The organism is Pantoea allii (assembly GCF_046529425.1).
Classification (GTDB): domain Bacteria; phylum Pseudomonadota; class Gammaproteobacteria; order Enterobacterales; family Enterobacteriaceae; genus Pantoea; species Pantoea allii.
Genome location: NZ_CP125958.1, coordinates 2,758,391 through 2,816,061, shown reverse-complemented (window position 1 = coordinate 2,816,061; position 57,671 = coordinate 2,758,391). Strand labels below are relative to the sequence as shown.

Annotated in this window: 46 protein-coding genes and 4 pseudogenes; 24 read left to right on the top strand and 26 right to left on the bottom strand. The window is 51.9% G+C overall.

What is annotated here, in order from left to right; genetic code table 11:
- The first annotated feature begins 180 nt into the window (after positions 1 to 180).
- The 7 genes and pseudogenes from QNH99_RS13255 to QNH99_RS13225 all read left to right on the top strand — a co-directional run bounded on the left by QNH99_RS13255 (position 181) and on the right by QNH99_RS13225 (position 7,983).
- Positions 181 to 2,145 (top strand): annotated as a pseudogene (locus QNH99_RS13255) (methyl-accepting chemotaxis protein).
- Positions 2,146 to 2,536: 391 nt separating this feature from the next.
- Positions 2,537 to 3,067, top strand: a complete 531-nt coding sequence (locus QNH99_RS13250) for a glyoxalase superfamily protein (protein ID WP_063879253.1) — start codon at positions 2,537 to 2,539, stop codon at positions 3,065 to 3,067.
- A gap of 176 nt (positions 3,068 to 3,243) precedes the next feature.
- On the top strand, positions 3,244 to 3,633 hold the full coding sequence (locus QNH99_RS13245; protein WP_410516796.1) for a hypothetical protein: 390 nt from the start codon (positions 3,244 to 3,246) through the stop codon (positions 3,631 to 3,633).
- A 105-nt stretch (positions 3,634 to 3,738) separates the two neighbouring features.
- The gene (locus QNH99_RS13240) at positions 3,739 to 4,233 is read left to right on the top strand and encodes a glutathione peroxidase (RefSeq protein ID WP_109716182.1); all 495 of its coding nucleotides are present in this window, start codon (positions 3,739 to 3,741) and stop codon (positions 4,231 to 4,233) included.
- Between the two features lie 411 nt (positions 4,234 to 4,644).
- Entirely contained in the window at positions 4,645 to 5,667 is a 1,023-nt protein-coding gene (locus QNH99_RS13235) for a LacI family DNA-binding transcriptional regulator (RefSeq protein ID WP_410516795.1), read from the top strand.
- A gap of 212 nt (positions 5,668 to 5,879) precedes the next feature.
- A complete protein-coding gene (locus tag QNH99_RS13230) occupies positions 5,880 to 6,803 on the top strand; it encodes a TIM barrel protein (RefSeq protein ID WP_096012447.1) in 924 nt (307 codons plus the stop codon).
- A 10-nt stretch (positions 6,804 to 6,813) separates the two neighbouring features.
- Positions 6,814 to 7,983, top strand: a complete 1,170-nt coding sequence (locus QNH99_RS13225) for a Gfo/Idh/MocA family protein (RefSeq protein ID WP_410516794.1) — start codon at positions 6,814 to 6,816, stop codon at positions 7,981 to 7,983.
- A gap of 284 nt (positions 7,984 to 8,267) precedes the next feature.
- Here the strand turns inward: QNH99_RS13225 and QNH99_RS13220 are convergent, their stop codons facing one another.
- From QNH99_RS13220 to QNH99_RS13210, 3 genes are all read right to left on the bottom strand, one after another.
- A complete protein-coding gene (locus QNH99_RS13220; protein ID WP_063879259.1) occupies positions 8,268 to 8,582 on the bottom strand; it encodes an ArsR/SmtB family transcription factor in 315 nt (104 codons plus the stop codon).
- Between the two features lie 14 nt (positions 8,583 to 8,596).
- Entirely contained in the window at positions 8,597 to 9,715 is a 1,119-nt protein-coding gene (locus QNH99_RS13215) for an alkene reductase (protein ID WP_410516793.1), read from the bottom strand.
- A 452-nt stretch (positions 9,716 to 10,167) separates the two neighbouring features.
- Complete coding sequence (locus QNH99_RS13210) at positions 10,168 to 11,031, bottom strand: DMT family transporter (protein WP_410516792.1); 864 nt, start codon at positions 11,029 to 11,031, stop codon at positions 10,168 to 10,170.
- A gap of 87 nt (positions 11,032 to 11,118) precedes the next feature.
- Here QNH99_RS13210 and QNH99_RS13205 point away from each other — a divergent pair, with 87 nt between their 5' ends.
- On the top strand, positions 11,119 to 11,733 hold the full coding sequence (locus QNH99_RS13205) for a TetR/AcrR family transcriptional regulator (protein ID WP_410516791.1): 615 nt from the start codon (positions 11,119 to 11,121) through the stop codon (positions 11,731 to 11,733).
- Between the two features lie 169 nt (positions 11,734 to 11,902).
- On the top strand, positions 11,903 to 12,421 hold the full coding sequence (locus QNH99_RS13200) for a GNAT family N-acetyltransferase (RefSeq protein ID WP_109716188.1): 519 nt from the start codon (positions 11,903 to 11,905) through the stop codon (positions 12,419 to 12,421).
- Between the two features lie 91 nt (positions 12,422 to 12,512).
- Here QNH99_RS13200 and QNH99_RS13195 read toward each other — a convergent pair whose 3' ends face one another.
- Positions 12,513 to 13,376 (bottom strand): LysR family transcriptional regulator, encoded by an 864-nt coding sequence (locus QNH99_RS13195; protein WP_096012454.1) that lies wholly within the window; start codon positions 13,374 to 13,376, stop codon positions 12,513 to 12,515.
- Between the two features lie 101 nt (positions 13,377 to 13,477).
- Here QNH99_RS13195 and QNH99_RS13190 point away from each other — a divergent pair, with 101 nt between their 5' ends.
- Both QNH99_RS13190 and QNH99_RS13185 read left to right on the top strand, forming a co-directional pair.
- Complete coding sequence (locus tag QNH99_RS13190) at positions 13,478 to 14,329, top strand: alpha/beta fold hydrolase (RefSeq protein ID WP_244915400.1); 852 nt, start codon at positions 13,478 to 13,480, stop codon at positions 14,327 to 14,329.
- Positions 14,330 to 14,333: 4 nt separating this feature from the next.
- Entirely contained in the window at positions 14,334 to 14,936 is a 603-nt protein-coding gene (locus QNH99_RS13185; RefSeq protein ID WP_063879269.1) for a glutathione S-transferase, read from the top strand.
- A gap of 470 nt (positions 14,937 to 15,406) precedes the next feature.
- Here QNH99_RS13185 and QNH99_RS13180 read toward each other — a convergent pair whose 3' ends face one another.
- Complete coding sequence (locus QNH99_RS13180) at positions 15,407 to 16,777, bottom strand: MFS transporter (RefSeq protein WP_410516790.1); 1,371 nt, start codon at positions 16,775 to 16,777, stop codon at positions 15,407 to 15,409.
- Between the two features lie 126 nt (positions 16,778 to 16,903).
- On the opposite strand from QNH99_RS13180, the gene QNH99_RS13175 reads away from it, so the two are divergent.
- A complete protein-coding gene (locus QNH99_RS13175; protein ID WP_218996233.1) occupies positions 16,904 to 17,605 on the top strand; it encodes an ArsR/SmtB family transcription factor in 702 nt (233 codons plus the stop codon).
- Between the two features lie 1,316 nt (positions 17,606 to 18,921).
- Here the strand turns inward: QNH99_RS13175 and QNH99_RS13170 are convergent.
- From QNH99_RS13170 to QNH99_RS13155, 4 genes are all read right to left on the bottom strand, one after another.
- Positions 18,922 to 19,383: a lysozyme inhibitor LprI family protein gene (locus QNH99_RS13170; RefSeq protein ID WP_096012457.1), complete on the bottom strand. Its 462-nt coding sequence runs from the start codon at positions 19,381 to 19,383 to the stop codon at positions 18,922 to 18,924.
- A complete protein-coding gene (locus QNH99_RS13165) occupies positions 19,380 to 20,303 on the bottom strand; it encodes a peptidoglycan-binding protein (protein WP_410516789.1) in 924 nt (307 codons plus the stop codon). Before QNH99_RS13165 ends, QNH99_RS13170 begins: the two co-directional genes overlap by 4 nt.
- A gap of 498 nt (positions 20,304 to 20,801) precedes the next feature.
- The gene (locus tag QNH99_RS13160) at positions 20,802 to 21,293 is read right to left on the bottom strand and encodes a GNAT family N-acetyltransferase (protein ID WP_096012459.1); all 492 of its coding nucleotides are present in this window, start codon (positions 21,291 to 21,293) and stop codon (positions 20,802 to 20,804) included.
- A gap of 10 nt (positions 21,294 to 21,303) precedes the next feature.
- A complete protein-coding gene (locus QNH99_RS13155; RefSeq protein WP_410517675.1) occupies positions 21,304 to 21,597 on the bottom strand; it encodes a GNAT family N-acetyltransferase in 294 nt (97 codons plus the stop codon).
- Between the two features lie 427 nt (positions 21,598 to 22,024).
- Between QNH99_RS13155 and QNH99_RS13150 the strand changes: the two genes are divergently transcribed.
- Positions 22,025 to 22,609 (top strand): histidine phosphatase family protein, encoded by a 585-nt coding sequence (locus QNH99_RS13150; protein ID WP_410516788.1) that lies wholly within the window; start codon positions 22,025 to 22,027, stop codon positions 22,607 to 22,609.
- A gap of 165 nt (positions 22,610 to 22,774) precedes the next feature.
- Here the strand turns inward: QNH99_RS13150 and QNH99_RS13145 are convergent, their stop codons facing one another.
- Positions 22,775 to 23,359, bottom strand: a complete 585-nt coding sequence (locus tag QNH99_RS13145) for a sugar O-acetyltransferase (RefSeq protein WP_410516787.1) — start codon at positions 23,357 to 23,359, stop codon at positions 22,775 to 22,777.
- A gap of 119 nt (positions 23,360 to 23,478) precedes the next feature.
- On the opposite strand from QNH99_RS13145, the gene QNH99_RS13140 reads away from it, so the two are divergent.
- From QNH99_RS13140 to rhaT, 3 genes are all read left to right on the top strand, one after another.
- The gene (locus QNH99_RS13140) at positions 23,479 to 23,640 is read left to right on the top strand and encodes a hypothetical protein (RefSeq protein WP_283356029.1); all 162 of its coding nucleotides are present in this window, start codon (positions 23,479 to 23,481) and stop codon (positions 23,638 to 23,640) included.
- A gap of 95 nt (positions 23,641 to 23,735) precedes the next feature.
- Complete coding sequence (locus QNH99_RS13135; RefSeq protein WP_109716192.1) at positions 23,736 to 24,041, top strand: hypothetical protein; 306 nt, start codon at positions 23,736 to 23,738, stop codon at positions 24,039 to 24,041.
- 765 nt (positions 24,042 to 24,806) lie between these two features.
- Positions 24,807 to 25,841 carry an L-rhamnose/proton symporter RhaT gene (gene rhaT / locus QNH99_RS13130; RefSeq protein WP_410516786.1) on the top strand — a complete coding sequence of 345 codons (1,035 nt, stop codon included), beginning with the start codon at positions 24,807 to 24,809 and terminating at the stop codon, positions 25,839 to 25,841.
- 29 nt (positions 25,842 to 25,870) lie between these two features.
- Here rhaT and rhaR read toward each other — a convergent pair whose 3' ends face one another.
- Positions 25,871 to 26,734, bottom strand: coding sequence for an HTH-type transcriptional activator RhaR (rhaR, locus tag QNH99_RS13125; protein ID WP_063879275.1), 864 nt, complete (start codon positions 26,732 to 26,734; stop codon positions 25,871 to 25,873).
- A 14-nt stretch (positions 26,735 to 26,748) separates the two neighbouring features.
- Positions 26,749 to 27,570 carry an HTH-type transcriptional activator RhaS gene (gene rhaS, locus QNH99_RS13120; protein WP_410516785.1) on the bottom strand — a complete coding sequence of 274 codons (822 nt, stop codon included), beginning with the start codon at positions 27,568 to 27,570 and terminating at the stop codon, positions 26,749 to 26,751.
- Positions 27,571 to 27,859: 289 nt separating this feature from the next.
- On the opposite strand from rhaS, the gene rhaB reads away from it, so the two are divergent.
- From rhaB to rhaM, 4 genes are read left to right on the top strand one after another with little or no spacing between them, the layout of a single operon-like run.
- A complete protein-coding gene (gene rhaB / locus QNH99_RS13115; RefSeq protein WP_410516784.1) occupies positions 27,860 to 29,341 on the top strand; it encodes a rhamnulokinase in 1,482 nt (493 codons plus the stop codon).
- Positions 29,325 to 30,581: an L-rhamnose isomerase gene (locus QNH99_RS13110; RefSeq protein ID WP_410516783.1), complete on the top strand. Its 1,257-nt coding sequence runs from the start codon at positions 29,325 to 29,327 to the stop codon at positions 30,579 to 30,581. The genes rhaB and QNH99_RS13110 overlap by 17 nt, the downstream gene beginning before the upstream one ends.
- A gap of 10 nt (positions 30,582 to 30,591) precedes the next feature.
- On the top strand, positions 30,592 to 31,434 hold the full coding sequence (gene rhaD / locus QNH99_RS13105) for a rhamnulose-1-phosphate aldolase (RefSeq protein WP_145393387.1): 843 nt from the start codon (positions 30,592 to 30,594) through the stop codon (positions 31,432 to 31,434).
- Positions 31,424 to 31,738, top strand: coding sequence for an L-rhamnose mutarotase (gene rhaM / locus QNH99_RS13100; protein ID WP_145393412.1), 315 nt, complete (start codon positions 31,424 to 31,426; stop codon positions 31,736 to 31,738). The genes rhaD and rhaM overlap by 11 nt, the downstream gene beginning before the upstream one ends.
- A 117-nt stretch (positions 31,739 to 31,855) precedes the next feature.
- Here rhaM and QNH99_RS13095 read toward each other — a convergent pair whose 3' ends face one another.
- The 5 genes and pseudogenes from QNH99_RS13095 to QNH99_RS13075 all read right to left on the bottom strand — a co-directional run bounded on the left by QNH99_RS13095 (position 31,856) and on the right by QNH99_RS13075 (position 38,258).
- Positions 31,856 to 33,280, bottom strand: a complete 1,425-nt coding sequence (locus QNH99_RS13095) for an alpha,alpha-trehalose-phosphate synthase (UDP-forming) (RefSeq protein WP_145393386.1) — start codon at positions 33,278 to 33,280, stop codon at positions 31,856 to 31,858.
- Between the two features lie 118 nt (positions 33,281 to 33,398).
- Positions 33,399 to 33,950: a GNAT family N-acetyltransferase gene (locus QNH99_RS13090; RefSeq protein WP_109716197.1), complete on the bottom strand. Its 552-nt coding sequence runs from the start codon at positions 33,948 to 33,950 to the stop codon at positions 33,399 to 33,401.
- Between the two features lie 415 nt (positions 33,951 to 34,365).
- A pseudogene (locus QNH99_RS13085) lies at positions 34,366 to 35,910 on the bottom strand (MFS transporter).
- Positions 35,911 to 36,013: 103 nt separating this feature from the next.
- Positions 36,014 to 37,078, bottom strand: coding sequence for a Gfo/Idh/MocA family protein (locus QNH99_RS13080; RefSeq protein ID WP_410516782.1), 1,065 nt, complete (start codon positions 37,076 to 37,078; stop codon positions 36,014 to 36,016).
- Between the two features lie 10 nt (positions 37,079 to 37,088).
- Positions 37,089 to 38,258, bottom strand: coding sequence for a Gfo/Idh/MocA family protein (locus QNH99_RS13075; RefSeq protein ID WP_410516781.1), 1,170 nt, complete (start codon positions 38,256 to 38,258; stop codon positions 37,089 to 37,091).
- A gap of 197 nt (positions 38,259 to 38,455) precedes the next feature.
- On the opposite strand from QNH99_RS13075, the gene QNH99_RS13070 reads away from it, so the two are divergent.
- On the top strand, positions 38,456 to 39,523 hold the full coding sequence (locus QNH99_RS13070; RefSeq protein ID WP_256853733.1) for a LacI family DNA-binding transcriptional regulator: 1,068 nt from the start codon (positions 38,456 to 38,458) through the stop codon (positions 39,521 to 39,523).
- A 743-nt stretch (positions 39,524 to 40,266) separates the two neighbouring features.
- Here QNH99_RS13070 and QNH99_RS13065 read toward each other — a convergent pair.
- Positions 40,267 to 40,791 carry a DUF2778 domain-containing protein gene (locus tag QNH99_RS13065; protein ID WP_109716202.1) on the bottom strand — a complete coding sequence of 175 codons (525 nt, stop codon included), beginning with the start codon at positions 40,789 to 40,791 and terminating at the stop codon, positions 40,267 to 40,269.
- 748 nt (positions 40,792 to 41,539) lie between these two features.
- Here QNH99_RS13065 and QNH99_RS13060 point away from each other — a divergent pair.
- Together QNH99_RS13060 and QNH99_RS13055 are read left to right on the top strand one after the other, a co-directional pair.
- Positions 41,540 to 42,727, top strand: coding sequence for a tyrosine-type recombinase/integrase (locus tag QNH99_RS13060; RefSeq protein ID WP_410516780.1), 1,188 nt, complete (start codon positions 41,540 to 41,542; stop codon positions 42,725 to 42,727).
- A gap of 262 nt (positions 42,728 to 42,989) precedes the next feature.
- Entirely contained in the window at positions 42,990 to 46,229 is a 3,240-nt protein-coding gene (locus tag QNH99_RS13055) for a tetratricopeptide repeat protein (RefSeq protein WP_410516779.1), read from the top strand.
- Positions 46,230 to 46,567: 338 nt separating this feature from the next.
- Here QNH99_RS13055 and QNH99_RS13050 read toward each other — a convergent pair whose 3' ends face one another.
- The 6 genes and pseudogenes from QNH99_RS13050 to pth all read right to left on the bottom strand — a co-directional run bounded on the left by QNH99_RS13050 (position 46,568) and on the right by pth (position 54,686).
- The gene (locus QNH99_RS13050; RefSeq protein WP_410516778.1) at positions 46,568 to 50,071 is read right to left on the bottom strand and encodes a DEAD/DEAH box helicase; all 3,504 of its coding nucleotides are present in this window, start codon (positions 50,069 to 50,071) and stop codon (positions 46,568 to 46,570) included.
- A complete protein-coding gene (locus QNH99_RS13045) occupies positions 50,058 to 50,834 on the bottom strand; it encodes a DUF1837 domain-containing protein (protein ID WP_410516777.1) in 777 nt (258 codons plus the stop codon). Before QNH99_RS13045 ends, QNH99_RS13050 begins: the two co-directional genes overlap by 14 nt.
- A 451-nt stretch (positions 50,835 to 51,285) precedes the next feature.
- Positions 51,286 to 51,537 (bottom strand): annotated as a pseudogene (locus tag QNH99_RS13040) (IS3 family transposase); the annotation flags it as partial.
- 26 nt (positions 51,538 to 51,563) lie between these two features.
- A pseudogene (locus QNH99_RS13035) lies at positions 51,564 to 52,687 on the bottom strand (tyrosine-type recombinase/integrase).
- Positions 52,688 to 52,899: 212 nt separating this feature from the next.
- A complete protein-coding gene (gene ychF, locus QNH99_RS13030; protein WP_063879316.1) occupies positions 52,900 to 53,991 on the bottom strand; it encodes a redox-regulated ATPase YchF in 1,092 nt (363 codons plus the stop codon).
- 107 nt (positions 53,992 to 54,098) lie between these two features.
- Complete coding sequence (gene pth / locus QNH99_RS13025; protein WP_014606001.1) at positions 54,099 to 54,686, bottom strand: aminoacyl-tRNA hydrolase; 588 nt, start codon at positions 54,684 to 54,686, stop codon at positions 54,099 to 54,101.
- A gap of 260 nt (positions 54,687 to 54,946) precedes the next feature.
- Between pth and ychH the strand changes: the two genes are divergently transcribed.
- Complete coding sequence (gene ychH, locus QNH99_RS13020; RefSeq protein WP_063879317.1) at positions 54,947 to 55,225, top strand: stress-induced protein YchH; 279 nt, start codon at positions 54,947 to 54,949, stop codon at positions 55,223 to 55,225.
- Here ychH and QNH99_RS13015 read toward each other — a convergent pair.
- Both QNH99_RS13015 and prs read right to left on the bottom strand, forming a co-directional pair.
- Positions 55,217 to 56,371, bottom strand: coding sequence for a GGDEF domain-containing protein (locus QNH99_RS13015; RefSeq protein ID WP_410516776.1), 1,155 nt, complete (start codon positions 56,369 to 56,371; stop codon positions 55,217 to 55,219). The genes ychH and QNH99_RS13015 overlap by 9 nt on opposite strands.
- A 219-nt stretch (positions 56,372 to 56,590) precedes the next feature.
- Complete coding sequence (gene prs, locus QNH99_RS13010; protein WP_006118899.1) at positions 56,591 to 57,538, bottom strand: ribose-phosphate diphosphokinase; 948 nt, start codon at positions 57,536 to 57,538, stop codon at positions 56,591 to 56,593.
- Between the last annotated feature and the right edge of the window lie 133 nt (positions 57,539 to 57,671).

Here is a 57,671-nt window from a genome sequence, read left to right as displayed (position 1 = left end):
AAAATAATAATCACAGCAATCGCTGAAGCTATGGCCGCATGAGTCGATAACGCTTGCTCGGCTCATTTTTAGTGCCGAGGACGGCTCACGAATACCGATCGCGAACGGATCGGCATGTAGCCCTCTTTTTTTTACAACACCAGTACGTGCATTCCTTTTAATAACAACGGAAATAACATTATGTCTGTCATCAAGACAATGACCAGAAGCTTAACCGGTTCCCGTTTTGCAGGGGCCGCTCAGCCCGCCGACGGGATTTTCAACTGTGAAAGCTTACCTACATCGCTCTCTGCAGCAGGCCTCAGCAATCGTGCTGCGGGTATTTTGCTGACGTTTGTGCCGCCAGAGGCAGATTTTCAGAAGGTCAGTCAGGTATGGCAACGTTTTACATCGGCGGATCTGACCGTCATTACGCTCTCCTCGAACGGCGCACTCAGCGCCAGCGGTAAGCAGACCACTTACTGCAAAGGAGAAGGGCAGGAAGGCAGTTGGCTTTGGCTACCGCGCAATCTGATTGCGGAGCATGAAACGCACATCGTCGATCTGCATCTTCATGACACCCACACGGCAAGCGATCGCATCAGCGCCATTCAACATGAACTGGCCGCGCTGAAGTTGCGTATGCCGCTCTCTGCTGACCGCACCTTTGCCATGATTTACTGTGACGGCCTGTCAGCATCGTAAGGATTTTTGATGCAGGCCTGGTATAACACCGGCCGTTTTCCGTGCCTGGCGATTGGTGGCTCCGCAGGCGGACGCGCAACCTTTGACGGCACATGGATTGGCGTGGGTGGTCGGGTGCTGCAGGGCAAAGCCGTTATCGTTTTCTGCCAGATGGCAGCGGGTAAATCTTTTTCGCCCTTCAAGAGTCAGAACTTTGAGCCGCTGAATAAAAGCTGGCTCATTGCGGAAGCCGATCCCGTTAAGCGTACGCTGACCTCGGTGTTCAACCCGCAGGGGCAGCAGCAGCCTTTCACCCAGGCACTGGCCGAACATCTCGGCTGCAACGAACAGCAGCTAACCGAGAAGCTGAAAGGGCTGACATTTGCCGTTAAGGTGGGCGAGGTGTTTTTTATTCGCTCAGTGGCGAAGATGGACAGCCAGAGTGTGCAGTTTTTCTGCGATCTGGAGTTTGGCGATCGGCTTTATTTAATGCGCGAGACCGATTTTAAACAGGCCACGCAGCGTGACTGGCAGGCGTTTACCCAGCGTCACGGCAAACCGGCGGCTGTTCTGATGAACGACTGCATACTGCGTCGCGCAGGCAATGCCGATAAGCTGCACGATGCGCATTTCTTTAAAGGGATTCCTGCCGCAGGCTTCTCCAGCTTTGGTGAGATTCTTGGCGTGCCGATCAACCAGACGCTCTCTGCGCTGGTGTTCTTTAATCACAGCGTCAATGCCATGGCGCAATTTCCAGTGGAATATGCAAGCTATGCCGCGCATTACGCTCAGCGCGCGTTGCGTCGCTGGGAGGCGCTCAACCGAGTGCAGTCGGGCGTGCTGGCCCGCGTGGTGAACTATCAGCAGGAGTTAGCGCCCATCGTGCAGGCGCTGCCGGTGCTTGAGGCGGCAACCCAGAGCCAGGGCGAAGCACTGACGATGGCCGAAAGCAGCATCCGCGCCATCAGCGATATCGCCAAAGAGAGCCAGCAGGCGCAGAGTCGCCTGGGCGAGGGGCTGGACGATCTGGAAGCGATCTCCAATGGCATCAACGTTATTACGCATGGCATCAGCAATATCGCTTTCCAGACCAATATTCTGGCGCTCAATGCGGCGGTGGAAGCCGCACGGGCAGGCGAGGCGGGCAGGGGATTTGCCGTGGTTGCCGGAGAAGTGCGTCGTCTGGCGCAGTCCTCCAAAGAGCAGGCGGAAGCCACGGCAAGCAATATCAACGATGCGGTGAGTACGATTTCACGCATTCGCGACGTTGCGACAAGCACCGTACAAACCGCCACGGATATGGCTGACCGGAGCATTCACGCTGCCGATGCGATTGCGGTGATGAGTGATCGCACCCGGCATGAACGGGCAGGTATGGCAAAGCAGCTGGATAGTCTGCGCACCTTAACTGCGGGCATGGATGCCATGCAGGAAGCGGTGGCCGAGCTGAAAGTCCTGCAAACCCTGTCCACCTCTCGTTAAGGCAGCGCTGGCGCAGCGGTTATAAACGCGCTGCGCCAGCCAGTCTTTATCGTTTGCCTGGCCTGGACATGTGATCGCTTCAGCTGCTCGTTGACGCAGATCGGCTGTCTGCAAACGCGGGCTGTGCGCTGGTTTCTTATTGATAGCAACCCTAGCGCGGCTAAGGCAAACCGTTAACGGCACGCCAGATGCTGCACACTTTACAGAAGGCCCCGAACTTGCGTCTTACGCCGTTGCGCTATACTGTCACCCAGGGCCAATGCTGCCTGCCGCTCGCGTCCGCAAGGATAAGGTGAAAGCATGGTGTTTCCTGATATCAAATAGCTAACAACTCTTGAGAGTCGGGGCAGGGTAATGCGAGCGCCATCGAGCCTTGACGACAGGAGAACCCATGTTATCTATCGAACAAGCCAAACAAATGGCGACAAAACTCAAATCTTCTCTGGCGCAGCGTGACCTCACGCTTTCTCACTCAGCCGCCCTGGAAACAGTGGCACATCAGTTGGGTTTCAGAGACTGGAATACGGCATCCGCCACATTGCCCGCGCAAACCCCGCCTTCGGCCGTTTCTTTCAGTAAAACCATCCCGATATTAAGAATTTTTGATGAGCGCAAGGCGCGAGAATTCTATCTGGATTTTCTGTCTTTCAGTGCCGAATTCGAACACCGTTTCGAACCCGGTTTGCCCTTGTATATGGGGATAGTCAGAAACGGCTTACAGTTGCACCTCTCTGAGCATCATGGCGATGCCAGCCCTGGCGCAACGGTATTTATTCCTGTGCAGAATATTCAGGTATTCCGGGATGAGCTGCATGAGAAAAAGTACGGCTACGGTCGCCCGGACATTGTTGAGCAGGACTGGGGGCGCGTGATGGAAGTGCATGATCCCTTTGGCAACCGGCTCCGTTTCTGTCAGGGCTGATCGGCGTGGTCAGCCTGGTCATGGCGGCTAAGCGGGCCATGTCTGCGTCATCGCTTCATTGAACAGGCGCGTGATGTCAGTGGCTTTGGGCGAATGGCGGACATTCGCCCGCAGCGGCAACCAGCGCGTTTGGTGAATTTGTACTCTTGAATGGCTGGAAAAAGAAGGAGCGTGATATGCAGTCAGTCCACCTCATGGGTGATAGATATGAACCCTATGTCGAACAGAAAGGGGATACGTTGATCTACTCGCTCCCTGTCGATTCCGGCTTTATCACCTATGAATTTGCCTTTGAGATTAGCCAGGACGATCTTGATGTCCTGCTGTCCGATGATTACCGACGCGCCGTTCTCGAAATCACGGCACATACGCTGCTTCAGCGTTCGACGTTAAAGGGCTATGACCGCTTTACCCCGCACGATTTCGATGACCTTATCGCGAACACGCTTCACTCAACGCCAGAATGCCTGCAGACATTCATTGCGCAAGTCAGTCATGAACATCACATCGGTATAGAACTTTATGCGAAAAACATCATGGAGCGGCGTTCTGCGGCAAAGTCGTGAGCGCTGAACGGGATGTAAGCCTGCTGGCCCTGCGCCACACTATCTGGCCCTGTGTGATGCGTAGCAATGCCGCCACAGACCGGGTTTTACTTTGAGGATGACGCGATGACCCCTTTTTATCAACTTCATGCCATCAGCCTGCGTGGCGAACGCATTTCTATGGGTGATTACGCAGGCAAGCTGGTGCTGGTGGTTAATACCGCCAGCCACTGTGGCTTCACGCCACAATACGCCGGCCTGGAAGCGCTCTACCGGAAGTACGCCGACCAGGGACTGATGATACTGGGTTTTCCCTGCAACCAGTTTGGTAAGCAGGAACCCGGCGGTGCCGATGACATCGCCCAGACTTGTCACATCAATTATGGTGTGAGCTTCCCGATGTTTGAGAAAGTGGAGGTCAACGGCGCCGCAACGCATCCGGTGTTTCGTTACCTGAAAGCTGAATTGCCCGGCGTGCTGGGCGGGCGGATCAAATGGAACTTCACTAAGTTTTTGATTGGACGCGACGGCAAACCGCTCAAGCGTTTTGCACCGATCGCTACCCCGGAAAAAATGGAAGCCACCATCCTGACCGCTCTCGAAAGCCACGTGTTGCGCTAGCCCATCCTGAAAGCGTTTGCGCTAACCGGGTTATCGCCGTGTGAAGGTTTATTCAGCACGGAGCTTGCGCCCTGCTGGATACACGCCGCGGCGTCAGCAACCCCGTTATCTGCGACAGAACAACGGCAAGCATTGACCTGATGCACATCTCCGCTTTGTGCCAGAAGTGAACTGACAGCAACGTACAGATTGCAGGTCTCTGGCGCATCGTGCTGAACAAGGCCCGGCAGCCTTTTATGAATTGATCAGAGGCGACATGATGGAGATGAAAAGCTCAGGGTTTCGGGCGCAGGTTTTTGAGAGAGCAATCTCAAAAAAAACCTGATGAGACAGCAGAATGCGATCAAGTATTTTGCCGCTGCACGGTTTCTGTGTTTAAAATGATAGAAATCTATCATTCCAGGCGGCGCAATGAAAAAAATATCTATGTCAGCTGTGGCCAGAGCGGCGGGTGTCGGCGTCGCTACGGTTGATCGTGTGTTAAACAACAGAGCCTCGGTCAGGCAGGAAACCCGGGATCGGGTTCTGCGTGCTGCTGATGCGCTCGGCTACCGGGAAGACCTCCGCAAGGTGATGACCCATGAAGCCACGGCGGTCAAAAGCGCTGTGCGCATCGGCTTCATCCTCCTTCCCAATGATTATTCTTTTTATCAGGTGCTTTCAGACGAAATCAGTCGCTGTGCACAGGGAAAACTGACGACGGAACCGACGTTTCTGTGGGCGGATATTCATGATATTGAGAAAGTAGTATCGTCTCTTGAGTCACTGGCAAAACGCGTTGATATTATTGGCGTTGTTGCGCTCGATCATCCTCTTATACGGCATACTATTAAGCAGCTTTCCGCTTCAGGCGTGCAAATTTTCACGTTGTTTTCCGATCTGTCTCCCTGCGGCCAGGCTGGCTATATAGGGCTGGATAACCTTAAAGCAGGGCGCACGGCGGGATGGTTTACCGAACGCATGGCTGAAAAAGACAGTGTGATTGGCGTTCTGCTTGGTGACCACCGTTTTAACTGTCAGGAAAGCTGTGAAATAAGCTTCCGTTCGTATCTGCGTGAAAACAGAAAAGATGTCGTGGTTCTGGAGCCTTTACAGACGCTCGAAAGTATCAATGGGGGCTATTCAGCTGCCTCTCAGCTGCTAAAAAATAATCCCATGATTACGATGATCTATGCGCCATGCGGTGGCATTGAGGGCGTAATTAAGGCCATCGTCGAGAGTAAGCGGCAGGATATAAAAATACTCTGTCATGGCCCGTTTATCGGTGATGAGATGGCGCTCATCGAAGCCCATGTCGAAATCATGCTACGTCACCGTATCGATGCAGTGGCTGAAAAGATCGTCTCACTTTTTATCAGCAGGCATCAGGAAACCGATCGCAATCCTGTCTACGTGACACTGCCTTTCGATCTCATCACCCCGGAAAATATCTAAATCACCTGGCCATCAGGCAAAGGCTTGTGCTGTCTGGGTTTGATTTAAAACTATCAAAATAATGATATAAAAAAATCATGATCGCTATCAAATAACTCACTCCGAATGATTGCCGGTAATAAAAAACCGGCGCAATACTGCGCGCAGTGAGTCAGGCGCTTGCCGTCTGGCCTGTCTGTGTTCATCAGTGTTGCCGCATCAGGAGAAAAATCATGACCATGTCCATCGCAACTGCGCCCTGTAGCTGGGGCGTGGACGATCCGAAGAATCCCTTTCTTCCCCCCTGGCAGAATGTCCTCAAAGAGGCCCGGCTTGCGGGTTACAAAAGCCTGGAACTGGGGCCGTGGGGATATTTGCCAGTCCAGCCAGATGCGCTGAAATCGGCGCTTGACGGGTTTCAACTGACCGTCGTGGCGGGCACCCTTTTCGACGATTTGGTGAGTGAAGAGAACTTCCCGGCAATGATCGCGCTGACTCACAAAATCTGTCACAACCTGAGTGCCCTTTACCAAAAAGGCGAGCCTGTCGGTCAGGATAAACCTGCACCTTATCTTGTGATTATTGACTTCGGTGATCCTGAACGTGCCGCCACCGCCGGCCAGTCAGAAAAAGCCCCACGGCTTAAGGATAGTGACTGGCAGAGAATGATCAGACACATCACTGTTTTGAGTGAGATTGCCTGGAAAGAATATGGTGTCAGGCCGGTCATTCATCCCCATGCGGGTGGTTGCATTGAGTTTGCCGATGAGCTGGAAAAGCTGGTCCAGGATATTCCCCATACTGTAGCCGGTTTGTGCCTGGATACCGGCCATCTGTATTACGCGGGCATGGACCCGGTTGCTGCGCTGGATCGTTACTGGGACCGCATTGATTATCTTCACTTCAAGGACGTCAACGAGGTTGTCTGGCGTCGTGCCATCAACGAAGGCCTGGATTTTTTCACCGCCTGTGCGCAGGGCGTTATGTGCCCACTTGGCCGCGGCGCCATCGACTATCCACAAGTCCACGCCTTTCTGCGCCAGCGGCATTATCAGGGCTGGATAACCATTGAACAGGAAAGGGACCCGCGTGATGCGGATACCAGCCTGCGTGACGTCACGGCAAGTCTGCAGTATCTGCATTCAGTCGGTTTCTGAGGAGAAAATCATGATTAACGGTATTAAACCGCTCGAAAAATCACTGCGGTGGGGCATGGTAGGCGGTGGCGGAACCAGCCAAATCGGTTACATCCACCGCTCATCGGCGCTCCGCGATAACACCTTCACTTTGGTTGCCGGGGCCTTTGATATTGATGCTGCACGGGGACGCGCGTTTGGTGAAGCACTGGGCCTTAGCCCGGCCCGGTGCTATGCCGACTATCAAACCCTGTTTGCATCAGAAGCAAAACGCGATGATGGTATTCAGGCCGTCTCGATCGCCACACCGAACAACACCCACTTTGCTGTCTGCTGTGCAGCCCTTGAGGCCGGTCTGCATGTGATCTGTGAGAAGCCGCTGTGTTTTACGGTCGAAGAGGCGGAGCATCTGTCGACACTGAGCCGGGAGAAAAAGAAGATCGTCGGCGTGACTTATGGTTATACCGGTCATCAGCTTATCCATCAGGCCAGGGAAATGATTGCGGAGGGATTACTGGGTGACATCCGCATTATCAACATGCAGTTTGCACACGGTTTTCACAACGAATCGGTTGAACAGAATAACGCCAGTACCAGTTGGCGCGTGAACCCACGCTTTGTCGGGCCCAGTTACGTTTTGGGTGACCTGGCGACCCATCCATTATGTATCGCTGAAACCATGGCACCTGCCATGAAAATCAGGCGGCTGCTTTGCTCACGCCAGAGTTTTGTGAAAAGCCGCGCTCCTCTTGAAGACAATGCGTTTGTTCTGATGGAATACGAGAATGGTGCGGTAGGAAGTCTGTGGGCCTCGGCTGTTAACTGCGGCTCAATGCATGGACAGAAAGTCCGAATCGTCGGTTCCAGAGCCAGTATTGAGTGGTGGGATGAGCAGCCGAACCAGCTCCGCTTCGAAGTTCAGGGTGAGCCGGTACGCATTCTGGAGAGAGGCATGGACTATCTTCATCCAGTTGCCCGTGAAGATGACCGCATAGGCGGGGGACATCCGGAAGGACTTTTCGAAGCATGGTCGAATCTCTACAGACGTTTTGCGCTGGCGATGGATGCCACCGATCGCGGTGACGATGCCTTCCTGAACAATTTCTGGTATCCCGATGTGCATGCGGGCCTGGCGGGCGTCAGATGGGTGGAAAACTGTGTACGTTCAGCCGACGCCGGTTCGGTGTGGGTAGAGTGCTGAAATCTCTACTATAAAAAGTCTGGACTCACCCTGTTAAACAGGGCTGAAAAACCTTAATTGGGTGAGTTCACTGACTTTCGCGGCCTGAAAACCGACCTCAGGCGATGTCGCAAGGACTACACGTCAGGGCGACCTGGTAAAATGAGCATGGCTCGCATGTTGCGCATGCTGGACAGTGATCAGGCTACTGTCTGTCTGGTGCCAGAAGCAGACAGTAGCCTTTGCTGGTGATTGTGATGGCTGATGCCCGGCTTTAAAAGAGGCCATCCTCTCGGAGTAACGGCCTACAGCTGCTGGAGAGACTTGATGATTGCCTCATTCATCTCGTATACCGCCTGTTCGCGCCGGCGATAGTAGGTCCATTTTCCCACCTTACTGGCCTCAAGCAGACCGGCATCATGCAGCGCTTTCAGACACAAGGATGTCGCGGGCTGTGAGAGGCCCGCCTTGTCCTGAATGAGACTGGCACAGACACCGTACTGATCGAAGGGATAGAGCTGAGCATAATCAGCAAAGGCTTCGTCAGGGTTTTTAAGCCATTTGAGCACCGCAACCCGCGTAGGATTGGCCAGTAATTTAATGGCATTTTCGGGTGTCATGCCGTCTTCGAACCTCAAGCAGGATAAAAAGGATAGTCAGTATAGCCTTTCTCGCTTCCGCCATACAGCGAGCCAGCATCCACCTCGTTCAGCGAGTAGCCCATTTTGAAACGTGTCGGTAAATCCGGGTTAGCGATAAACGTACGTCCGAAACCAAACAGGTCGCCCCATCCCTTTTCCAGCATGCGTTCGGCTTTTTCCTTGGTGTAACGCCCAGAATACATAATGGGCGAACGGAAGGTTTCGCGCAGCGCAATACGAAAACGTTCTGGCAGTTCCGGGCTGTTGTCCCAGTCCGCTTCGGCGATAGACAGATAGCCTGTTTCGAGCGCGTTCAGCATCTCGGCAGCACGAAGGTAAGTGTCATGGGGATCGCTTTCAACCAGCCCCAGATAAACGCGCTCTTCCTCTGTGCTTGAGAACAGCGGCGCGAAACGTACCCCGACACGGTGACTGCCAAACACTGAACTCACCGCCTCGACGATTTCACGCAGGAAGCGCAGGCGATTGTCCAGCGAACCGCCATATTCATCGGTGCGGAAGTTGGTGTGTTCAGAAATAAACTGATTGATCAGATAACCGTTGGCCGCATGCAGTTCGACACCGTCGAAACCGGCTTTTTTGGCATTCTCCGCCGCCGTACGGTACATCGCCACAATCTCTTTCACTTCTGAGGTTGTCAACGCGCGGGGCAGGCTGGGGTCCGTCAGCACACCGGCACCAGGCCCGGTTTCGATAAACACCCGTACGCCGCTGGCGGCAACAGCTGAAGGGGCAACAGGCGGCTGTTTCCCGGGCTGCAGTTCATTGTGCGAGACGCGTCCCACGTGCCAGAGCTGGCAAAAGAGGGTTCCGCCCTCGGCATGAACGGCATCGGTGACGTTTCGCCATCCGGCGATTTGTGCTTCGCTGTGGATGCCCGGCGTCCAGGCATAACCCTGTCCGCGAGGCTCAATTTGTGTCCCTTCGGTCACCATAAAACCGGCACTGGCACGCTGGCGATAGTAGTCCACCATCATCGTACCGGGGACGTTGCCCGGCTGCTCGCTGCGGCAACGGGTCAGGGGAGGGAGCGCAATGCGGTTACGTAATGTGAGATCACCCAGCGTCAGGGGCGCGAAAAGAGACGTCATAACAACTATCCTGTGAGAAGAAACAAAGGTGGGCATTATATTTATACATTTAAATTTGTAAATGTGTAATTTGTGCGGTTGTACCGCATGGCCCATGACGTCGCTGTCGACACGTTTTACCGCGACCACTATGCCTTTACGCAAGGCGGGGGAGGTTTCCATCAAAACGCATCTGCTTACGCCGACAGTTTCATCTGTTTCATGGTGGCAGCCTGTGTCGGCAACTGAATACAGGCTGACGTCCAGGTGAAAGCGTTGCAGGGAGGCAAAGGGATGCATAAGGCAGGTATTCATAATCACTGAACGCCCATCCTCTGTGTGCCGCCGGAAAACAGCAGATATCCGCTGTTGGCTTATAGCAGGCATCATTGAGCGCGTTCTGGGCCAGACGCGGAGGTTGTCAATGCTGTGATGTGTTCAGCATCGGGTTTGCTTTTGAGCGGTGCAAGCCCTCAGTTATTCCGGGCTGATTTTCTTTTCAGGTAATACTCCGCTGCCAGATAACCCGTTACCGCGACAAAGGTGATTCCCCCACCCAGGAGTGTATTGTTGGTCGGTAATTCACTGAAGAATATCCAGACCCACAAAGGCCCCAGGAGGATATCTGTTTGTGCAATCAGGCTGGCCTCAGCGGGGTTAACATATCGGCTTCCTGCCATGAACAGCAGATAGCTCATACTTTGTGTCGCCAGCGCAAAAGCGAACAACCATAAGATGTCATGCAAACCGGGAAGGGGAAGGTCTTGTGGCATCATCGCAAAACAGAAGACACCACAGAGGGCACATGCGAGAGCCGTAACAGCCGGCAGGTTCATCTCTGGCCACTTTCCTGACATCACTATGCTGGCGGCAAACCCGGCCGTCATCACCAGAGCCAGTGTGTTACCCGCCATATCGCCTTTCCCTGAGGCAGAGGCTGCCATAACAATCACCCCTGTGAGGCTCACTGCTGCGGAAATAAGCGCACGTTTTGTAATTTCCATCTTCTGTATCAGCCAGCCCAGCCCCATCGCAAAAAAGGGAATTGTTGCATAAACGGTCATCACACCTGCGACGCTGGTGAGTTTCAGCGCTGCGACATAGCAAAACATGGAAATCGCCATAACAGTGGCGGTTATCAGGCCTTTTAAGCCCACATCATGACGGAATGAAAAGCGGCGCAGATAGCCGCTCCCCATGAGCAGAAGAACCAGCGACAGAAAAGCAAACAGCGAGCGCCATGCAACCATCGCCCACGTGTTCATATCGAGCATCCTCACGAAGAAGCCTGCGGAGCTCCACATGATGGCTGAAAGGAGCACCATAATCAGTCCCAACGCGTGTCTGCTGGCGGTCTTTATCGGTGGCATCGTTTATCCTTATCCCTTATAGTCTGACAAAATAAGTAGAACGGTCTAATTATTATGGCAAAGAATGATACGCGCAAACGTCTTTTGAGTGCCGGTATACGGGTTTTCATGAGAGAAGGTTACGAAGGGGGAGGGATAACAACGATTCTGAGTGAGGCAGGCATGCCTAAAGGATCGTTTTATAATCTCTTTCCGAGTAAGGAAGAGTTTGCCTGCGCCGCACTTGACGCTTATATCGAGACGTTTGACGCACTCCGGGCAGAGACGTTACTGAACCGCTCCCTGCATCCCCGCCTGCGTCTCATCAACTGGCTAAACGGGCACAGCGTGTATATTGAGCGTGAACCTGAGGTCGCGGGCTGTCTGGCAGGGATTATTGGACAGACCGGGGCCGTACACAGTGAAAAGATTCGGCAAAAGCTGCGGGCAATTTTTGCCTGTTGGGAGCGCGATCTGATTACCGTGTTTAATGATGCCCAGACGCTTTCGCCAGGGATGACGCCGGAAAGCGCGGCAAAGCTGGTTATTCACAGTTACGAAGGGATTATGATACGTATTCGCATAGAGGGGAGCACTTGTCCTTATGATTTTTTGACACAAGTGCTACCAGGCATTCTTTTTTCAGAGCCCGACGCCGGTGCCGACCTGACTGCCGACCCTCCGCGCTAAAAGAGCCGCAATCTGCTGTTAATATCATCACCGCAACGGGTTCATCGCGGATACAGTTCTGTGCAGATGTTCGCCTGGTCCCAGAAGCGGACGCTGCTTACATCGTGCTATGGTGATTTATGTGGCGAAGTTCAGCAAAAGTAATGCCTTCAGGTAAAAGGAGTGTCAGATGAATTTAGAAACTGCGCGTTTAAGGCTTGAACCCTATGATGACTCACACTACGAAGGCTTAAGGGTAATGGAAAACGATGCCAGCGTGATGCGGTATATCAGCAACGGTATTGTTAAAACACCAGAAGAGACGTGGGAAAATATCAGGCGTGTTCAGGCCCGATGGCAGAAATATGGATTTTCGTGGTGGGCTATCAAAGAGAAGGCGTCCGGTGCCATTGTTGGAGCAGCATGCCTCCAGTACCTGGCAAACGTTGAAGGTGCACCCTTAGAGATTGGCTGGCGGCTTGTCCCGGAACACAATGGCAAAGGCTATGCAACAGAAGCGGCTAAAGCGATTATTGATTTCGCAGCAGAGCAGATGGGCGCAACATATTTAGTGGCTGTTGCCGACCCTGAAAATGCGCCCTCTCAGCGAGTGATGCAGCGATTAGGCATGACGTACAAAGCAACAGAACAGCATTATGATGTGCCCTGCGTCGTTTATGAACTTAGCATTCAGCGCGATCCGTCGTAATGAGGATGTAAACACAATGTCCGCTTTGTGCCAGAAGCGGACATGACTAACAACACGTTATTTTCATCAATTAATTGCAGCCAATTCACTATCAATGTTTATGTATCAGCCTGGTCAGCATCTCGCAGAAGGCCTCGCTTGCTGGATTAACGCGGTGTTTATTCAGGCGTAGCAGGCAATCAACCGACGGCAGAGGCATCCATGTCTCAAGTTCATGCGCATTACAAATTGTTTTCTCAACGCTGTATTGATTGAGTATTCCTATCCCCAGTCCCGAGGTTATCGCCGCAAGCATACCAGCCACTGAAGGACACTCCAGCATCACAGTAAATGGAATTTTTGCCTGCCGAAGTTTCTCCTCAGCCAGGTTTCGGTAATAGCAATCCGGTCCCCAGGTAATAAGCTTCAGGCGCTTATCCGATTCATGCCGCCAGGCAGGCGTTGCGTACCAGTTTAATTTTTCACTCCACAATACCTTATCTTCCGTCGATGCCGTGCCCGTGAAATCCTGATGTAAAATGATCTCCAGACCGCCTTCAGCAAAATGCTGACGCAGGAGATGACTTTGCTCCACCACCAGTTGTATATCCACCTCTGGGTGGTGATGAGTGAAGGTTGAAATCACCTCGCATATTTCAGTCATTGAGATGTGTTCAGTAACCCCTATTCGCAGCTTGCCACGTAGCGACGAAGGCGAAAAATAGGCCACGGCGAGATCGTGTTCAGTGAGTATTTTTTCCGCATGTTGCAGCAGAACGCTGCCCTTTTCTGTCGCAACGGCTTTTCCGGCGATGCGCGTAAGTAGCTGGCATTTAAGTTGATCCTCAAGCCGTCTGAGCTTCCAGCTTACAGCGGACTGGCTCAGGTTGAGAAGTAATGCGGCCTTACTCATGTTGCCCGTTTGCAGCACGGTCCGGAACACTCTGAGTGAGTCAACGGAGAGTCGTTTATTCATTTTTATATGACAAAAGTGGGTTTACAGCGGGAAAGAATGTCACTGGTGTCATATGCAGTCAACGGATAGCCTGACTGAAACAAACACAACGGAAAAAGCTGATGTCCGCTAATAACGCATTAATGAATGACCACGTTCTGATCCAGGGTTGTCGCATTGCGACCGGGGCCCATGGTTCAGGAACACCTCTGGTGCTGGTTCATGGCACGCCCGCACACTCAGTGATCTGGCAGTCACTGGTGCCGGTATTTGTCGATGCGGGTTTTCATGTTCATCTGTATGACCTGCCTGGGTTTGGCGCATCAGAGCGCCCTTTGACGGCTGATACCTCGGTTGCCGCTCAAGTCGGTTTTCTGCTGAAACTGCTTGAACACTGGCAGCTCAAAGAAACACATCTTTTTGGACACGATATCGGCGGGGCCATTTCACTCAGACTGGCGTTCGATAACCCATCCCTTTTGAAGACGCTTACGATTGCCGATATTCCCAGCTACGACTCCTGGCCTTCACCCACATGGAAAGATATGCGGGATAACTATGCGGATTATGCGCTGATCCCCGCCACTGAGCATTACCGCGCGATGTCTCGCCAGTTAAAGATGGCTGTTTTTAATAAGCATCTGATGACAGAGCAGCGGCTGGAAAGTTATCTCGCACCGCTTTGTGGTGTGGTAGGGCAACCTTCATTTTACCAGCATCAGGTTGCTCACTATAATGCCTGTTACACCAGTGACTTTGCAGAAAAATTGCCGCAACTCCGGCTGCCTGTGCAGGTTTTATGGGGCGCCGAAGATGAATGGCAACCCGTTGAGTATGGAAGGCGTTTGCAGCGCGACATCGTCTCTTCCACGCTGCATATCTATGAACAGGCCGGACACTTTTTAATGGAAGATGCGCCCTTGCCTGTTGCCGCACAGTTAATTGATTTTGTTAATCAACATAATATGAGGTAGAGCCATGATCCTGATCGGAATGCTGGATTCACCCTATGTCAGACGGGTTGCTATTTACATGAAAGTATTGGGTATTCAATTCGAGCATCGGCCGCTTTCGGTATTCGGCGATTTTGATGTCTTAACGAAAATTAATCCGGCTGTCAAAGTTCCAACGCTTATCACAGATGATAATCAGGTGCTGATCGACTCCACACTAATCATTCATTACCTTGAGAGATATTGCGGTCATTCGCCTGCACCCACAGCAAAGTCCGGAGTGGAAGAACTCCGGGATCTGCATCTTACCGGCTTCGCCCTGGCAGCCTGCGAAAAAGCGGTGCAGATTGTGTACGAACAGCGTCTCAGGCCGGAAGAAAAACAGTATCAGCCCTGGTTGAATCGGGTAACTCAACAACTTCATGGTGCATGGCAGACGCTGGAGAACGAGCTGCGAGAAAGTCATCCTGACATACTGTCCGTGGCCGGTATCAGCATCGCAGTGGCCTGGAGTTTTACAGAATTGATGTTGCCAGATACCCTCAGCCGTGAGCTGTATCCGGAAGTAACCGGGTTTACATTGCTGGCCGAACAGCGCCCGGAATTTTTGGCAACACCTTTGAGTTAAAGAGTGCGGGTGGCGTCTCACTGATGCAGTATCTGTATAAGGGAAACACTTACTGCATTAAAATCAATCCGTTGTAAAAGGCGACTTTGTAGACGCCAGTTAAATATCTATAGAAAAGACGCACAACCCTTAATAACTGAATCGCCATGGCTTCTATAGACCTGTAAAAGGACATTATCGTGGCTATACGCAGGGAATAGTTATCTTTCGCTTCTCGCTCAAAGCGAACCGTTCCCCTTCTAAAGTCCGCCTCGTGCTGCGAGTTCAACGGGTCGATGCAACGCTATCTTTAATCAAGCGGGACGTTGCTGCTTACTCGAAAGAATATTTTTATGGAGCCGTAGTTCCGGTTTATTTAGCAGAATTTATTTAATTTATCATTGATACATAGTGGTGTTCTGAGTAGGACGTTATATAAGTCAATGTCCGTTTCTCATATAAAGCGGACATTATCTCAATAATCAGATTTTTTAAGTTTTTACAGAGGCAGAATGTCTGCCCATGCAAATGATCCATACCAGGCCGCCAAGAAGTGAGAAAGCGATACCGATATAAATAGCTGTATCTAGATTCTCTGCGAGGGTTTTTATATCACCAAGGAGACCACCAAAGATGGCGACGCCCAGCGCAGAACCAGCTTGCCGGCTGGCATTAAGTACACCGGCAGCAAGTCCCGATTGTTCTTTGACAACAGCATTCATGACTGCTGCTGTAGCGACTGGCGTAATGATGCCGGCAGCAAGGCCGAGAGGCGGAAAGCAAAGCGCGATCTGCCAGTAGTATGCATTTTCATTTAGTATCATGAGTCCTGCGAATCCTGCAGCGTAGAGCCCATAACATCCGGCTATCAGCCTAAAAGGGCCGAACAGGCTATTGAGCTTTCCGGCACTAAAGCTGCCTAATGTAACCATCAGGGTTAGTGGAAGAAAAGCAAGACCTACATTTAGTGATGGCCAGTTGCGCAACGTGCCAAAGTAAAGGCTCAGAAGAAAAAACAGTCCGTAAAACACTAATCCTGAAATGAGCGATACGATAACCGAGGCTAAAAAATCAGCAAGGCGAAACAATTTCAGCGGCAGCACCGGCTGATTCACTATGCACTCGTTAAAAACAAACGCCCCCCATGCTATTACAGCCACCAGCGCTCCTCTGCATATCCACGGGTCACTCCATCCCAGATGAAAGCCTTCAATCATTACGGCAACAGATGCACCCATCGCAACAATGGCCATTAACTGCCCGGCAAAATCTGTTGATGTCTCTCTGGCAGAGATATTTCTTACAGGAATGCGCAGTGCCAGCGCAACCCCGATTAATACGACGGGAATATTGACCAGAAAAATGCTTCGCCAGCCTAAAAACTCTATCAGTACGCCCCCTAATAACGGTCCGGCTGCCATTGCAACCCCACCACAACCTGACCAGACACTGATGGCTTTAGCGCGCTGTTGAGGCTGCGGATATGCGTTGTTTATTAATACCAGGGACGAGGGAACCAGCAGGGCTGCTCCAATACCCTGACAGATCCTCGATCCGATCATAATGGATAACGTTGTAGAAAAGCCGCATCCCGCCGAAGCAAGAGCAAAAAGCAGCATGCCGGTAAGGTAAACGTTTTTTGCCCCAAGCTTATCGGCAAGCGTACCTCCGCTGAGCAGCAGACTGGCAAAAGTAACAGTGTAGGAACTGACAATCCACTGTAGCCCACTAATGTCGGGGTGCAGCGCGGCAGCCACTGGTGCAAGTGCAACGTTCACAATCGAAGTGTCGAGGATTACGATGATGTAACTGATACTGATAGCAGCTAACAACCATTTTTGAGCTGAAGAAGTCATGTCCATTGGTCGGGGTTATTGTCTGTTCTGAGGGGGATTGACTATATCCTGGGCGATCTGAATAATGCTTCGAGCCGTATCGAACTGTTAAATCCCACCATTAGACTGATTTCACTTTTTATGGCGCACGTTATGAACCAGTTTCACATTTCAGTCGTGGCGCATCTCATCGCAGAGCCGGTGCGTTCAATAATGCTGATTAACCTTGCTGGAGGAGAAGCACTTTCTGCCAGTGCACTGGCCAGGGCTGCCAGCGTTACCGCACAGACCGCCAGTTTTCACCTCGCTAAACTGCGTGATGGCGGACTGATATCCGTTGAATCTGTTGGGAGATATCGTTATTACCGGCTGGCAGGGCCACACATTTCACAGCTTCTGGAAAATTTGGCCTTAGTCGGAACGGTGAGTCAGCAGTGGAAGACCATACCAAGCAGTTTAGCCCGTGAACTGCGTTTTGCGCGCTGTTGTTACGACCATCTGGCCGGGCAAATCGGCGTAGCGATTACGCAGGGGATGCTTAATCGTGGACTGTTCGCCATCGGGGAAAGCCAGCGCTATGTGTTGACCGATTCAGGGCACCACTGGTTAGAGCAACAGGGAATAGAAATCCCTGAAGAATGGGAAGGAAATCATCGTATGTGCCTCGACTGGACCGAGCGTCAGTATCACCTTGCTGGTCCACTCGGTTTTGCACTTCTTGATGCTTTTATCTCATGGAAATGGCTGAGTCGTCTGGGTAAATCCAGAGCGCTCAAAATAACCCCCTCAGGCTGGAAAGCCTTCGGGCAACATTTTGGTATTCGTCAGCTACACGGTAAACCCACAGCAGATTAGCCCTTTTTTAATTTGTAATGCGAACCAAACGCTTTATATTTCTGTGACGACGACTGCCGGGTGTTACGGGTTAAGGAAAGTGACGTCAAGGATTGAAAAACGATCCCTCTGAATTAAGAGACGTGATGACTAAATTTGGGGTGCTACCACACTCAATAGAAATCTATGATTCAGGTTCAAGCCCTTTCGAAGGTTCAATAGAAGAAAATGAAGAAAGACGGAAACAAATTAGCCACCGCTTAGTCGCCGAAGCAATATTTACCCGCTTCCAGCCCCAATCCTGGTGAGTCTTAATGTCTGATCTTCATTCAGGCTAAAGGTCCGCTTCGTGCCCGAAGAGGACCTTTACAATTCTTATTGCGGCTTTGAACCTAAGCTTTGGTTGAACCTCAATAAATAGCCATCTGGATCAAGCACCAAGAAATTGAGTTGACCATGAAGAAGATCGTGGTCGCGATATCAACGTTCCTCGATAGGTTTATGCAAATGGAGACCGGCATCTTCAATTGCTGCAACCAGAAGCGCGCTGTTGGGACATTCAATCGACAGGTTCAAACCTCTGCCAAATGGGCGCTCCAAAGGACCCACCCGCCAAGGCGACTCATTCGGGTAGTCTTCCTCAAGCATCAATTGGCTACCGCAATATGAAATAAATGCAAACTTCTCTTCTTGCCTATCGTACTCAATTCTGAAGCCCAGAATCTGGCAGTAAAATCACAAACTTTGTTGCAGAGCAGAAACGATCAGCTCTGGAATCAGCGCATTCATTTTCAACATGACTTGCTCCTGTTGATTTCAAAAGTATACATGTAGTAAAGCTGCGCCCGCTGGAAAGAGACAGTTTCACGCTGCCACCTGATGCAGATAATTAGGGCGACGATACCAAACAGGTATTGTGAGAGCAGACTTTATTACTTCGCGGTACTGACGACTAATACAGGCGTAAAACGCGATGTGTTACTGACGTTTCGAATGTTAATGACGGTATGCTGGCCGCAGAGAATGACACCATCTTGCAGTCCGTTAATCTGTTCACCATGTTATGGGCTTGGGCTGTGTTCAATGAACCCGTTTCCCGAAAATTGGCATCTGTCTGGTGTTACGTACTGAGCCTCGGCAAGCCGACCTCCAGTCATGAACCATCTAAATAGAATGCATGCTAGCTATTTCATTTATGCCAGCACAAAGGGGAAGGCACGCAGTACACTGTGAGTCGTTTAAGCCATCTACACGGCTTAAACTCAACGTAATTAAGTCAAAATGATATCCGCTATTACTATTGTTATTAATAGTTATAATTGACTTTTTTGGTGGGTTTAACCGTCTGAAAGATCTGGGTGTACCATCTTAATTTCCTCAATACGCCTTATACCCATGTTTATCTGACAGCTTAGCGCTACTGAACTATAGCCATCAATGCCTTCTGCACCGGCGCTGGCTGCTTTGCAGTAATCCTGCCGATATTTCAACCATAGCTCTTGGCTTCTGATAAAAGCATTTTTCATATCTTCCCTCTGCTTCTTTTCACCCATCCACCACTGACTGTAATCATAATTTGAAATCTCTTTTAACTTATCTTGGTATACTGTATTCAGTTTTTTTTCTGCAGCTTCACTCACAGAAGTTAGACACTCACTGTTATTATCTCCATACTTTTCAGTGCATGCGGTAACCTCTTTACTTTCCACAATGCTCTGTATATTCGATTCTGCATATGAACTTAATGAATAGGTTAAGGTCAGCACAAAAAACACACTGCGTGGGTGGAATTTAATCATTTGCTCAGGCTCCTTATTCTGATTTCATTTCTTCGTCTATCCCCATTTAAAATTGGCTCATTCTTGAGGTATCTTATAATTTCATTTCGCTTATCTCCTTGCGCCATGATTTTTACCATTTCAGGTGCTGTTCTATTACCTTGGTATATTGTATCTACAAAAATATCACGTATTTTTTTGTCAATTTTATCCCATGTAAGAGCATTATTTACATGACGCGAATTTCGTGAATATACACCCTTTGCGTAATTGAGCTTTTCCCGATATACAATTTCAAATAGCCTGATTTGCTGGGCGTGAGTAATCTCGCCTACAAGTGGACCATAGACTTTCACGAACTGACCAGCATGTCGACCTTTAATGTGTGCTGCTTTAGAGCATATAACAGCTTTATACTCTTCGATACCTGCCTGGCTGAGCGTTGCCATTATCTCGCCACTGCTACGACTTCCCATATCGTATCCTCTTCCGAGAGTTACACCTGATGAGAATTTTGGTGGCCAGTGTAAAATTCTGGAAAAAGCAGGATAATGTTGTTGTCTGAAAGGCTCCACTGCGGTGATATAATCAATGCCTTCTGAATCAAAAGTTACCTGTCCTTCACTTACTTGCAGTGAGCCGGAGGTATGTTGTGGTCTCCACCCCGGTGAATAAGCATTTTCCATAGCTTGGATAAAGAAACTGTCCGTTGGATGAACCAACCCGTCGGGAGATAGTGATAAAAGACGCTGATACCATATTATCGCTTGTTCAGTTTGGGGTCCGCATATGCCATTTTCACTGATGGTCCTTCCTGTAGCTAACTGATACCCGGCACCTATTATCATTTGCTGTAATTCTTTTACGTCTTCAGGATTATTGGTACCGCAGACACCAACCGTATCTTTCAGGCGGTATACTCGTGGTTTATGGTAGCGCATTTATCTCTCCTCCCTGTTTGAGCTATATTAAACCTTAAACCGCAGCTAATCAGCCAGAAATTGTTGTGTAAAAGTTAGCCAGAGCAAAATCTTTATACTTAGCAACGGTTCATAGCTGTGAGAGTCTGCTCTGAGCGTTTACCTACCACAAAATGTCGCTTTATCGGCATGGAGGCTCCAGTTATGGTGTTTGCCATAGAGTGAATTGACCAAATGTTGTCGGTAGCCAGGTTTAGGCGGTTGCAGACCTACAGAGAACACTACTCAAATCCTTTCCTCTTTAGCCAAACGCCATGCCAGCAGTGAAGCTGACAGTAATGCAACCTTAACGGCGATGGCCTCAGTCAGGTCGGTTTAATGAGTCGTCGTCACACAGAGTGCCGATTTCCTCTGTTTTCTGCAGTGCTAAAATTTCCCCCCATTAACGATAGTGAGTCAGTTTCTCATCAGGCCGTATGTGCTGGCATTACCCTGGCGCTGATATGAGTGAACGACTTTTTATTCTGAGCTGAAAGCGAGTTGTTTCAGATTCTCACCATGGAGATAATAACTCCAAATGCTGTCATTTATTTTCCCACCTAGCGACTGATAAAATCGGTTTGCATCAGCGTTAGCTTTCTCGGCGTGCCAGCTAACACTGGTGCACTGGTGCTTGAAAGCAAGTTGCGCGATAAATCGCATAAGGGATTTCCCAGTACCTTTGCCGCGCTCAGCCTGGGAAACATAGAGTTCTTTGATATGCAACTGACCGCTGTATCGGGGGGAGGGGTAAAGAATATTGCAGCATGCCAGCCCGGTGATTTGATCATTACAACGCGCTCTTAGCACCAGAGTACCTGAGAGCTGGCTAAACAATTGGTTGCGAAGATAATTCTTCATCAACGCCTCCTGAATAATGCCTTTACCATAATAGTGTTCTTCCATTTCTGTAAAAATACCCGTCATGGATTCCCATTCTTCTGGGGGGCATCGTTCTGTCACTAATTCCATATGTGCGTTTTTACCTTAAATGTAAAACCTGAAGTGCAGTAAACTCACACTGCTCTTTTTTTGCAATGGCGTTGAAAATGTAAAGCGACTTTTTCATAAATATGCGGCTTGTTCCTTCCGCTTTACGGTCGATACGACCAAATTCTTCCCAGCCATGCTTTTTATAAAAATCAGGTGCCTGAAAGCATATCGTATACACAAATCCAGCTGAGCAGCCTCTTTTTCTCCCTTCATTTTCGAAACGAGTAAGGATCTCTGAACCGATTCCCATTCTGCGAAACGCGGGGGGGAAGATAAAACAGATCGATAAACAGTGACCCAGAGAAGAATGTCCTTGTATTCCCCCAGGTACTTCTCCCGTCTGGATGATTTTACTCCTACAGGGAGTGGCTTACGATCACTTGTGCCGGTCATGAAATCGTTGAATTCATTGCGTAGACTTTTCCAGCGTCAGAGGTGAAAGTCATTGCAGAAGTTAAGCATGTAGTTTCAGCTGGGTGTGGCGCGTTACGCTTTCAGGAAGGGAGGCGGCCCTGGTGAAATGAACAGGCCTATATTTGCCTGGAATTCAAAGAGCGTAAACTAAGAGCAAATTGTTGCATCGCCAGTAAAAGAAGCTTTTAAGGTCCAGATTCTGCAATTCACTAAATACCTGTCATTTACGCGTTGCCATCATAGATGAGCATAAAATAAGCTATGAGATCTGTTTTTAACGCTGACAGGAAATACGGATGAAGAAAATTTTTGTGCTGCTGTTTGGACTGACCATCATGATCCCATTGAGTGCCGACGCGGACAGCACGTATGTTTTCTTCCGTCATGGGGAGAAACCCGATAACACCAGTGGGCAACTGACTTGCAAAGGGCTGAACCGCGCCCTGAAGCTTCCTGCTGTGTTGCTTAGCCGCTATGGAAACCCGGATGCGCTTTATGCTTCTGCACCTAAAGAGGATAAAACAGGAAGTTCACTGCGCCCACTTTCCACCATTATTCCCCTGGCGGTCCAGATTTCGAAGCCTGTGATACTGCGTTTTCACGCTGACAAACCGGGTAAACTGATCTCTGACCTGCTTTCAGAAAAACAGGTTCCGCTGACATTTATCGCCTGGGAACATAAAAATTTGGTCACGGCAGCCCGAACGCTGGTTGAAAAAACGGGAGGTGATGCCGGGCAAATCCCTGACTGGCCCTCGGCAGATTTTGATTCACTGTATGTTGTGAAAATTGATGACCAGCAGCATTTCAAATCGTTTTCTCACGAGACTGAGGGGCTGAATGGCGTTTCGGCGGAATGCCCTGACAGCGCTCATCATTGACTGACTTAGCGGCTCTGCATGTAAGGTAAATGCAGAGCCAGTGCCCAGGGTTGGGCGCGCTGCTGAGTCAAATGAATCGACCCGCGTCGCGCTGAAAAGGCGGAAAGCGTCCAGCCTGATGGCTGAGCATTCTACTGACGCGCAGCAGGTTACAAGCTCCTCCTTTCAAAATGAGGTGCGGGCGTGATCTTTTTCGGTTATTTCACGCACGACGCGGCAAGGATTACCCACCGCCAGAACGCCTGACGGAATATCCTTGACCACTACGCTTCCCGCCCCGATGATAACGTTGTTACCTATTGTTATGCCCGGAACAATGCTGACACCCGCACCAATCCAGACATTATTGCCGATGGTCACAGGGCTCGCGTATTCCAGTCCCTGATTTCGGCGTTCGGCATCCAGAGGATGGCCTGCGGTATAAATACCGACGTTGGGTGCGAGAAAGACGTTATCACCGATCACCACGTCAGCCCCATCAAGAATAATAAGATTATGGTTAGCGTAAAAATTGTCGCCAATCGTAATGTTAACGCCATAGTCGCAGTAAAAAGGGGGGTCGATAACGGGATTGCTGCCACACTTTTTAAGCAGCCGGGTGAGCAGCGCAAGGCGTGTTTCATTATTATCAGGCCGACTCAGGTTATAGTCATAACAAAGCATCTTAGCGAGCCCCCGGCGTTGAAGAATGCGTTCATCATGGTTTGCATCATACAAAGTACCATCTGGTACTCGGGTCACCTCGTTCATCTTCTTCCTTATCCTTTCGGCTTAAATGTCTTTATCTCAGGCACCGTGTTCAGGTGCTATCCAGCTTAGCGCGTTTCTGTCACCCCTGCGGCCCTGACAGCCCAGGAAGCGTCTGTGGTATGTTCGCGCCTTTAAACATGTATCGCACACGATTTAATCATATTAAGAAACAGCAGGGGAACGACGCCATGCCGACCCGCTACCAGACGCAGGCACCGCCGTTATCCAACGTCACGCTGGTTGAGGTTTTAGCGCCCGAAACCCGTCACAGAAAAATGTAAGCAAAGCGTGAATGTGCTTTTTTGCATAAATTTCGCCAACGCCGTTTTTTACTATGGCTCCTCATTTCCCGGTCATGACAGCGAGGCGTGGTTTTATGAAGCAGTTAAGAATTTATACACTGAAGGATAAAGCGAGCGCTGTGGAGTATTTCAGACAGTGCTGGCCAAAACACAGGGTCAGTTTGCTGAAGTTTGGCATAGAGGTGGACAATGTGTTTCTGGGGGGGAATGACCAGCAAAATCAGGTGATGGCTGTGGTCACCTTACCCGAGGGATGTCATGTTCAACATCTGAATGAGCAATATATGCGCAGCCAGGCATTCCGCGACGATATGGCCGGGTTTCCTGTGGCGAATATTATTCGGGTCGAGGAAATGTGTATTAGCGAAACGCTTTTTTAATGATGTTTTCTCTTTCGCTTAAGGCTGGGATGACACGCAGGCGCGATTTTTCAACGGACGCGTAAGGCGTGTAATTTCGTTAAGATGACGCACGGCGAACAGAATAAAATGTGCATGTCAGCAATGGCTTTCTCTGCTTTTCATGGCATCGGGTAAAAATACCCGATGCCATCTATCCGAAACCTCGCGCTGTTTAATCCTGTAAACCTGACGTGCAGAACTTACCTGTGAAGACCGCGTTCAACACCGGGACGCACTATCTGCTGTGGCTGTCCGCGGTGCCATAAACCTGCTTGATGAGATGACGAGACAAGGCCATGGTCTGTCGCGACAGACAGCCCGCGAATAAACCGCGCTGACCACCGCACACCTGGGCTCTCCCTCCTGACTATCCATAGCGTTGTTCATTCCCTGGCCCGCGCATGTGTTCTCGTCTGCCGTTCACGCTGCGAGGCAGTCAGAAGCTGCGTCACTTGATGTGAATGCCACGTTAAAGGACATCCCGGCAGTGTCGTGATGGTTTTGCTGTTCCATTTAACAAAAAAGGAAAATTACCCGAATAATAAATAACTTATAATTAACAGCCTGCGAAAGATCGGCAAATGCGAATTTGTGATCCTTATGTTGACGACTCACTGAATTTTGCCAGCCACTTTATTTTCCCGGCAGCCATTCAAAGGCTGAGAGAAAGCAGCTCCCTCTAGACTGCTGCTAATCGGGAAACATCGGTTTCCTGTTTGGCCTCAACCTGAAAAAGGAATAACAATGAACAGCGCCATTATTGCAGGTATTTTCTGGCATCTGGTGGGGGCTGCCAGTGCCGCCTGTTTTTATGCTCCGTTTAAGCAGGTGAAAAAGTGGTCATGGGAAACCATGTGGTCGGTGGGCGGTGTGATGTCGTGGCTGATCTTGCCATGGGCGGTCAGTGCGGTACTGCTGCCAAACTTCTGGGCTTATTACACCAGCTTCAGCGCCTCGCAGTTGCTGCCGGTGTTTCTGTTCGGTGCCATGTGGGGCGTGGGCAATATTAACTACGGGCTCACCATGCGCTATCTGGGCATGTCGATGGGCATCGGGATCGCGATTGGGATTACGCTTGTTGTCGGCACCTTGATGACGCCGCTGCTGCAGGGCCGGTTCGTCGAGCTGTTCAACTCGCCCGGCGGCCGCATCACGCTGCTCGGCGTGCTGGTGGCGTTGGTGGGCGTGGCCATCGTCACGCGTGCGGGGTTACTGAAAGAGCGGGCGCTAGGGATTAACGCGGAAGAGTTCAACCTGAAGAAAGGCCTGGTGCTGGCCGTCATCTGCGGCATTTTTTCAGCCGGGATGTCGTTCGCAATGGATGCGGCGAAACCCATGCATGAGGCGGCCGCCAGCCTGGGCATTAATCCTCTTTACGTGGCGTTACCCAGCTATGTGGTCATCATGGGCGGCGGGGCGGTGATTAACCTGGCGTACTGTTTTATGCGCCTGGCGCTGAAGCCAGAGCTGTCAGTGCGGCAGGACTTTTCCATCGCGAAACCGCTAGTGTTCGCCAATATCGCCTTCGCCATTCTGGGTGGAACCATGTGGTATTTGCAGTTTTTCTTCTATGCCTGGGGACACGCCAAAATCCCGCCGCAGTATGACTTTGTCAGCTGGATGCTGCACATGAGTCTGTATGTGCTGTGTGGCGGCGTGGTAGGGCTGGTGCTGAAAGAGTGGAAGAACGTGGGACGCCGTCCGGTTCGGGTGTTGTCGATTGGCTGTGTGGTTATCATTATCGCGGCTAACATCGTCGGGCTTGGCATGGCTTCCTGAAACAAAAGAAATCAGGCCTGACGCTGACGTCAGGCTTTTTCATTATCGGTGCGCAGGCGTTGTGGCAGAAAGCGCTGCCGCCAGGCACTGGGTGTCAGGCCGGTTTCTCGCGTAAATACCACAGAAAAATAGTTACTGTCGTCAAACCCACACTGCGCCGCAATCTCGCTGATTAAACCGGACTGGGTGCGCAATAAATGTTTGGCCTGACACAGCTGTAACTGACGTAAATAGTGGCCAATCGTCATGCCGGTTTGCTGGCGGAACAGCTGCTTAAGCGAGCGTTCACTCAGCTGATGCTGCTCGCAAAAGTCTGCCAGATTCAAGGGGCGACTGATGTCCACTAACAGTGCCGACATCAGCCGATCCAGTTGCTCGCCTTCAGGCAGGGAGCCGGCACGTTCGGGAGCATAACCATGGCGACGTAAAATCAGCGCCAGCTGCAAAAAGAGCGCCTCGGACAGTTGCACGGAGAGCGCATCACTTTTGCGGCTCTCGCGCTCCAGCTGGCTAATGACGCCCCGTGCCAGCGTCATACCACGAGTCGTGAGCCGCCAGCCACTGGGCATGGTTTCTTGTTGGGGCGGTAACAGCTGGCCCCAGTCAAGCGCAAGATGAAAACGGTCCCGGCAATACAGAATGTTATCAAGGGCCAGATCGTGCACGCTGTCATAGCTATGGCAGTCGCTGTCGCAAATATAAAAAACATCGCCGCAGGTAATCAGCCACGGGCGATCGTTAAGGATATGCAGGCCGTTACCGCGCCAGACGATAACGATCTCGCTGAAAGTATGCTGGTGCGGCGGAAAGGAGGGCTGTGGCATACGTTCAGCCACAGCAATGGGCAAGTTGCTGGCCGGGAAGTAGTCCTTACGTGACAGGATCAGTGACATAGTTAATGCTCCGCTTACCACATAGGCTGGCGCTCCGTTCGGGGCGCGCAGCCAAATTCCCGTCTGAACAGGGTAGAAAAATGGTTACTGTCACCGAATCCACACTGATAGGCGATGTCCGTTATGCGCATATCGCTGTGACGCAGCAGGTGGCGAGCCTGCAATAAACGCAGCCGGTTAAGATATCGCTGTGGCGTACTGCCGGTTTGCTGCTTCATCTGGCGATGCAGTGTACGCAGTGACAGCGAGAAGCGCTCGGCCAGTGCTTCCCAGCTAATCTCCTCACTGTAGTGATCATTCAACCAGTCTAGCAACCGGTGCAGCCTGGCTTCCTGATCCTGCGCGTTGGGGTTGTGCGCCGCTTCACGCAGCAGTACGAGTAACTGTAAAAACTGCCTTTCCTGATGCGCCTGACGCTCCAGCGACCATACCGCCTGCGGCGTCATCTGTTCCACCAGGAGCAGGGCCTGCGCCATCGCTTTTTGATTAATCCGCCAGTGAGATGCGCACCCATGCTCATCCTCCAGGGGCAGCAACGCCTGTAAGCCCGACAGAAAACGAAACGCCACCGGACTGCGATACAGCACGTTCGTCAGGCACAGGTTGTCGGTTTTCTCATACAGATGACGATCATGATCGCGCACAAAGCAGACGCAACCGGCGCTTAATGTCTGCGCCTGACCATTGAACACATGAATGCCTGAACCCTGTTCGACCAGCACAATTTCGTGAAAATCATGATGATGTTCAGGAAACGCCTGCTGGGGCACACGCGGCTCAATGGCAATGGCGTAATCGCCAGCCGGAAAGAAATCAGCACTATGCAGAACAGTCATGATTCGCCCTCGTTTAACAAAACTGCAACCGAGTCTACGCAGGCGATGTGCAGCTTACCTTGAATTTTGAACCGCGCAGCGCAGGAAATGCGTGAAATTTTCAAGATCGCTTAAGTGATTGATAAAAATGCGGGAAAGCTCACAACTCTGCCGTTAGGGAGTTCTGTGAGCTTCCTCACGAACACCTTTGTCACCCTGCCAGTGCCGCTAACCGGCTGGCAGTGCCGCTAAGGTCACAGCAGGGTGCGCTGCGTATCCTGTCGCCATGTCATTTCAGGAAGAACAGGCGATGAGCATGCGTAATAGTGTGGCGATTGATTTAGGCGCATCGAGCGGACGCGTGATGCTTGCACAGTGGACGGCCGCCAGCCAGCAGATCAGGCTGCGCGAAGTGCGCCGCTTTACCAATCAACGCGTTTGCCAGGCCGGCTATGACTGCTGGGATCTGGACAGGCTGGAGCACGAGATCCGGGCTGGACTGGCGCAACTGGATGAAGAGGGCATTGTGCCCGATAGCATCGGCATTGATACCTGGGGCGTGGATCTGGTGTTACTGGATGCCGGAGGAGCACGCGTCGGTGAGGCGGTGAGCTACCGGGACCCGCGCACCGAAGGCCTGATGAAACAGGCCATCGAGGACCTGGGGCAGCAGGCCATTTATCAACGTACCGGTATTCAGTTCCTGCCTTTTAATACCTTATATCAGCTGCGTGCTCTGCATCTGCAACAGCCGGACTGGCAGGCGCGGGTCAAACATGCGCTGATGATCCCGGACTATCTGCATTATCGCCTGACGGGCGTGATGAACTGGGAATACACCAATGCCACCACGACGCAGTTGCTGAACATCCACAGCGGTGAGTGGGATACTGACCTGCTGGCCTGGGCGGGCGTCGATCCCGCGTGGTTCGGTAAACCCCAGCCTCCGGGCAACAGGGTCGGTCACTTTATCAGCGCGAGCGGCAAACCGATTCCGGTCATCGCCGTGGCCACCCACGATACGGCCAGCGCCGTTCTGGCGACGCCGCTCCTGGCGGACAACACCGCCTACCTCAGTTCGGGTACCTGGTCGCTGATGGGGATTGAAAGCCTGCAACCCTGTGTGAGTGACGCGGCGATGAATGCGAACGTCACCAATGAAGGCGGCGCGGAAGGCTACCGGGTACTGAAAAACATTATGGGATTATGGCTGCTGCAGCGCGTCTGCTCGGAACGCGGCATCCACGATTTGTGCGCGTTGATTGACGCCGCCGCCCGTCAACCAGCCTGCCAGGCGTTGATCAATCCCAACGATGCCCGATTCATCAATCCTGAAAATATGGTGCAGGCCATTCAACATGCCTGTGCAGAACAGGCAATGCCGGTTCCGCATGCCGACGCCGCACTGGCCCGCACGATTTTTGACAGCCTGGCGCTGCTCTACCGCCAGACGATGGGGGAGCTCAGCCAGTTGCGCGGCGCGCCATTGCGCCAGTTGCATGTTGTCGGCGGCGGCAGCCAGAACCCGTTGCTGAACCAACTGTGTGCCGATGCCTGCCAGTTGCCGGTGCTGGCGGGGCCGGTTGAGGCCTCCACGCTCGGCAATGTCGGCTGCCAGCTGATTGCACTGGGAGAACTGCGCGACGTCGCTGAACTCCGCCGCTGTATCAGCCGTAATTTCCCGTTAGAAACTTTTACTCCGCAGAATCACAGCGCCTTTGCAGCCCATCAGGCTCGCTTCGCCGCGCTGTGCCAACCCGCTAAGGAATGTGCTTATGACAAAGCTGATTGAACAGGCTTTTGAGCTGGCTAAACACCGTTACGCAGCTATTGGCATCGATGTCGACCAAGTAATGACGCAACTGGATGAGATCCCGGTCTCCATGCACTGCTGGCAAGGCGACGACGTGCGTGGATTTGAAAATCCCAACGGCCAACTGACGGGCGGTATCCAGGCAACCGGCAATTATCCCGGTCGGGCGCGCAATGCGGTTGAGCTGCGTGCCGATCTGGATAAAGCCATGTCGTTAATTCCCGGCCCGAAAAGAGTCAATCTGCATGCTATCTACCTGGAAAGTGATCAGCCGGTTGAGCGCGATGCAATTGAACCGCAGCATTTCCGTCACTGGGTCGAATGGGCAAAGCAAAACAACCTCGGGCTGGATTTTAACCCGACCTGTTTTTCCCATGCGCACAGCGCGGAGGGTTTCACGCTGGCGCACGCCGATGCGGGCATCCGTCAGTTCTGGATCGATCACTGCAAAGCCAGCCGCCGCATTTCGGCTTACTTTGGTGAGCAGCTTGGCACGCCTTCCGTCATGAATATTTGGGTACCGGATGGGATGAAAGATCTCACGGTCGATCGTGCGGCACCGCGCCAGCGTCTGGTCAGCTCACTGGATGCGATTATCAGCGAAAAATACAACCCGCAACACCATATCGATGCGGTTGAAAGCAAGCTGTTTGGCATCGGCGCAGAGAGTTATACGGTTGGCTCCAACGAATTCTGCCTGGGCTTCGCCGCCAGTCGCCAGATTGCGCTGACACTGGATGCGGGCCATTTTCATCCCACCGAAGTGATCTCCGACAAAATCTCGACAGCGATGCTGTTTGTTCCGCGGCTGCTGCTGCACGTCAGCCGTCCGGTGCGCTGGGACAGCGATCATGTGGTCCTGTTGGATGATGAAACCCAGGCCATTGCCCATGAAATCGCACGCCAGAAGCTGTTCGATAAAGTGCATATCGGTCTCGACTTTTTTGACGCCTCAATCAACCGCATTGCCGCCTGGGTGATTGGCACACGCAATACCAAAAAAGCCTTGCTGCGTGCCCTGCTGGAACCGAGCGATCAGCTCAGAGCGCTGGAACGTGAAGGGGATTACACCGCGCGTCTGGCACTGCTGGAAGAGCAAAAATCTCTGCCGTGGCAGGCAGTCTGGGAAGCCTGGTGCCTGCGCCATGATGTGCCGGCTGATGCCAGCTGGCTGAGCGAGGTTCGTCACTATGAACACCACACATTGCGTCAACGCTAAGGAAAAGGCTATGCAAACTATTTTGAACGCTGGGTTTGTGCAGGGGATGGTGAAAGTCACCAGTGATATGTGGCTGAAAGGCTGGGATGAGCGTAATGGCGGCAATGTCAGCCTGCGCCTGTTACCGGAAGAGGTAGCACCTTTTGCTGCCGATTTTTACGTGCAGCCGCGCTGTGTAGAGTTAAGTCAGCCTGTCCCGGACCTGGCCAACGACTGGTTTCTGGTCACGGGCTCGGGCAAGTTCTTTCGCAACGTTCAGCTTGATGCCGCGGACAGCCTGGTTCTGCTGCAGGTGGATGACAAAGGCTTGTCGTATCGCATCCATTGGGGGCTGAGTAACGGTGGCATGCCGACATCGGAACTGGCGTCCCATTTCCAGTCGCACGCTGTACGCAAACGCGTTACGCAAGGGGCCGACAGGGTGATTATGCACTGCCATGCCACAAACTTTATGGCGCTGAGCTATGTCGTCAACCTCGACGCCGCGCGCTTCACTCGCCTGCTGTGGGAAGGCAGTACCGAATGCCTGGTGGTGTTTCCGGATGGCGTCGGGGTTCTGCCCTGGATGGTGCCCGGCACGGATGACATCGGTCAGGCGACCGCTGACGAAATGGCCACCCACAGCCTGGTCATGTGGCCGTTCCACGGGATCTTTGGCGCAGGGCCGACGCTGGATGACACCTTCGGCCTGATCGATACCGCCGAGAAGTCGTCTGAGGTGGTCGTGAAAGCCCTGTCGATGGGCGGCATACGTCAGAGCATCACGACGGCGCAGTTAATCGCGCTGGGTGAACGCTTTAATGTCAAGCCCTGGCCGGCGGCGCTTCAGGCGGTGCGCAGTGATGTTGCGTAAGGCGTTTGTGATGCAGGTGCATCCGGACTGCCACGAGGAGTATCTGCGCCGTCATTCGCCTATCTGGCCTGAGCTGGAACAGACGCTTAAAGCGCACGGTGCGCATCACTATGCCATCTGGCTGGATACGACGCGCCACCTGCTTTTTGCCAGCGTGGAGATCGAATCAGAGGCGCGCTGGCAGGCGGTGGCGCAGACGGCGGTGTGCCAGCGCTGGTGGGCATCCATGCACGATGTGATGGTGACGAATGCGGATAACAGCCCGGTCAGCGAACCGTTACAGCCCATGTTCTATCTGCCTTAGGCCGTTATCGGGCGACAGGGCCGGATGAAAAGGCCCTGTCCTGCGCAGGGTTGCGGCGGTGGTGATCTGGCATCACCGCCGCAACCCTGCATAATGGCGCTGCGGAGGGCGACAACCTCAGTAGCGAACCCGGCTGCTGCCCAGGCGCAAGTTGGGCACGGCTGACATGACCGGGCCGGGGATCACCGGCATGCCGTTCAGCATCGACAAAAACGCCTGTGCCCAGTGATGGCTGTCATGCAGATGCAAGCCCTTCATCAGGCGCGCATGCAGATGTCGCCGTTCACGCAATGGCATCTGCAGGGCGCTGTGAATGGCATCGGCCATAGCATCCGGATCGTAAGGATTGACGATGAGCGCACCGTCCATTTGCTCTGCCGCGCCAGCAAACTGCGACAGAATCAGCACGCCTGGGTTATCCGGGTCCTGCAACGCCACATACATTTTTGCCATTAAACTCATTCCCGACATCAGCGGCGTGACCAGCGCTACGCGTGAGGCGCGATAAATGCCCGCCTGTTCCTCACGGCTGTAGGCATGAGTCAGACAGTTAACGGGATACCAGTTCATCATGCCGTGTACGCCGTTAAATTCGCCGCAAAGGGTTTCTAACGTGTGCGCGATGCCCGGTGCCCGGTCCGCGTAGCCCGCAGCGTGCGGTGCCAGCTGTAGCAGGGTAATATTTTTTTGATAAACCGCATGTTTGCGCAGCAGCACTTCTATCGCGCTGATGCGGTAAGGCAGTCCGGCGCTTTCATCAAGATGGCCGCCGCTCAGTACGGTGTTTTCCGCTAAGCTTTCACGGCACTGCATTTCCATAAAGGCACAGCTGTTGCTGTCACGCAGACAGCGCACATCATCAAGATCAATCCCGACAGGAAAGACGCCGAGCTTCACAATCCGTCCCTGCACGCGAATGCTGTCAGCGCTCAGGCGCTCGGTACGACATTCGCTCTCCAGCCAGACGATAAAGTTGTTCATGTCCTGAACGGTCTGAAAGCCAATCAGGTCACAGCACAGCAGCGATTCTGTGAGCCAGCGCCAGTCGGGAATCGCCTCAAACATCTTGCCCGAGGGAAAAGGTTGATGCAGGAAAAAGCCCACCGGGTTGGTCAGTCCGGCCTCTCGAAGGTAGTGGGCGCAGCCTAACAGGTGGTAATCCTGTATCCAGATGGCGTCGTCGGGCATGGCGTTTTCACTGATGACCTGTGCATAGGCTTCGTTAATTTTTTTATATTCCCGATAGCCGTCAGCAGAGAAGCGGGCCAGGTCCGGGCGCTGGTGGAAAACCGGCCACATCCCTTTATGAACATACTGGTGATAACCTTCATTCACCTCGTCCTTTGACAGAGGAAAGGTCAGGGTTGCATAAGCGCCTTTCTGCTGAGCACTCAGCGGCCTCGGCGCATCAAGAGGCAGAACCGCCGTCTCGCCATCCCAGCTGATCCAGAGTCCGCCGTTGCGGGAAAGAAGACCTTCATAAATGGCGGACAGGGTGGAACGTTGTGAATGATTGTGTGATACCAGGATAAAACCTGACATGGTGTTTTCCTTATGGGCGGGCAGGGCATCAGTCGCCGTGCCCGATGTCCAACAGTCGTCGTGTGGAGGTCGGATGAGAAACTGCAGCAGGCCGCACATGGCAAGGCGTCCTGTTCGCTTAATGGTGTTGGGTGCGATCAGCACGCACCGAATCACCCAGGCCATCAGGTGAAACCGTCCTGAGATAAATGCCCGGCAGCGCGTCATGACAAATAAACCCGTTACGTTCCAGAAAAGCCGGGGCGCTGTCACTCAGGGCAATAATGCGCTGGCAGCCACTGGCACCGGGATGCGTCAGACAACAGTGCAGCAGCCAGGAGCCCAGCCCGACATAGCGATATTCCGGCGAGATAAACAGGTCCTGTATTATCCAGGTTTCGGCCATATCGGTGACCACGCGCGCAAAGCCAATCTGGCGAGCATGGCGATAAAGCCCAAAACAGAGACTGCTGTTCAGGGCCAGCGTCAGAAAGCGCGCATCAGGGATCGCCGCACCCAGCCACTGGGCAATCAGCCGCGGGTTGAGCATGGCCGGATCGGTATTAACCTCCATCGTCTCTCTGAACCATTTACGGGGAGACATCAGGCGAAGGCGCTGCTGCTCGGCAAGATCCGCCACCACGGCATCACCACAAACCGGCAGGAAAGAGGACGCATTCACGCATTTCATCAACGGCTTCCTTGTACATGGACGCATCTGCGCCCGGTGCTGTAGATTTAAGCGCCCGGCGTGTAAAAGTGGCGTAAAAAAAATCTGATGCGGTGTAAAAAGGGTGCAAAGGAAAAGCGACGAGGTGGGCGCGCCGAGCCCGTTATCCGACGTTAAGGCTGGGCTGGGGTGAGTTATCGAAAGATCCGCGCCCGCAGAACAGGCGTTATTTTCTTAATGCCGGGCACAGCTTAAGCCTACGGCCAGAAGACAGAGATCAATTGTTCGCTCTTAAGCCAGATTGTTAACCCCTGGATGGCTTACTGAATTTCAACTTTGTCTTTACTGGCGTCGCACTATTCCGATCGCCGCTTTAACGGTTAACGGATGCGTAACCCACTGGCAGGCGGATTGAACTTCATCCGTCACCCTCCGCCTACAGGGGTGAATTCACGGCGGTATCATTGGTTTTTTTCGCCGGTGTGACGCCCCAGACTTCGTCATATTCATACCCGGTCAGCGATTTGATCACTTTGCGCGTTTCTGCATCGCAGTCTTTAGGTGCGCCGCCAAGCTTACGACGTGCGACTTCTTTGATCAGCAACCTGTGACTGCTCTGGGTCAGCTTGAACTTATAGGTCAGCCAGAAACTGATGGTCAGTAGTGTGCCAGACACAAACACCATCAATACCACAATGGCATTAATCGCACTCTCGGGTTGGGCGCCATTTCCTTTCGTAAAACCGCTTTCCTGCAGGACGACCCCAATCATAAAGATGGCAATGGCGACGGAGCTTTTACGGGTTAACACCATTACGCCAGCAAAGATTCCCTCCCGACGCTTGCAGGTGACCATCTCATCAATATCAGGAATAAAACTGTAGATGTTCCAGGGAATGTAGAACAACCCGGCACGGGCGATGCCCATAAAAAGAAATATTGCGCTGAACAGAAGGGCCGGTACCTGCCAGTGCCAGAGATAAACGGCAAACAGAAAGAATAAGATCACCAGAATACTGAGATAAGAAATTCTCAGTGCGGTTGAGGGCGTCATATTTAACCGGCCTAACAGCATCATAAATACAAACGTACCCGGGATAGACATAAACATCATGTTGCTCAGTAACAGAGAAGCGAGTGAGGCGTCCTGTTTCAGACCGTAAATCACGAAGTAGGTAAAAACGGCCAGGAAGACATCCATCGCGGTAAATGAGCAGATATAAATCATCAGATGCTGGCGAAAGGCCCGGATTTTGAATGATGAAATCAGGTCCACAAACAAATATTTAAAATGCGCCAGGAAATGACCTTTCCTGGCCGGGTGGACCTCATCAGGTTGCCCGGTCTGTATATCTTTCGCTTCCTAGGTTGTTAGCCAGGTAATAAAGACGGCAACACAATAAATGACCGAAAAAATGATCCCCGTCAGCGTGTAAGTGATGGCGTTATCTTTGCCAGTGTAGGTCATGATCAGCCCCGGCACGGAGACAGCCAGAAAACTCCCGAGCGAAGAGAACATCAGGCGCACGCCGGACAGACGCGTACGCTCGCTGAAGCGGTTGGTCATCTCAGATGACAGGGTTTCCCACGGGACCAGCACCATTGCAGAGAGTAATTCAATAGTGAGGTACGTACCGAGATAATACCAGTAGCTCATGTCCGTCACCCACAGTGCGCCATACAGCAGCATCAACGGTGACGACATTAATAAAAAGAAGCGGCGGCGGCCAAATTTACGCCCCGCCCATGTATTGCCGAAATTATCGGTGATGTAACCCATTATCGGGCTTAAAACAGAATCGATAACGCGGGCAATGGCAAATATAGATCCCGCTTCAAATACCGATAATCCGCAATAAGTGGTGTAAAAAAATAACAGCCAGGCACCGATAACGGCAAAAGCGCCTCCGCCAAATAAATCCGTTAAGCCGTAGCCGATTGCTACGCGATAACCTACGCGACGTTGAGTGGGTTTAACCATCGATAAAATTCCTGTTCTGGTAGGTGTTTTATAACGGCAGAGGTGCACGATGCTGCCGTCTCTGTTATAGACAGAAGTGGAAATAAAGTCGGTCAGCGGTAGGTTATCCCGCGTTAGCTAACATCTGTGCTTTAATGCATAATTCGGCGGCTTTAAATGCATGTTCTTGCGTCATAGCCTGTTCAGTGCGATGCAGACAGTCATTAATTAACTGGCCGAAAAACGGAAACCCCACGGTGCCAGAAACGCTGTAACGAAATTCGCCGTCATTATTGACCAGGTACACTACGTCCTGCTCATCGCGCGTCAGATCGGTGTATTTGCGGATTTCGATGTATCCTTCGGTGCCAAGTAACGTCATGCGTCCGTCACCCCACGTTGATAAGCCATCAGGTGTAAACCAGTCACAGCGAAAATAACCCGTTGCGCCGTTTTCGCCCGCCAGCATTGCCTCACCAAAATCTTCAAACTGCGGGTGGCGAGGATGACTGAAATTGCGGACCTGACTGGCGACCACCGTGGCATCGCGGTTGCCGGTGTAATACAGGAACTGCTCTATCTGGTGGCTGCCGATATCACACAGGATGCCGCCAAAATAACGACGCTGATAGAACCAGTCTGGTCGACCCGTGCCTTCCCGATGTGGACCCGTACCCAGTGTCTGGACGACCTGGCCAATTGCGCCTTGTTTAACCAGTTGCCCGGCGAATACCGCACTTTCCACGTGCAGACGCTCACTGTAATAAACGGCATATTTACGGCCGGTTTTCACACACATCGCTCTGGCATCGTCGAGTTGTTCCAGAGTGGTCAGGGGAGCCTTATCGGTAAAATAGTCTTTATCGGCCGCCATGACCTTCAGCCCCAGCGCGCAGCGCTGTGAGGGAATAGCGGCGGCTGCCACTAACTGCACCTGCCGATCGGCAAGGATCGTATCGAGTGAATCGGCAATCTGTACGTGCGGAAACTGCTGGACGAATTTATCGACTTTGGCCGCATCGGCATCGTAAACCCACTTCAGGGTTGCACCGGCTTCAGTCAGGCCATTACACATGGCATAAATATGCCCATGATCGAGCCCGGTGGCGGCAAAGATAAACTCGCCTGGATTGACTACGTGCTGCGCCTTGCCTTTCGGCGCGTAATTCATACCATCCTTTTTATTCATGGTTGTTTCCTCACGCAAAATTTTTACCCAACGGGATGTCGTCGACATCAGCGAAGTTATCCACTGAAGCCTGCTTTTCGTAGAAATGGGGCGCACTGGCAATCAGTCCGCCGGTATAATAGAAGGCGTCATCTTCAGGAATAGGTAGCGAGACCGTACTTTTGGTGATGGCCGATTTATAGATGGCGGTAATTAATTCCAGCGACCGTTTACCCTGCTCGCCATCGATTAATGGCGCACACTGTTGCTCAATGGCGCAGAAAAAGTCATTCACCTGCCCGGCATGCAGCGTCCAGTTCAGAGGTGGCACATCGGCATATAAGCGCTCCAGCTCGCTTTCCAGAGCAATATTGTTATCTTTTTCCGGAAAGCCATTCTCAGCGGCCTGGTTAGCCACGGTTTTCCAGGGCGCAGAGAGGCGCGCTTTTTCACCCTGAAGAATGATTTTTTGATCTTCTCCGTGATGCACAACCGAGGCCGTTAGCTGCGCAAGTGTTCCATTCGGAAAGCGGAAAATAGCGGCGCTGAGATCCTCGACTTCGGCATTGTCGTGGGCAACGTTGCCCATCATGGCAACCACTTCACTGGGGGCACCGAGCATCCACTGCATGGCATCGATATGGTGCACCGCATGATTAAGCGTGCAGCCGCCGCCTTCTTTCTCCCAGGTGCCACGCCACCAGAGGTCGTAATAAGAGTGGCCCCGCCACCATAATGAATCGACCTGTGCGTGACAGATTTTCCCTGCCAGCCCCGAATCAACAGCGGCTTTTAAGCGCCAGAAGGCATCGGTAAAACGGTTCTGTGCCACCACGGAAAGGACCTTTCCGCTGGCCTTTTGCGCCGCAATCATGGCATCGCACTCTTCGAGTGATGCCGCCATTGGCTTTTCGCATAACACATGTTTTCCTGCCTGCAGCGCCGCAATGGTGTTTTCTGCGTGCACATAGGGCGGGGTGCAGACATCAACGACATCAATATCTTCGCCTTCTGCCAGCATCTCATGATGATCGCTGTAAACGCGCACATCCTGCAGGCCATAACGCTGTAATTTATCGCGGGCTTTGTCAGGATAAACATCAACAACGGCGACAATTTTGCCGCGTTCAGGAAATTGCAAAAATGCCTGAATATGTAAATTGGCAATGTTGCCCATGCCCACTATTGCAATCTTTAGCATGCTTATTCTCCATTGGTTCGCTGGGTTGTGGTGCCTGCGGAAGACCATAAAAAAGCGCTGGAGAGGGGACAAACTGTTTTTGTGAGAATGTTCGCAGAGCGAGGTGGATGTTTGTGAACGGAATGTAAAATCACCGTATTATCAATCCACTATGGCTGCAAAAAATTGCAAAAAATGATTGGGATGGGGATCACATTATGGCTGGCAAGCTCAGAATGGACGAAATTTCAGCAGAAACGGGCTATTCCGTCAGTACGGTCTCGCGCGTGCTGAGCGGTAAGTCCTACACCAGTGATAAAGCACGTGAGGCTATCGTCAGTTGTGCGCGTCGTCTTGGCGTATTGCATGACATGGTAAGCAGCCGCCTGTTGATCAACAGCCTTATTGTGTTTGCCCCAGCGCGCACCTTTACCCCGCGTGGCGATCATTTTTATCTCGAAGTGACGCGCGGCATCGCAGAAGCCTGTGCAACGCACGACGTTCATATCAGCTACTATCCGCTTGAGGAACAGCGTGCCGATGTGAAGCTGTTTCTTGAAAAGGCGGGTGCAAAAAGTAACGACGCTATCATCATCATCGGGACTGACGACCAGGCGATTTTTAATCTGGCCGCGACACTCAATAAGCCCTGCGTGTTAATTAATTCCCGAGACAAAGACATGAAGCTGGATGCGGTTTCACCCGATCACCATGCGATTGGTTTTGGGGCTATGCAGCATCTGTTTGAACAGGGCCATCGTCGCGTGCTGACCGTGACCTGTCTGAGTCGTGAGACGCTGTTTTTGCGCCTGGAAGGCATTAAAGATGCTTACCGCCATTTTCATATCCCCTTTAGTCCGCAGAAAGACCTGATTGTGATCGAAGCCTATTCCTCCGGTGAGACCGAGGATGCGCTTAATCGCTGGCTGGATAGTCATCCACGTGAAGCATGGCCAGATGTTATCTTGCCGGTAGGTAAAGGCATTATCACCGGGGTACAAAATGTGTTGCGTGCCCGATCGTTGCGTATTCCCGAGGATATGTCGTTGATGACTACCGATCTGGCGAGCCGGTTAGCCGGGCCGCCAGACAAATCTATCACTGGCTTTGCCGTGCCCTGTCGTGAACTGGGCTACGAGGCGATTCAGCTACTGCAGAACCGCCTGAATCGTCCCCAGGCACCGGTTTATAATCTGCTGTTGCAGGGAATCCTTATGGATGGGGGTACGGTCGCCCGAGCCACCCGTCATGCGGCGCGGGATGAGATTCGTGATGAAGAGGCGTGAGTGTTATATCAATGATGAACAGGGCATGTCGCCGCGTCTTTTTAGGCAATTCATGATTTAAAGCGGGTGAAAGGTTTGGGGTCAGTGAAGAGTTTAAGGAGGGGTGAAAGACTTGCCGCTCATCAGCGCACTTCGGTGTTGGCCATTTTTCTGCAAAAGCTGAGCGCCATCTGTGCGTCTACCTCTCTTAAAAGAAGGGCAATGAAAGGAAAACGACACAATAACGTGGCTTTTATCGAATAATCAATGGCCTGAATTTTTTTTTGCGCGAGTGAAGTAAACATAATGAGAGGTCGACACTAAATCATATATTAAGTCGAATTATTTGATTGGCGTGTTTTAATTAAAATAAGCATGAAGCACTATATTCTTATAGCATTATCGAAGTCAGCAGGGTGATGGACAGGAAAGATTGTGGCTTATGAAAGTGGCAAACAGTAAAACCCTTCTGTGTGCCACGAAAAAAACTGGCGTGTATGCCATTCTAAATTTGTTACGTTTTTTTCCGCAACGTTCGAATAATTTTCGCAATTATCCCAACAAATGCTAAAGCTACAACGCTATTCACTATTAATGCCGTTATCAGCAATGCCAGGTCGTAATCACCACCTGTGCATTGTACAGATGAATCCCTGCATGTCCTGTCAATGTGCACAAGTATGGTATCCGCAACGTTGAGTAAGATCCGGCTTCTCACCAGGCAAAGCGTAATCACAACGAAAAGTAGTGGATAGAGAATTTTTTTACCTGACATAGCATGGCCCCGTAACTGAACCTTTGACCGTGACTGTTCCGTAGGTCGTTAAATCAGTATGCTTAACTTTGCCCTTCTGTACTCTGAGGAGGGACTGGCGAAATGACATGAAATCGCTGGTACGGAAGAACGTGATGCAACCCCAGGATGTGCCTGAACCATCCGGTCTTAAGGGATGAATTCGGAAGTTTGAACGCTGGATGCCGCTAATAAAGGTGTGGTCATCAATGCTGCCATCATCTCTGTACAGGCCAAACCATGTGCTGTGATCGTTACCTGTCGCAAAATCCTTTCCCCATGTCAGCAAACGAGATTTCCAGGGGCCTTCGGGCCGATCAACAATCCAGTATTTACCACTTGGAATGGCAGAGTGATCAATGGATGTGCATTCAGCACGGTTTGTAAAGGGGACATCGCCGCTAAAAACGTCAAAATTGCCAATGCCGGGACATGCCAGAGACAGCTTTTTTCTGTCAGCTGAAATCTTGTCGAAATCGAGTATGCAATCAATCATTGCTTCCTTTCCTTAAGATATACCTCGAGTTCTGAAGAGAATAGCATTTTTTTCCTCCCAAATCTCTATAATGTCATTGAGAATTTTCTGAGTAATTAACTAAAAATATAATAATGTTCAACAGGATACGGCGTTTGATAATGATGCGCAGAATGTCGGTTAAGTGAGTATAGAGAAACGTTATTTTAATGGTGATTAAAAATTATTATTGGTTTGATGATGAGTGATTATTTCCAGTTCTGACAGTTAACTATCTTTGAAATAATTATATGCTTAACGTTGATATGCGCTTGTGAGATTCAAGGGGTTTGTCTTGTTATCTAAAGTCGTTTTTGGAAAAAGAGCGTTTTGCTGATTTTACTTTTTTAAACCAGAAAGAAAAAGCCACGCAATTGCGTGGCTTTTTCAGGTCTGTTATCTCTCAGTCGATTCAAATGAACCTCGTGAGAAAATAGATTAGACGTTAAGCCGTGATTTAAATTGTATAATATTGATATTTATGTTTTATTTAAAAATTTATCTTTATAATACTCATTTTGGAGTTAGCTTGCTTTCTTAATGTGAAGGTCGTAGGTTCGACCCCTATTATCGGCACCATTTCAAACTCTTCCCAAGTCTACCGAAATCAACTAAAAGCCCGTATACTGCGGTTTCTGGCCCGTATCTTATCTCCTGTCATCAACTGGAATCAATCGAAATCAAGTCGCAATTGGGGGCATTCTGTGTTCGGTCCAGGGAAATGCCCCCAATGAAGCTGAATGCGCGACAGGTAGGCGCTGTTAAACCCAGAGAGAAAGCCTATAAGCTGGCAGATGGTGCTGGTTTGTATCTTGAGGTTGTTCCCTCTGGTTCCAGATACTGGCGGATGAAGTATCGCTTCAATGGAAAAGAGAAGCGTATGGCTTTTGGTGTCTATCCAGCAGTGTCCCTTGCGCAAGCGAGGGCACTACGCGATGAAGCCAAGAAAAAGCTGGCCGAGGGCATCGATCCGTCTTTCGCCAAGAAAGAAGAAAAGCTGGTTCGCGATGTGCAGCTCAACAACACGTTTCAGGCTGTGGCGCTTGAATGGCACGGAACGAAGGTGAGCCGGTGGTCAGAGGGTTATGCCTCCGACATTATCGAAGCTTTCAATAAAGATATTTTCCCCTATATCGGCCAGCAGCCGGTGAATGAAATCAAACCGCTGGTTCTGCTGAATGTGCTGCGTCGAATGGAAAACCGTGGCGCGAAAGAGAAGGCCAGGAAGGTTCGCCAGCGCTGCAGTGAAGTCTTTCGCTACGCCATAGTTACCGGTCGTGCGGAATACAATCCTGCAGCGGATCTAACCAGCGCGATGTCAGGGCATGAATCGAAGCATTATCCCTTTCTTACCGTTGAGGAGTTACCAGACTTCTTTAAAGCCCTATCCAGCTATACAGGAAGCCCGCTAGTTGTTCTTGCCGCTCGGCTGCTGATCCTTACGGGAGTTCGCACCGGCGAGCTTCGGGGGGCTTTCTGGAGTGAGTTTGATCTTGAAAAAGCGGTGTGGGAAATACCTGCAGAGCGTATGAAGATGAAACGGCCTCACCTTGTCCCCCTCTCTACCCAAGCGCTGGAAATCGTACAGCAACTCAAAGTGATGTCAGGGCGATATCCACTGGTGTTCCCGGGACGTAATGATCCCCGCAAGACGATGAGTGAAGCGAGTATTAATCAGGTGTTTAAGCGGATTGGATATACGGGGAAGGTAACGGGGCATGGTTTCCGCCATACGATGAGTACGATTTTGCATGAGGAAGGGTTCAATACGGCATGGATTGAAACCCAGCTTGCGCATGTCGATAAGAATGCAATTCGTGGGACGTATAACCATGCGTTGTATCTGGAAGGAAGGAGGGAGATGATGCAGTGGTACGGGAATTTTATTGATGGGCTAGAAATGGGAAAATTGTTGTAAAAGTAAATATCACGAAGCAAACATAGCAAAAAAAACAGCCATTAAGGCATCTTGATGGCTAATTCAATATCTTTTTTTGTATAAAAAATGAGTTGTTCGGGAATAGGTAAACGTTCTCGCTTTACACTCTGGTTACAACGAGCTGGGAGCATTGGTTTAGAGGTGATGGAATCCTACGCTTGACGCAAAAGTGCATGGCGGCATTCTCGAACATTTTCTTCGCATGTATACGATGGTGGAACTCGTATTTAAGAGGTAATGAATGGCTGAAAGAGAACAAGAAAAAGGGGTGACGCCATCAAAATTCATGCGCGAACTGCGTCCTGAATTTTACTCGGATACCAGCGATCGCACAGCATATCAGCTCGATGCCTCGGCACTTGAGTACCACCTCGATAGTATTACATCGCGTAACCAGACCCATGATTTCGAGATATTTTGTCGCAAGTTGTGCGAACGCACGATCTGCCCAAACTTGAAGCCTGCTACCGGTCCGGAGGGAGGAGGGGACAGCAAAGCTGATTCAGAAACTATTCCGATTGCCGACGAGATTGCTACTCTCACGTATGTGGGGGACGCAAATGCTGCACAGGAGCGTTGGGCATTCGCTTTCAGTGCTAAGAGAAAGTGGGCGGAGAAAGTTCGCAATGACGTTGCAGGCATTGTGGCTACGCAGCGTGGCTATCAGAAAGTTTATTGTGTAACAGCGCAGTTCGCTCGGGCGAAGGATCGCGCCCGCGTCGAGGATGAACTTTCGAAACAGTACGGTGTGACCATCACTATTCTTGACCGGAGTTGGATTGTTGATCAGGTCGTCAGTAATGATCGTAAGGACCTAGCCTTTAATTACCTTGGTGTAGGGCAGGAGGTTGCAGGCTCAAGGCGTCTGGGGCCCACAGATTACTCCCGCTCACAGCAACTTGAAGACATCGAGAAAACGCTCGGCAATCCGGAGGCATTTTCTGGGATGAAAATGCAACGAGTTACGGAATCTCTGGTGGCAGCTAAGTTGTCGCGTAATCTAGAGCTCCCACGAATCGAGACAGATGGTCGGTTTGCTCGTGCAATTCGACTCGCTGAACAAGATGGAACTTATCGCCAGAAGTTGGAAGCGCACTACGAGTCCATCTGGACCGCCTTTTGGTGGTTCGATGACATCGCGTATTTGAACGGAAGGTACGACGAGTTTGCGAATCTGGTGAGCGACACGGATCACGCCATAAACCTTGAGTTTCTTTGTAATCTAGTACAATTGCTATTCAACTCGGTCATTCATCAGCATTTGACGGTCGAAGAGGCTAGGCTTGAAGAGCGAGCATCTAGATTGACCGAGAGGTTAAAGCTAATTGCTGAGAATAAAGAACGTCCAAATAATGCCTTGGAGGCCCTGTCGTCGTTACTCGTCATAGAAGTCAATCAGGCGATACTTAAACAAGATACTGAAAAACTGAGTTCGCTATGGCCGCAATTCTCGGATGTCGTCAAGCGTGCGAGAGGTCTCGGTGAGTTTTCTGCTGAGCGTTTGACTAAAATGATTGAGGTGTTCGGGCTCGTCGCCGGTAAGGATAGTAGTTATGTCCAACTGGTTGACGAGGTAGCAGCGTTTGTTTCTGAACGTACCGGTGAAGCTCAGGGGGCGTTAGTACTTCTCAAGCGAGCGCAACAACTCGATTTCGAAGATAACTTCGAAATCATTCGTTTGTTGGGCAAAGCCGCGCGGCAACTCACTAAAAAAGAATATGCCGATTCTCTGATCGAAGCGCTGCAACTGCTCACGTTTGCTTATCGTAGTGCCGGATTGCTCTGGGCTGCGCGGGCTACATGCATTTTTGCAATGGCTTCGATGTTCATCGAAGCCGAGGAGGACAGTGACCTTTCGGCTTCGATCGTACCCATGGTTATGGCCCTCGCTTGGATTGCTATCGAACTTCGGCATCTTCCAGACGCTCTCGAAGCTGTTCGGTTAGTTCGAGGTTGTACGGCGATGCTTCCGCTCGACGACTCATCAAAAGATCGTATCGCGAAGCGACTTACGGAGTTAGATCTTATCCTGGCGAGCCTAATCCTAAATTTCACAGCGGAAGAACTTCAACACGTTGTGCGATTACCTGACGTTCTTGGTGGACTCGGTCTGCAACAAAGTCGAAACTCGCTGATTTACGCGCTCGGCCATGAAGCCGAACTTCGTCGGGAGGGATCAATACCGCAAGAAGAGACGCCAGAGAAGGTGGCCGAGTTATTTACTTTGCTTGCTAGCCAACCGGTATCTAGCAACCAGCATGGTCCTGTCATCTTTAACGAGGCAGACTCGCAGTGCCTTGTCTCAAGAGTTCAGGGCATTCGTGTGGCAGTCTTTCACCCGTCCTCCGATGCCTTAGTTCTTGCTGCAGAAGCAGTAATAGGATCCGTTGAAGCATTTTTTGCAACCGCAATCGAAAGCGGCGCCGTAGCGCATACAGAGAACTTCACTATATCACTTCAAGATAGTTCTGAAGTGCTGGCACCTGACTACACCATCAATACTGATGAAATGAAGGCGATAGTTCGCTGGCCGACTGGGCTCAAACCAGCTACATTTGCCCGGCAGGCCGACATCCAGAAAATGCTGATTGGATTGGCTGCTGAGATTTTTGCTGCCACTTGCTACGTGGAGGATATGCGAAAAACGATCGAACATCTCTTCAGCAATGAGGCGGTGCTTGATCGCATTAGCATGGTCGTAATTGTCGGCAATAGTCGGCAACGCGTATTCAAGGAAGGGCTATCGAAGCTCAGTGATTGGACGCAGATGGCGATATCGGAGTTCACTCTTGAGTCGTCGCGTCCCGTTATCATCCGCCGCTTATTAGACACGGTTGAGGATCAGGAAAGATGCTCGACGGTAGGAAAACGAAGTTCCCCGCCCCTAACAAGTGATCATCGCGATCTGGGTGTTCGCTCAGTTATAGATGTTCATCTTTGGGATCAAGCTGGTTGGAATGGAACTGCTTTTACTCATTGGGGGCCCTCGTATCCTCCAGCGATTGCGCTCATGTTTAAGCACGAGGATGCCGCGAGGAAGATTTTTTCACGTTGGCGTCAACGCCTAGGAACGGTCGATAAGCAGGACGAAATTTACCTGGCGATTCTGCGTGGAATATCCGTTGACGAACCGGCGCATTACCGTGTTCTTATCACTTCTAGGCTTTCTAATGATAAGGGCGAAACGTCAGGCAAGACCTTCATGATGGCATCACGTATGCAAACCATGCATGCAGAAACCGATGTCAACCTGATCCGCTTTCTTAATATTTACAGGCAGTCACGCGCGTATTTGCTTCTTCCTGCGATATTTAATGGACGGGCTGAGCCGAAGTTTATTCCAGAGCTAGCAATCCTAAAGCGGGAGCTTAGTGTAAAGAACGCTATCGAGGTGAACGAGCATGACGTTGAGGTGATGGCTCTTGGGGCAGAAGAGTATTGCCGTCGGTTCGGAACGTTTGGGCCTGGCAACAGAAGTTAGGTGCTGATATCTGTTACTGCAATGAGCCCATTGATGGAATAAGTCCTGCTACGGACTAGGATGTCAACTCGGTGAAGCTCTCCTTCCGCGAAATCGCGTTGCGCGATTTCGCGGAAGGAGATATCGAAGTGCTCTTTCCAAACGAGGTGCCAAGAAACTTCTGGCTAACTCCAGGGATTACAGTCGTCCGCCTTATGCCACCCATGGAGCGCATTCTCGACAAGCATAACGGCGGTTAGCATGTCGCCACAGTCATGGCAGTTTATTCACTCTCCCTTCGCGACAGGTGCGCGCTTCTGTTCGTCGATCCAGGCATACAGCATCTTGACCGTTCCCTTTTAGACGTCGGCAGTCGGCCAACGCAACTTTCCGCGGCCGACGCGTAGAGCATCCACGAGCCGGGTTTTGCCCGGCAACTGTCCCGAGAATAGACTGGGCTTGGGATCAACCGCTGGCTTCTTGAAGACGGCGATCCGCTGGTAGTCGGGGGTTGCCAGCCAAGTCCGCGCGTCCCCTTCGTCGGTGAGGATTCTATAGAGGCCAGCGGGCGGGGAGGACTCGGTATCGAGTAGGCGCTTATAGCGTTCGACGGACCATTTCTGGATACCTCCGCTGAGAGCTTCGGTTCGGAAGCGGGCCCATAACGCGGAGGTGTCGGGTGTTGGCCAGTCGCCTGCGTCGGTTTTGGCCGTAATCTCGTCGGATTCAAGCCAGGCCCGCATTTCTGCGGGCGTGACGAAGACTGGTTCAGCATCTTCGATGGCCGCTATTGCCGCGCGCCGTGACGGCAGGCCTGCGCGGATCAGCATCGCCATCATGAACTGGGGGACACCGGTTTCGACCGCAGCCGCAGCAGCGCCCGCCACCGTATCCGGCGACCAGCCGAAGGACATGCGCCGGGTGCGGACGGCTTCTAGCGCCCAGACAAGCCGATAGGTGAAGGCATCTTCGACCGCCCGCATGTTCTGCGGACCGATCTTGGAGACTTCTTCCCCGGACACCCAACTACGTAGGATAGCTTTCCAGTTCGGCGGCAGCGCGTTCGTCTTGTCAGGGATGAAAGGCCGCATGAACAGCAGGCGTTCGCCGAGTCCGCCGAGAGCATCGGCGAGTTCGTTGATGTCGCCGCTCAACGCTGCACTGTCTGCCCTGTCGATGAGTTCGGCCAACTCGTCCGCCATAGCGTCGATGAGGAGGCCAGCTTCGAGCCCTACTCCCATCGCGAAATGCCCGCGTCGCGTAGGGGTGGTGGTAGCTTTCCAGATGAGAGCAGCGCGTGCTTCGAATACCTTCCGGTGCAGGGAAGCGACATTCTCGTCCTCCCGAGCAATTTGGCGAGCCCAGAGTGACCCCCTGAGCGCCTCGTCTAGAAGTTTAGGTAGATCGGCGCGATCAGCGTCTAGGGCTTCGATCAGACCGAATACGGTGGCGTCGAGGCGTTCGACGAGCTGAGACAGGGGCTCCTCGTCGATGGTTTCCTCCTCGTCATCCGTCTCGTCTTCATCGTCGGTGGAAGCGTCGTCGTATTCCACTGCGGCTGCCAGTCGTTCTGCTACCACTGCTTCTTCGTCAGGTGACCTCCAAGCCTCGCGGGCGTTGGCGAGATATTCCCAGGCGTCATCCATATCCAAGACGCCCTCGCGTGATAGACGCTCAAGGATTTCGGCAACGATCTGAATAAGGCCGCTTTTAAGCGTCCTGGCCTTGGCAGAGGCGACCAGTTCCCTCCATTCTTTCTTTCGCCATTTGATTTTGTCGAACATGACATGGACGATCAGCCCCTCGACATCGACGAATGCACGTCCGGCGCGGCCGGCCACGTTCGCGAACTCCTCGCCTTTGATCTTCTCTGAGGCGCGATATAGCGCGGGCACAAGCAGCACGGCAGCGTTGAGATTGAGGCCCTGCGAGAGCGTCGGCGAAGCGACAATGACCTTTAGCGCTCCTTCGGATAGAAGCAGTTCCAGTTCGCGTAGGAACGGGCTCGGCAGTCGGCCGTGATGAATGGCAACGCCCACCTTCAGGCTGGCCACGGCAGGGTGATCCTCGCCCAACCATTCCTTGCCGACTTCTAGGGCGCGGGCGATTGGAGCCTCGTCTTCCAGCAACGAGTCCAGATAGCCGCGCTTGCAGAGGTCCACGACTTGTTTGCCGTAGCTCTCGACCCAGTTTGCTTGGGTAGAGAAGATCAAGGTGCGCTTGCCCTGGCTCGCGAACTCCCATGCCGCGAACAGAGCGAGGTGCGAGTTCTTGCGTGGATAGGGCTTCTTCTCCTTCCCGAGCGCTAGTTTTTCCGCGACGAATTTGTCAAGGAAGGGGCCATCGTCGTCTAGATCGAGCCGTAGCAACGCGTCCTTACCTCGCCAGGTAAGCGCGCCGAATCTCTGGCGCGTTGGGCGCCAGTCGGAACGCACAGGCTCCCCGGGTTCGTCGGAACGAATCCATGCGGTAAGGTCGTCGAGTTCGTCGCCGCTTGGCAGGATCGCGGAAAGGCAAACTATTCGGCGCTCTGCCGCATCCGTGCGCCGAAGTAGACGCTGCACGAGCGTCTCATAGCGGATTTCACGCTCACTAGGACCGATCATGTGGCCTTCGTCGAGGACGATCAGGCCGACATCGTCAATCAACGTCTGGTCGCTTCTCAGCGCGAAGTCGAGTTTTTCGGGCGTCGCAATGATGATCTCCCGTGTGCGGAGGGCGTCTTCATCACCGGCCGAAAGGCCGCTGGCGCCGTAGAGAGAAGAGACACCAAACCCTAGGGGCGCGAAGGTCTTCCTGAAAGATCGTTCGGTCTGGGCCGAAAGAGCGCGCAGCGGTGTGACGATTAGCACCCGGCGTGCGGAGGATAGGGTCATTAACGCGGCAATCTCTGCCACCCGTGTTTTGCCCGCGCTGGTCGGCAGGGCGACGACCAGATCGTCAGTGACGTCTGTGGAGCGCTGGGCGGCTTCGCGCTGCGATGGCCATAGCTCCACTTCTGAGGTCTTGCGGGCGTAAAGGGAAGATATAAACAACCGCCGCAGGTCGGGATATTTTTCCTCCGCACCCTCGGGTGGCTCAGTCGGCAAATTCTGGTGTAGTGAGTGTTGCCACAAGTCGTCGATCAGGTGAAGGCAGAGGTTCGAGATCCACCACAGCGGGACGTTCTCAGCGTTGTCGGCAAGCCCAACAGCGGTGGTAAGGAGCCCTCGCGCGGCTTCGAACGACTCAACCTCGCCCGTCTCAAGCGCGAAGTCGAAAAATGCCAGGGCACGGCAGATCGTTGTATTGAGAATTGTCGACAGTACTTCGTCGACGTCAGCGTCTCCGCCCTGCAGGGCCGCCGCGATCTGCTCATCGCCGTGAGCCCCATCATCCAACCACTCGCGAACGAAGCCGAGAAGTTGATCGAGATCGCGCAGTATCAGGTGTCGGATCGCTATTTCGCCGGGTGAGACGTTAAGGTCTTCCTCTATCTCGTTGAAGATTGAAAAGGCGACGGCCGAGAAGCCGGCTAGATGGTAGGCTGCAGCAGCAATGGTGCGGCGGAATCCGCGATCAGGCGACTCTGGATCACCATTACGCACGAGGGCTTCGAAGGCGTTGGCTGCGCGCTCAAAGGCCTTGCCAGTGAGTTCCGAAGCACCAGCCTGAGCCCGCAGTGCCATTGCGCCTCGAAGCAGGGCAAAACCGTGCTCGGCAAGATCTGTTTCGATGGTTGCGCCAAGCGGCGGAGCGTTTTGCGGCAATACGCCATTCTTGCGCATCAACGACCAAGCTGCACCGCGATAGAGGAGGCGCCCGAGAATACCGTCAACTGTAGCGGCCGTCAGGAAGGTGCTTAATTCTTCAGTCGTCTCCAAGATCTTCCGCCTCTAGGTACATTGCCGCAATGAAATCCTGATGGTCTTCGACGTGAATGTTCACGACGTAATGGTCCCTGTTGACTCCAGCGGCTTCAAGGTTCTCTTTCAGGGAAGCGTGAGGGTCGTTACCCGACACGGTGAAGAGCATGTGGTCGATGCGATCGGCTGGCATAGACTTAAGACCCACTTCGTCACGAAGGTCGCGACCCAGTGCGTTATCGCCAGCGTCGTTGCTCTCCAGCAGGCGATTGGCGACGAACAGCAGCGAGTCAGGCGTGCAGCGGCCATTGTCGCGGTCGAGGACCTTGCGCGCGGCGGTAACCGTGGTTTTGCCAAGCTTCTGGTTACTTTTAGCTTCACCTTTTAGCAGCCAGAGCTTATTGTCTTGGTAGCCCGCACCGATGAAGTCATCGCCGCGCATGGCCATGTTACGGCCATCCTTGTAGCGGAGCCGGCGCACGGGTACCCGCAGACCGATTTCTTCCTCCACTAGTTCAGTTGCAAGAATTTCGCCGAGGTCGCCAGAGCGTCCCTTGGGTGTATTAGGCATTGCCTCGCTGAGGATCTTGGCTGCAACCTTGTATCCTAGTCGCCCTACGTCATCGGCGATGCGTTCAAGTCGGTCATAGTGCGAGCGAATGGTTTCAGCAAGGTCCTCGCGGATATCATCGCGGCCGCCGTCCTTCTCGACATACGTCCAGTAGTACTTGCGTCCGTCATTTTCTTTAATGGACTCACACCACTTCTCATATAGCCCCACGTCGCTTCTCCCAATCAATCAGTTCTGATAACGTCAAGATTTTCCCGATTCGAAATCGGCTTATTTAAAGAACCCATCGCCAGCGCTTTCCCGCGTATCTTGCAAAATGACGTCAATCTCTTCCCTCTCAGTTTCAGTCGAGCCAATAAATGAGAAGTAGGCCAGATTTCTTTCATTCATCAACATGCAAAGATTTCTGATAATGTATCCCATAGGAGAGGAGACGCAATGTCAGAGATTAATCCACACGATGCCGCGCAGACTTTGTCCTAGGAGCGGGAAACGCTGCACTACTTGGTCTGGAGCTGGCTCGCGGAGCGTATAACTGTGCTGAATGGCATTAGTACAGAGTTACTGGCAAAACGATGCAGCGAAATGCAGATACCCAAGCCGCTTGCCGATTAATGGATAAACCGCCCCGGTAATCCTGGAGAGTATTTTGCCTGAGTATTCAGACTGCCAAATCCCCCTCATTCAGTGAAGCGTAATACGCTTTTTCTGCCCCCACTGGCGGGATATATATCCGGTACGTTCAATTAATCAGTAATTGTTGTACCAGTCCACCCATTTCAGAATGGCCAGTTCAACATCCTGCCGGTTTTTCAGCTTTGCCTGTGGGTCACCTCCGCTTTGTACAGCCCTTTTCTGCCATCGTATTGTCATATGAGTCTCCCGTGCTGCCTATTGAGGCCAGTAACTCTGATCTGCCCCCAGGATTAGATACAAGGCTCAGTTAGTAATGTCGGATCCTTTACGCTCATCAAGATACGTTGCATGGTTGTATGTGCGACGAACATTATTGGTATCAGCATGGGCAAGTTGAGCCTCAATAGCATCAGGTCGATAGCCCATCTCGTTTAAACGTGTACTCCCTGTAGTTCTGGTGGCATGGGGGCTGTATGTCCCACTCCAGCTGAGGCTTTTAAGTAGCTGGCGGAGGGAGTGCGATGTCATTGGACCTTTCGGATTATCCCTGCCCGGAAAAAGGTGCTGTCGATGCCCGGTTAATCCTTGTAGCGTTCTGAGCATGTTGACGGCTTGGGAGGGGAATAATGTGTTCTCTGCGAGCTTTCATGCGCGCAGCCGGAATGGTCCACAGTGCATTACCAAGATCGAATTCTGCCCATCCAACCTCGGTGGCTTCGGCTGGTCGCGCCAGCGTCCACCACATCAGCCACATGCAATAGTTAACATGATACGAGCCGCGACTGTTATCAAAACAGCTTAATAGCTTCCCGATTTGCTGTGGATTCAATGCCTGCTTGTGCTGTGGCTTATTCGCCGGAAGCGCCTTGCGTACAGGCCAGACAGGATCGCTGTCAGCTCTAAGCGTTGCCACTGCCAACTCGAAAACCGATGAAATAGTACGTCGTGCTTCAGCGGCAACAGACGGAGCGCCGCGCTTAGCCGTTTCCTGAAGAATTTTAAGAATGTGGTGCGGGGTGATTTCCCTGACAGGGAGCTTACCTATTGCGGGGAAAACCACACGTTCAAGCATATCCAGTCGCCGCGTTTTAGTGATTTCGGCCCAGTCTTTCATCTGCAACCACTCTTTAGCGACTAGCTCAAAGGTGTTGGATGCGTCATTGACCTTGCGGATCTTATCTAACTGGCGAGCCTGTGTAGGGCTAACTCCATTCGCGACTTGCTTACGCGCTTGCTCGCATTTCTCGCGGGCTTCTGCAAATTTGACCGTCGGATACTCGCCCAACGCAAACATGCTGGATTTACCGTTGAGTTTAAACCGATAGCGTCATGCCTTTTTGCCATTGGGTTTCACTTCAAAGTGAAGGCCATTAATTTCATTGAGCCGATAGCGGCCTGGCAATGCGGCAGTGCGTATCAGTGAGCATAGCGGGGCCTTGTTTATTTCTTATACCGTTATTGGGCCCACGTAAAATGAGATGGAAGAATGTTGTACTCATCCATGTATGCATTTTTGAATGCGCTGTTACGAGATGAATTGAGATCTTATGAAATGAAAAATCCACGCAACGGCGTGGATTTAGGGGTATTTGCGATGTCTATGAGATTCAACAAAACCTCATAAGGCAATAAGGGCGATTTAGACGTTAAACAAAAAGTTCATCACGTCGCCATCTTTAACAATGTACTCTTTCCCTTCTGAGCGCATTTTTCCAGCTTCTTTCGCACCTTGCTCGCCCTTATAGGCAATAAAGTCTTCAAACGCGATAGTCTGCGCGCGAATAAAGCCTTTCTCGAAGTCGGTATGGATTTTACCGGCCGCCTGCGGCGCGGTGGCACCGACAGGGATGGTCCATGCGCGAACTTCTTTCACGCCAGCGGTGAAATAGGTTTGCAGGTTCAGCAGGGAATAACCGGCGCGAATCACGCGGTTCAGACCTGGCTCTTCAATGCCCAGCTCGGCCATAAACTCATCGCGATCTTCATCTTCCAGCTCGGCGATGTCGGACTCCACGGCGGCACAGACCGGCACGACCACAGAGCCTTCTTTCTCGGCGATTTCGCGCACTTTATCCAGGTACGGGTTGTTCTCAAAACCGTCTTCGTTGACGTTGGCGATATACATGGTCGGCTTCAGCGTCAGAAAGCTCAGGTAGCGCAGGGCGGCTTTGTCTTCTTCTGTCAGATCCAGCGCACGCAGCATACCGGCGTTTTCTAAATGCGGCAGGCATTTTTCCAGTGCGGCCTGTTCAGCCTTGGCGTCTTTGTCGCCGCCTTTGGCTTTTTTCTGTACGCGCTGTAAAGCACGTTCACAGGTATCCAGATCTGCCAGCGCCAGCTCGGTATTGATGGTCTCAATATCATCAGCCGGATCGACCTTATTATTTACGTGAATAATATTGTCGTTCTCAAAGCAGCGCACCACATGACCAATCGCTTCGGTCTCACGGATGTTGGTCAGGAACTGGTTGCCCAGGCCTTCACCTTTGGATGCGCCTTTTACCAGACCGGCAATATCAACGAATTCCATGGTGGTCGGTACGACACGCTGCGGCTTAACGATCTCAGACAGCTGATCCAGACGCAGGTCTGGCATAGGGACGACGCCAGTGTTGGGTTCAATTGTGCAGAAGGGGAAGTTAGCCGCTTCAATACCCGCTTTCGTCAGCGCGTTGAAAAGAGTGGATTTACCGACATTTGGCAGGCCCACGATACCGCATTTGAATCCCATGGTTTAGTACCCTTTATAGCTGGATGGGCAGAGCCATTAGGCAGGCTCCACCGGAAACGTAAGATAATTTTCGCGCATTATACACAGATTCGCGACAATCTGGGCGATTAGACAGGCTTAAAGGCATGCAGGCGGTTCATTGCCTTGATGCGATCTTCTTTTAGCCACAGTTCGGTGCAGCGCGCGGCCTCATCAATGGCATCGTCAATCAGTTTTTGCTCGCTGGCCGGGGGCTTGCCCAACACAAAACCGGTCACTTTATTTCGATCGCCAGGATGGCCGATGCCAATGCGCAGGCGATGAAAGTTGTTGTTGTTGCCGAGCTTGCTGATGATGTCTTTCAGGCCGTTGTGACCGCCATGACCGCCGCCTTGTTTGAATTTTGCAATGCCCGGTGGCAGATCGAGTTCATCATGGGCCACTAAAATTTCCTCGGGCGCAATGCGATAGAAGGTCGCCATGGCCGCCACGGCTTTGCCACTCAGGTTCATAAAGGTGGTCGGCACCAGCAAACGCACGTCTTCACCGGCTAAAGCCAGGCGTGCGGTGTAGCCATAAAATTTGGCTTCTTCTTTTAACGACTGATTGTGACGCTCAGCCAGCAAATCCAGATACCAGGCACCCGCGTTGTGGCGCGTGGCGGCATATTCAGCGCCGGGATTCGCCAGGCCCACAATCAGTTTTATGCTGCTCACAAGGAATATCCTGCTGTTATAACCAAAGGGCGATAGTTTACTGTGCCGGGACGCGGATCACAAAGACTGTGCCAGAGAATTTATTAGTGTCAGTGATTAATTATTTTTCATCTAAATCAATAAGCTGGAATAACGTGTTGGTCACAAATCATCTGGTCTTTATGTGATTAAGTTCACAAATTAGCCTGACGGCATTGCCTACACTATCAGCAGTTTAACATTGTGTGCGCTCATCCGACCGCACACACAGGAGGTGAAAGATGAAACGTCATCACTCACGCATGGCAGGTAATGCCCTGATGGTCATAGGTTTAATGACCATGATTCTCGGCGTCGGTTTTTCGATTGTTAACCAACTGCCGTCGCTTAATCTGCCGCAGATACTGGCTCAAAGTGCAATGTTCGGCATTTTCTTTGGCGCACTACTGTGGCTGGTGGGTGCCTGTATCAGCGGTCGTGAAAAAGTCGAAGATCGCTATTACTGGGTCCGTCATTACGGCGATAAACGCTGCCGCCGAACCCATCATTCGTCACATTAGATTTTCTGACATAACCCGATAAGGTTCTGTTCGGTTTCTGCCTTTGGCTTTGGCGCGGTAAAGTGCTTTATCCGCCAGAGCCATCAGCTCGCCAAAATCAATATAACGCTCATCGGCGGTGGCAAAACCAATACTGACCGAATAGTCGATCTGACCAGGACGCGAAAGCTGAATGGTATGGCGCACCGCTTCGCACCAGTCTCTGGCCGGCTCAAAAGGTAAGGGCAGCAGCGCGGCAAACTCCTCACCGCCCAGTCGGGCAAAGTGACCTTCCTGTGGCAACATCCCTGAAACCCTGTGACAAAAATCAATTAATACCTGATCCCCTTGCTGATGCCCGTAGCGATCATTAATCCCTTTGAAATGATCAAGATCGAATAAGACGACCGTTAGTGCCTTATTTTGTTTCAGGCACTGCCGGGTCATATTATCCGCGCCGGAAAACAGCGCACGACGATTCCAGATATTGGTCAGCGGATCGTGAAGTGAGGCATTTTTTAATGCATTACGCGTGCGTTCATTCACCATCGCCAGAATGGTTACGGTGAAGCCAATCACAAAGAGCATCGATTCGATAATCACATAGACCGAAAAATCAGAACCGCTGATCGCCCCCTGTAATCCAATGGGACGGGCGTTATCCAGAAATAAGCGGGCGACATGAAAAATCAGATGGGTCCAGAGCAATAATTGTGCAGGCCAGAAGGTAGCATCCATATCGCGGCGTGCCAGCCAGAGTAAGTAAATGAATGTAGCGGTGTAAGCGATACAGAGCAGACAGAGCACCAGAACACGCAGGGATAAGCTGTCATAGAAGGCCGGGATCAGGCAGAGCAGTGACCACAAGGCCGCCCCAGCCAGGCCAGCCATCCCCGGTGATTTACCGCAAAATGTCCGAAAGGCGCTGAGTAATCCGCCGTAAGCCAGCATGACCAGCACATTGCTCACGGCCACCGGCAAGAAATGGTATCCCTGACTGCGCAGGCTACTGAGGAAAAAGGCGATCAGCGTCAGCACGATGGCGGCACAGACATAGCCCAGAATACGGTCATAGTGTGAACCGACCCAGGCAAAGACCATAATCAGACTCATAAACCCCAGTACGTAGAGTTCGCAAATAAATAACGTAAAGACGTCGAGGTTCATAGTGGACGGAGATCGCAATAAAAAGTGCGGGCAAATTACCACTCAACGTAGAAAGGCAAAAGGCCAGATAACATAATTTTAGCGAAAGAGTTTTTCGTAGTGAGCGTGACAATAACAGAGGTGACTCATAACGGAAATTTCTGTAAATCAAGCAGCTTTGTCGGAGGGGAACGGCGAGGGAAAAAGAAAAGGCCGGGCATGATGCCCGGCCTGCGAAGATTAATGTTCGAACATAGCCGAAATGGACTCTTCGTTACTGATGCGGCGAATGGCTTCGGCCAGCATACCTGACAGGGTCAGGGTACGTACGTTTGGCAGCGACTTCATCTCTTCAGATAACGGAATGGTGTCACACACGATAACCTGATCGATCACAGATTTACGCAGGTTTTCCACCGCATTGCCAGAGAAGATAGGATGCGTAGCGTAAGCGAAGACGCGCTTGGCACCGCGCTCTTTTAACGCTTCCGCGGCTTTGCACAGTGTGCCGCCGGTGTCGATCATGTCGTCGACCAGCACACAGTCACGGCCAGCAACGTCACCAATGATATGCATCACCTGAGAAACGTTCGCCCGTGGGCGACGCTTATCAATAATCGCCATATCGGTGTCGTTGAGCAGTTTGGCAATGGCGCGGGCGCGCACCACGCCGCCAATGTCCGGAGACACAACAATCGGGTTTTCCAGACCGATCTGTAACATATCTTCCAGCAGAATCGGGCTGCCGAATACGTTATCAACCGGGACGTCGAAGAAGCCCTGGATTTGCTCCGCGTGCAGGTCAACCGTCAGAACACGGTCAACACCAACGCTGGAAAGGAAGTCAGCCACCACTTTGGCCGTGATAGGTACACGGGCAGAACGCACGCGGCGGTCCTGACGGGCATAGCCAAAGTAGGGGATAACAGCGGTAATACGACCAGCTGAAGCACGACGCAGCGCGTCGACCATCACGACCAGTTCCATCAAATTATCATTGGTGGGAGCACAGGTGGACTGGATGATGAAAATATCACCACCGCGTACATTTTCATTAATCTGTACGCTTACTTCGCCATCACTGAAACGACCAACGGCGGCGTCTCCCAGGCTGGTGTAAAGGCGGTTGGCAATACGTTGTGCTAGTTCCGGGGTGGCGTTACCAGCAAAAAGCTTCATATCAGGCACGAGAAGAACCTCAGGCTTTGCGTCCAGAGAATGAACGTCATGACAGTAACCGGCGAATACTGTCGTGAACGTTCACACGGGTATGTGAGTGCGAAACGTGCTGTGTCTGGAACGGGGTGACACAGTCACGCTA

Excerpts from the sequence above, each read along its gene's own strand:
- rhaM (WP_145393412.1), top strand. The coding sequence starts at position 31,424 with ATGTTGCGTAAGGCGTTTGTGATGCAGGTGCATCCGGACTGCCACGAG.
- QNH99_RS13145 (WP_410516787.1), bottom strand. The coding sequence starts at position 23,359 with ATGAACGAGGTGACCCGAGTACCAGATGGTACTTTGTATGATGCAAAC.
- QNH99_RS13240 (WP_109716182.1), top strand. The coding sequence starts at position 3,739 with ATGACCCCTTTTTATCAACTTCATGCCATCAGCCTGCGTGGCGAACGC.
- QNH99_RS13090 (WP_109716197.1), bottom strand. The coding sequence starts at position 33,950 with ATGAAATGCGTGAATGCGTCCTCTTTCCTGCCGGTTTGTGGTGATGCC.
- QNH99_RS13170 (WP_096012457.1), bottom strand. The coding sequence starts at position 19,383 with ATGATTAAATTCCACCCACGCAGTGTGTTTTTTGTGCTGACCTTAACC.
- QNH99_RS13225 (WP_410516794.1), top strand. The coding sequence starts at position 6,814 with ATGATTAACGGTATTAAACCGCTCGAAAAATCACTGCGGTGGGGCATG.
- rhaR (WP_063879275.1), bottom strand. The coding sequence starts at position 26,734 with ATGTCACTGATCCTGTCACGTAAGGACTACTTCCCGGCCAGCAACTTG.
- QNH99_RS13195 (WP_096012454.1), bottom strand. The coding sequence starts at position 13,376 with ATGAATAAACGACTCTCCGTTGACTCACTCAGAGTGTTCCGGACCGTG.
- ychH (WP_063879317.1), top strand. The coding sequence starts at position 54,947 with ATGAAACGTCATCACTCACGCATGGCAGGTAATGCCCTGATGGTCATA.
- QNH99_RS13205 (WP_410516791.1), top strand. The coding sequence starts at position 11,119 with ATGGCAAAGAATGATACGCGCAAACGTCTTTTGAGTGCCGGTATACGG.
- QNH99_RS13235 (WP_410516795.1), top strand. The coding sequence starts at position 4,645 with ATGAAAAAAATATCTATGTCAGCTGTGGCCAGAGCGGCGGGTGTCGGC.
- QNH99_RS13135 (WP_109716192.1), top strand. The coding sequence starts at position 23,736 with ATGAAGCAGTTAAGAATTTATACACTGAAGGATAAAGCGAGCGCTGTG.
- rhaB (WP_410516784.1), top strand. The coding sequence starts at position 27,860 with ATGAGCATGCGTAATAGTGTGGCGATTGATTTAGGCGCATCGAGCGGA.
- QNH99_RS13180 (WP_410516790.1), bottom strand. The coding sequence starts at position 16,777 with ATGGACATGACTTCTTCAGCTCAAAAATGGTTGTTAGCTGCTATCAGT.
- rhaT (WP_410516786.1), top strand. The coding sequence starts at position 24,807 with ATGAACAGCGCCATTATTGCAGGTATTTTCTGGCATCTGGTGGGGGCT.
- rhaD (WP_145393387.1), top strand. The coding sequence starts at position 30,592 with ATGCAAACTATTTTGAACGCTGGGTTTGTGCAGGGGATGGTGAAAGTC.
- QNH99_RS13150 (WP_410516788.1), top strand. The coding sequence starts at position 22,025 with ATGAAGAAAATTTTTGTGCTGCTGTTTGGACTGACCATCATGATCCCA.
- QNH99_RS13215 (WP_410516793.1), bottom strand. The coding sequence starts at position 9,715 with ATGACGTCTCTTTTCGCGCCCCTGACGCTGGGTGATCTCACATTACGT.
- QNH99_RS13160 (WP_096012459.1), bottom strand. The coding sequence starts at position 21,293 with ATGGAATTAGTGACAGAACGATGCCCCCCAGAAGAATGGGAATCCATG.
- QNH99_RS13075 (WP_410516781.1), bottom strand. The coding sequence starts at position 38,258 with ATGCTAAAGATTGCAATAGTGGGCATGGGCAACATTGCCAATTTACAT.
- QNH99_RS13190 (WP_244915400.1), top strand. The coding sequence starts at position 13,478 with ATGTCCGCTAATAACGCATTAATGAATGACCACGTTCTGATCCAGGGT.
- QNH99_RS13070 (WP_256853733.1), top strand. The coding sequence starts at position 38,456 with ATGGCTGGCAAGCTCAGAATGGACGAAATTTCAGCAGAAACGGGCTAT.
- QNH99_RS13220 (WP_063879259.1), bottom strand. The coding sequence starts at position 8,582 with ATGACACCCGAAAATGCCATTAAATTACTGGCCAATCCTACGCGGGTT.
- QNH99_RS13200 (WP_109716188.1), top strand. The coding sequence starts at position 11,903 with ATGAATTTAGAAACTGCGCGTTTAAGGCTTGAACCCTATGATGACTCA.
- ychF (WP_063879316.1), bottom strand. The coding sequence starts at position 53,991 with ATGGGATTCAAATGCGGTATCGTGGGCCTGCCAAATGTCGGTAAATCC.
- QNH99_RS13110 (WP_410516783.1), top strand. The coding sequence starts at position 29,325 with ATGACAAAGCTGATTGAACAGGCTTTTGAGCTGGCTAAACACCGTTAC.
- rhaS (WP_410516785.1), bottom strand. The coding sequence starts at position 27,570 with ATGACTGTTCTGCATAGTGCTGATTTCTTTCCGGCTGGCGATTACGCC.
- QNH99_RS13060 (WP_410516780.1), top strand. The coding sequence starts at position 41,540 with ATGAAGCTGAATGCGCGACAGGTAGGCGCTGTTAAACCCAGAGAGAAA.
- QNH99_RS13055 (WP_410516779.1), top strand. The coding sequence starts at position 42,990 with ATGGCTGAAAGAGAACAAGAAAAAGGGGTGACGCCATCAAAATTCATG.
- QNH99_RS13065 (WP_109716202.1), bottom strand. The coding sequence starts at position 40,791 with ATGATTGATTGCATACTCGATTTCGACAAGATTTCAGCTGACAGAAAA.
- QNH99_RS13245 (WP_410516796.1), top strand. The coding sequence starts at position 3,244 with ATGCAGTCAGTCCACCTCATGGGTGATAGATATGAACCCTATGTCGAA.
- QNH99_RS13015 (WP_410516776.1), bottom strand. The coding sequence starts at position 56,371 with ATGAACCTCGACGTCTTTACGTTATTTATTTGCGAACTCTACGTACTG.
- QNH99_RS13165 (WP_410516789.1), bottom strand. The coding sequence starts at position 20,303 with ATGCGCTACCATAAACCACGAGTATACCGCCTGAAAGATACGGTTGGT.
- QNH99_RS13185 (WP_063879269.1), top strand. The coding sequence starts at position 14,334 with ATGATCCTGATCGGAATGCTGGATTCACCCTATGTCAGACGGGTTGCT.
- QNH99_RS13175 (WP_218996233.1), top strand. The coding sequence starts at position 16,904 with ATGAACCAGTTTCACATTTCAGTCGTGGCGCATCTCATCGCAGAGCCG.
- QNH99_RS13250 (WP_063879253.1), top strand. The coding sequence starts at position 2,537 with ATGTTATCTATCGAACAAGCCAAACAAATGGCGACAAAACTCAAATCT.
- QNH99_RS13140 (WP_283356029.1), top strand. The coding sequence starts at position 23,479 with ATGTTCGCGCCTTTAAACATGTATCGCACACGATTTAATCATATTAAG.
- QNH99_RS13095 (WP_145393386.1), bottom strand. The coding sequence starts at position 33,280 with ATGTCAGGTTTTATCCTGGTATCACACAATCATTCACAACGTTCCACC.
- QNH99_RS13080 (WP_410516782.1), bottom strand. The coding sequence starts at position 37,078 with ATGAATAAAAAGGATGGTATGAATTACGCGCCGAAAGGCAAGGCGCAG.
- QNH99_RS13230 (WP_096012447.1), top strand. The coding sequence starts at position 5,880 with ATGACCATGTCCATCGCAACTGCGCCCTGTAGCTGGGGCGTGGACGAT.